Source organism: Streptomyces venezuelae, from assembly GCF_008642315.1.
Taxonomy (GTDB): domain Bacteria; phylum Actinomycetota; class Actinomycetes; order Streptomycetales; family Streptomycetaceae; genus Streptomyces; species Streptomyces venezuelae_D.
Genome location: NZ_CP029192.1, coordinates 503,513 through 561,183, shown reverse-complemented (window position 1 = coordinate 561,183; position 57,671 = coordinate 503,513). Strand labels below are relative to the sequence as shown.

General features: G+C 68.8%; 49 protein-coding genes (2 of these 49 running past the window's edge). 28 read left to right on the top strand and 21 right to left on the bottom strand.

The genetic code is table 11. The features are described from left to right. From gntD to DEJ48_RS02505, 12 genes are all read left to right on the top strand, one after another. Window positions 1-6 carry the end of a guanitoxin biosynthesis L-enduracididine beta-hydroxylase GntD gene (gene gntD / locus DEJ48_RS02560; protein WP_150214071.1) on the top strand. It extends 1,026 nt beyond the left edge of the window, so only the last 6 of its 1,032 coding nucleotides appear in the window; its start codon lies beyond the left edge, outside the window; it ends in the stop codon at window positions 4-6. 65 nt (window positions 7-71) lie between these two features. Continuing rightward, window positions 72-3,302 carry a non-ribosomal peptide synthetase gene (locus tag DEJ48_RS02555; RefSeq protein WP_150214069.1) on the top strand — a complete coding sequence of 1,077 codons (3,231 nt, stop codon included), beginning with the start codon at window positions 72-74 and terminating at the stop codon, window positions 3,300-3,302. Then, window positions 3,299-4,642, top strand: coding sequence for a condensation domain-containing protein (locus DEJ48_RS02550; protein ID WP_150214066.1), 1,344 nt, complete (start codon window positions 3,299-3,301; stop codon window positions 4,640-4,642). Before DEJ48_RS02555 ends, DEJ48_RS02550 begins: the two co-directional genes overlap by 4 nt. A 46-nt stretch (window positions 4,643-4,688) precedes the next feature. Beyond that, window positions 4,689-4,898, top strand: a complete 210-nt coding sequence (locus tag DEJ48_RS02545) for an MbtH family protein (RefSeq protein ID WP_317850897.1) — start codon at window positions 4,689-4,691, stop codon at window positions 4,896-4,898. A 43-nt stretch (window positions 4,899-4,941) separates the two neighbouring features. Further along, window positions 4,942-6,246 carry an MFS transporter gene (locus DEJ48_RS02540; protein WP_150214062.1) on the top strand — a complete coding sequence of 435 codons (1,305 nt, stop codon included), beginning with the start codon at window positions 4,942-4,944 and terminating at the stop codon, window positions 6,244-6,246. Window positions 6,247-6,327: 81 nt separating this feature from the next. After that, window positions 6,328-7,533 (top strand): pyridoxal-phosphate-dependent aminotransferase family protein, encoded by a 1,206-nt coding sequence (locus DEJ48_RS02535; protein ID WP_150214060.1) that lies wholly within the window; start codon window positions 6,328-6,330, stop codon window positions 7,531-7,533. Next, window positions 7,530-9,359, top strand: coding sequence for a non-ribosomal peptide synthetase (locus DEJ48_RS02530; protein WP_150214058.1), 1,830 nt, complete (start codon window positions 7,530-7,532; stop codon window positions 9,357-9,359). Before DEJ48_RS02535 ends, DEJ48_RS02530 begins: the two co-directional genes overlap by 4 nt. A gap of 2 nt (window positions 9,360-9,361) precedes the next feature. Continuing rightward, the gene (locus DEJ48_RS02525) at window positions 9,362-10,273 is read left to right on the top strand and encodes an NAD(P)-dependent oxidoreductase (protein ID WP_223832418.1); all 912 of its coding nucleotides are present in this window, start codon (window positions 9,362-9,364) and stop codon (window positions 10,271-10,273) included. A gap of 26 nt (window positions 10,274-10,299) precedes the next feature. Beyond that, window positions 10,300-13,536 carry a non-ribosomal peptide synthetase gene (locus tag DEJ48_RS02520; RefSeq protein WP_190537152.1) on the top strand — a complete coding sequence of 1,079 codons (3,237 nt, stop codon included), beginning with the start codon at window positions 10,300-10,302 and terminating at the stop codon, window positions 13,534-13,536. A gap of 272 nt (window positions 13,537-13,808) precedes the next feature. Beyond that, window positions 13,809-14,252 carry a hypothetical protein gene (locus DEJ48_RS02515; protein ID WP_150214052.1) on the top strand — a complete coding sequence of 148 codons (444 nt, stop codon included), beginning with the start codon at window positions 13,809-13,811 and terminating at the stop codon, window positions 14,250-14,252. 96 nt (window positions 14,253-14,348) lie between these two features. Beyond that, window positions 14,349-15,218 carry a hypothetical protein gene (locus DEJ48_RS02510; protein WP_150214050.1) on the top strand — a complete coding sequence of 290 codons (870 nt, stop codon included), beginning with the start codon at window positions 14,349-14,351 and terminating at the stop codon, window positions 15,216-15,218. A gap of 331 nt (window positions 15,219-15,549) precedes the next feature. Next, window positions 15,550-18,888 carry an RHS repeat-associated core domain-containing protein gene (locus DEJ48_RS02505; RefSeq protein WP_150214047.1) on the top strand — a complete coding sequence of 1,113 codons (3,339 nt, stop codon included), beginning with the start codon at window positions 15,550-15,552 and terminating at the stop codon, window positions 18,886-18,888. 360 nt (window positions 18,889-19,248) lie between these two features. Here the strand turns inward: DEJ48_RS02505 and DEJ48_RS02500 are convergent, their stop codons facing one another. The 5 genes from DEJ48_RS02500 to DEJ48_RS02480 form a co-directional block, all read right to left on the bottom strand. Then, on the bottom strand, window positions 19,249-19,689 hold the full coding sequence (locus DEJ48_RS02500; protein WP_223831847.1) for a hypothetical protein: 441 nt from the start codon (window positions 19,687-19,689) through the stop codon (window positions 19,249-19,251). Between the two features lie 74 nt (window positions 19,690-19,763). After that, on the bottom strand, window positions 19,764-20,684 hold the full coding sequence (locus DEJ48_RS02495; protein ID WP_150214044.1) for a MerR family transcriptional regulator: 921 nt from the start codon (window positions 20,682-20,684) through the stop codon (window positions 19,764-19,766). Between the two features lie 119 nt (window positions 20,685-20,803). After that, the gene (locus DEJ48_RS02490) at window positions 20,804-21,454 is read right to left on the bottom strand and encodes a hypothetical protein (protein WP_150214042.1); all 651 of its coding nucleotides are present in this window, start codon (window positions 21,452-21,454) and stop codon (window positions 20,804-20,806) included. Between the two features lie 289 nt (window positions 21,455-21,743). After that, entirely contained in the window at window positions 21,744-22,598 is an 855-nt protein-coding gene (locus tag DEJ48_RS02485; protein ID WP_150214040.1) for an alpha/beta hydrolase, read from the bottom strand. Window positions 22,599-22,812: 214 nt separating this feature from the next. Beyond that, the gene (locus DEJ48_RS02480) at window positions 22,813-24,372 is read right to left on the bottom strand and encodes an alpha/beta hydrolase (protein ID WP_150214038.1); all 1,560 of its coding nucleotides are present in this window, start codon (window positions 24,370-24,372) and stop codon (window positions 22,813-22,815) included. Between the two features lie 328 nt (window positions 24,373-24,700). Between DEJ48_RS02480 and DEJ48_RS02475 the strand changes: the two genes are divergently transcribed. The 3 genes from DEJ48_RS02475 (at window position 24,701) to DEJ48_RS02465 (ending at window position 27,214) form a co-directional block, all read left to right on the top strand. Continuing rightward, entirely contained in the window at window positions 24,701-25,465 is a 765-nt protein-coding gene (locus DEJ48_RS02475; RefSeq protein ID WP_190537150.1) for a hypothetical protein, read from the top strand. Window positions 25,466-25,729: 264 nt separating this feature from the next. After that, window positions 25,730-26,233, top strand: a complete 504-nt coding sequence (locus DEJ48_RS02470; RefSeq protein ID WP_150214033.1) for a hypothetical protein — start codon at window positions 25,730-25,732, stop codon at window positions 26,231-26,233. Window positions 26,234-26,278: 45 nt separating this feature from the next. Beyond that, window positions 26,279-27,214 (top strand): IS5 family transposase, encoded by a 936-nt coding sequence (locus DEJ48_RS02465; RefSeq protein WP_190537148.1) that lies wholly within the window; start codon window positions 26,279-26,281, stop codon window positions 27,212-27,214. Here the strand turns inward: DEJ48_RS02465 and DEJ48_RS02460 are convergent. Continuing rightward, entirely contained in the window at window positions 27,195-28,082 is an 888-nt protein-coding gene (locus DEJ48_RS02460) for an alpha/beta hydrolase (RefSeq protein WP_150214031.1), read from the bottom strand. The genes DEJ48_RS02465 and DEJ48_RS02460 overlap by 20 nt on opposite strands. 145 nt (window positions 28,083-28,227) lie before the next feature. On the opposite strand from DEJ48_RS02460, the gene DEJ48_RS02455 reads away from it, so the two are divergent. Continuing rightward, window positions 28,228-29,091, top strand: a complete 864-nt coding sequence (locus DEJ48_RS02455) for a helix-turn-helix domain-containing protein (RefSeq protein ID WP_150214029.1) — start codon at window positions 28,228-28,230, stop codon at window positions 29,089-29,091. Between the two features lie 208 nt (window positions 29,092-29,299). Here DEJ48_RS02455 and DEJ48_RS02450 read toward each other — a convergent pair whose 3' ends face one another. Then, entirely contained in the window at window positions 29,300-29,824 is a 525-nt protein-coding gene (locus DEJ48_RS02450; protein ID WP_150214027.1) for a hypothetical protein, read from the bottom strand. A 110-nt stretch (window positions 29,825-29,934) separates the two neighbouring features. Here DEJ48_RS02450 and DEJ48_RS02445 point away from each other — a divergent pair, with 110 nt between their 5' ends. Beyond that, window positions 29,935-30,813, top strand: coding sequence for an aminoglycoside phosphotransferase family protein (locus DEJ48_RS02445; protein WP_190537146.1), 879 nt, complete (start codon window positions 29,935-29,937; stop codon window positions 30,811-30,813). A 95-nt stretch (window positions 30,814-30,908) separates the two neighbouring features. Here the strand turns inward: DEJ48_RS02445 and DEJ48_RS02440 are convergent, their stop codons facing one another. After that, window positions 30,909-31,280, bottom strand: a complete 372-nt coding sequence (locus DEJ48_RS02440; RefSeq protein WP_150214023.1) for a hypothetical protein — start codon at window positions 31,278-31,280, stop codon at window positions 30,909-30,911. A gap of 339 nt (window positions 31,281-31,619) precedes the next feature. Between DEJ48_RS02440 and DEJ48_RS02435 the strand changes: the two genes are divergently transcribed. Both DEJ48_RS02435 and DEJ48_RS02430 read left to right on the top strand, forming a co-directional pair. Further along, window positions 31,620-32,153 carry a hypothetical protein gene (locus DEJ48_RS02435; protein ID WP_223831846.1) on the top strand — a complete coding sequence of 178 codons (534 nt, stop codon included), beginning with the start codon at window positions 31,620-31,622 and terminating at the stop codon, window positions 32,151-32,153. 45 nt (window positions 32,154-32,198) lie between these two features. Further along, window positions 32,199-34,133 carry a YncE family protein gene (locus DEJ48_RS02430; protein WP_150214021.1) on the top strand — a complete coding sequence of 645 codons (1,935 nt, stop codon included), beginning with the start codon at window positions 32,199-32,201 and terminating at the stop codon, window positions 34,131-34,133. 160 nt (window positions 34,134-34,293) lie between these two features. Here the strand turns inward: DEJ48_RS02430 and DEJ48_RS02425 are convergent, their stop codons facing one another. Then, window positions 34,294-34,815, bottom strand: a complete 522-nt coding sequence (locus DEJ48_RS02425; protein WP_190537144.1) for a hypothetical protein — start codon at window positions 34,813-34,815, stop codon at window positions 34,294-34,296. Between the two features lie 428 nt (window positions 34,816-35,243). Between DEJ48_RS02425 and DEJ48_RS02420 the strand changes: the two genes are divergently transcribed. Then, the gene (locus DEJ48_RS02420; RefSeq protein WP_150214019.1) at window positions 35,244-39,296 is read left to right on the top strand and encodes a GDSL-type esterase/lipase family protein; all 4,053 of its coding nucleotides are present in this window, start codon (window positions 35,244-35,246) and stop codon (window positions 39,294-39,296) included. Between the two features lie 80 nt (window positions 39,297-39,376). Here the strand turns inward: DEJ48_RS02420 and DEJ48_RS02415 are convergent, their stop codons facing one another. The 3 genes from DEJ48_RS02415 to DEJ48_RS02405 form a co-directional block, all read right to left on the bottom strand. After that, window positions 39,377-40,612: a cytochrome P450 family protein gene (locus tag DEJ48_RS02415; protein ID WP_150214017.1), complete on the bottom strand. Its 1,236-nt coding sequence runs from the start codon at window positions 40,610-40,612 to the stop codon at window positions 39,377-39,379. A 150-nt stretch (window positions 40,613-40,762) separates the two neighbouring features. After that, entirely contained in the window at window positions 40,763-40,915 is a 153-nt protein-coding gene (locus DEJ48_RS02410) for a hypothetical protein (protein ID WP_190537142.1), read from the bottom strand. Between the two features lie 34 nt (window positions 40,916-40,949). Continuing rightward, window positions 40,950-41,405: an SsgA family sporulation/cell division regulator gene (locus DEJ48_RS02405; RefSeq protein ID WP_150214015.1), complete on the bottom strand. Its 456-nt coding sequence runs from the start codon at window positions 41,403-41,405 to the stop codon at window positions 40,950-40,952. 247 nt (window positions 41,406-41,652) lie between these two features. Between DEJ48_RS02405 and DEJ48_RS02400 the strand changes: the two genes are divergently transcribed. Then, window positions 41,653-42,456 (top strand): alpha/beta hydrolase, encoded by an 804-nt coding sequence (locus DEJ48_RS02400; protein WP_150214013.1) that lies wholly within the window; start codon window positions 41,653-41,655, stop codon window positions 42,454-42,456. Between the two features lie 13 nt (window positions 42,457-42,469). On the opposite strand, the gene DEJ48_RS02395 is transcribed toward DEJ48_RS02400, so the two are convergent. The 3 genes from DEJ48_RS02395 to DEJ48_RS02385 form a co-directional block, all read right to left on the bottom strand. Beyond that, the gene (locus DEJ48_RS02395) at window positions 42,470-45,238 is read right to left on the bottom strand and encodes a helix-turn-helix transcriptional regulator (protein WP_150214011.1); all 2,769 of its coding nucleotides are present in this window, start codon (window positions 45,236-45,238) and stop codon (window positions 42,470-42,472) included. Between the two features lie 166 nt (window positions 45,239-45,404). Continuing rightward, complete coding sequence (locus DEJ48_RS02390) at window positions 45,405-45,893, bottom strand: TetR/AcrR family transcriptional regulator (RefSeq protein WP_150220899.1); 489 nt, start codon at window positions 45,891-45,893, stop codon at window positions 45,405-45,407. A 169-nt stretch (window positions 45,894-46,062) separates the two neighbouring features. Beyond that, a complete protein-coding gene (locus tag DEJ48_RS02385) occupies window positions 46,063-47,181 on the bottom strand; it encodes an alpha/beta fold hydrolase (protein ID WP_150214009.1) in 1,119 nt (372 codons plus the stop codon). 230 nt (window positions 47,182-47,411) lie between these two features. Between DEJ48_RS02385 and DEJ48_RS02380 the strand changes: the two genes are divergently transcribed. Then, a complete protein-coding gene (locus tag DEJ48_RS02380; protein WP_150214007.1) occupies window positions 47,412-47,621 on the top strand; it encodes a hypothetical protein in 210 nt (69 codons plus the stop codon). Between the two features lie 181 nt (window positions 47,622-47,802). Next, complete coding sequence (locus DEJ48_RS02375) at window positions 47,803-49,245, top strand: aldehyde dehydrogenase (protein WP_150214006.1); 1,443 nt, start codon at window positions 47,803-47,805, stop codon at window positions 49,243-49,245. A 203-nt stretch (window positions 49,246-49,448) separates the two neighbouring features. On the opposite strand, the gene DEJ48_RS39570 is transcribed toward DEJ48_RS02375, so the two are convergent. The 3 genes from DEJ48_RS39570 to DEJ48_RS02365 all read right to left on the bottom strand — a co-directional run bounded on the left by DEJ48_RS39570 (window position 49,449) and on the right by DEJ48_RS02365 (window position 50,924). Beyond that, entirely contained in the window at window positions 49,449-49,604 is a 156-nt protein-coding gene (locus DEJ48_RS39570; protein WP_190537140.1) for a hypothetical protein, read from the bottom strand. Window positions 49,605-50,016: 412 nt separating this feature from the next. Next, window positions 50,017-50,328 carry a hypothetical protein gene (locus DEJ48_RS02370; RefSeq protein WP_150214004.1) on the bottom strand — a complete coding sequence of 104 codons (312 nt, stop codon included), beginning with the start codon at window positions 50,326-50,328 and terminating at the stop codon, window positions 50,017-50,019. Further along, window positions 50,325-50,924: a DUF6058 family natural product biosynthesis protein gene (locus DEJ48_RS02365; protein WP_150214002.1), complete on the bottom strand. Its 600-nt coding sequence runs from the start codon at window positions 50,922-50,924 to the stop codon at window positions 50,325-50,327. The genes DEJ48_RS02370 and DEJ48_RS02365 overlap by 4 nt, the downstream gene beginning before the upstream one ends. A 437-nt stretch (window positions 50,925-51,361) precedes the next feature. On the opposite strand from DEJ48_RS02365, the gene DEJ48_RS02360 reads away from it, so the two are divergent. After that, window positions 51,362-51,817, top strand: a complete 456-nt coding sequence (locus tag DEJ48_RS02360; RefSeq protein ID WP_150214000.1) for a peptidase inhibitor family I36 protein — start codon at window positions 51,362-51,364, stop codon at window positions 51,815-51,817. A gap of 74 nt (window positions 51,818-51,891) precedes the next feature. Here DEJ48_RS02360 and DEJ48_RS02355 read toward each other — a convergent pair whose 3' ends face one another. Next, window positions 51,892-52,536: a BlaI/MecI/CopY family transcriptional regulator gene (locus tag DEJ48_RS02355; protein WP_150213998.1), complete on the bottom strand. Its 645-nt coding sequence runs from the start codon at window positions 52,534-52,536 to the stop codon at window positions 51,892-51,894. Window positions 52,537-53,060: 524 nt separating this feature from the next. On the opposite strand from DEJ48_RS02355, the gene DEJ48_RS02350 reads away from it, so the two are divergent. Together DEJ48_RS02350 and DEJ48_RS02345 are read left to right on the top strand one after the other, a co-directional pair. Further along, window positions 53,061-53,894: a PIG-L family deacetylase gene (locus DEJ48_RS02350; RefSeq protein WP_150213996.1), complete on the top strand. Its 834-nt coding sequence runs from the start codon at window positions 53,061-53,063 to the stop codon at window positions 53,892-53,894. A gap of 105 nt (window positions 53,895-53,999) precedes the next feature. Next, window positions 54,000-54,794: a phytanoyl-CoA dioxygenase family protein gene (locus tag DEJ48_RS02345; RefSeq protein ID WP_150213995.1), complete on the top strand. Its 795-nt coding sequence runs from the start codon at window positions 54,000-54,002 to the stop codon at window positions 54,792-54,794. 120 nt (window positions 54,795-54,914) lie between these two features. On the opposite strand, the gene DEJ48_RS02340 is transcribed toward DEJ48_RS02345, so the two are convergent. Both DEJ48_RS02340 and DEJ48_RS02335 read right to left on the bottom strand, forming a co-directional pair. Continuing rightward, window positions 54,915-55,313, bottom strand: coding sequence for a hypothetical protein (locus tag DEJ48_RS02340; RefSeq protein WP_150213993.1), 399 nt, complete (start codon window positions 55,311-55,313; stop codon window positions 54,915-54,917). An 87-nt stretch (window positions 55,314-55,400) separates the two neighbouring features. Further along, a complete protein-coding gene (locus DEJ48_RS02335) occupies window positions 55,401-55,790 on the bottom strand; it encodes a hypothetical protein (RefSeq protein WP_150213991.1) in 390 nt (129 codons plus the stop codon). Between the two features lie 215 nt (window positions 55,791-56,005). On the opposite strand from DEJ48_RS02335, the gene DEJ48_RS02330 reads away from it, so the two are divergent. After that, window positions 56,006-56,998 (top strand): oxygenase MpaB family protein, encoded by a 993-nt coding sequence (locus tag DEJ48_RS02330; protein WP_150213989.1) that lies wholly within the window; start codon window positions 56,006-56,008, stop codon window positions 56,996-56,998. Next, window positions 56,980-57,671: the 5' portion of a serine/threonine-protein kinase gene (locus DEJ48_RS02325; protein WP_150213987.1), read on the top strand. The gene runs 1,546 nt beyond the window's last position; 692 of the gene's 2,238 nt are visible here — the first part of the coding sequence; the start codon lies at window positions 56,980-56,982; its stop codon lies off the right edge, out of view. Before DEJ48_RS02330 ends, DEJ48_RS02325 begins: the two co-directional genes overlap by 19 nt.

Here is a 57,671-nt window from a genome sequence, read left to right as displayed (position 1 = left end):
CATTGACGACCCACAGCGCCTCGGCCCACGGGGCCGGACGGACCGTACCCGGAAACGACTGGGAGACGTCAATGTCGACTGCCCAAGACTCCGCGACGCAACCAAAAGACAGCCAGGACCGCCGCGTTGACCTGGATTTCCCCCTTTCCCTGGCACAGGAGCGGATCTGGGTCTCCGAGCAGCTCGCCGATGCCGGCTCGCACTACGGAGCCCCGGTCGTGTTCGCCCTGCGCGGCGAGCTGGACCCCGGGCTGCTCGAGGTGGCTCTGACCCAGATCGTTGAACGGCACGAAGTGCTGCACTCCGTGGTGTCCGTCGCCTCTGGCTCGCCCCGGTTCGTCGTCGCCCCTGCCCGCCCCGTAAGGCTCGATCAACAGGATGTGGCCTCTGAGCAGGAGATGACCGAGCGGGTGAGCGCCGCGACGGAAGCTCCGTTCGACCTCTTGCACGGACCGCTCGTGCGGTTCGGCTTGTACCGCCTCGGTCCCGCGGATCACCGCCTGCTGGTGGACATACATCACCTGATCTTCGACGGTGTCTCGGCCGGCGTGTTGGTCCAGGAACTCGCCGAACTTCTTGCCGCGGGGGCCGAGGGCCGCACACCCGAGCTCCCCGTGCTGCCTGTCGCCTACGGGCAGTACGCCGTCGCGGAACGTCGCTCGCTCGCCGAGGGCCTGTTGGACAGTCAGATCGAGCACTGGTGCACCCAGCTCAGGGACGCGCCCCTCGCGCTTGAACTGCCCACCGACTACCGGCGTCCCGCACGCATGAGCTTCCATGGCGCCAGCCACTCCTTCACCTTGCCGGCTTCGCTGGGCGTCGAACTCGCGGAGGCGGCCCGCCGCTGGAGCGTCACCCCCTACGTGGTCATGCTCGCCGGCTGGGCCGCCGTTCTCGGCCGGTACGCAGGCCAAGAGGACATGCTGGTGGGCACCCCCATGGCCGGTCGGACCGAGCCGGGCACCGAAGACATGATCGGCATGTTCGTCAATGTCCTGGCCCTCCGGGTACGCCCGGAGCGAGACCAGACCTTCCTCGGCCTGGTCAACCAGGTACGCCGGGCTTCCATCGAAGGTCTCGTCCACCAGGAAGCGCCGATCGAGAAGGTCATCGAGCGACTTCGTCCGCCACGCGACCCGAGCCGCAATCCGCTGTTCCAGACGGCGTTCGTCTACGACGAGGCGCTTGAGGAGTCCCTGCACGTCGCGGGAGTGACGATCGAGGGCGCCGCACCGCCACCGCGCACGGCCAGCAAACTCGACCTGAGTATCGAGGTCGTCGAGCGGGACGGCCGACTCGAAGCGGAAATCGAGTACGCGACCGACCTGTTCGGGCCGGAGACGATCCGCCGCATCGCCACGCACTACACCACCTTCCTCGCCAACGCGGTCCGCTCGCCGAACCGGCCGCTGTGCGAGATTCCACTGGCCTCGCAGGAGGAGCACGCTCTGCTGGTGACGCGGCAGAGCGGGGACGGCGCATCGTACGATCCCGTCGTCCTGCCCTCGCTCTTCGAGGCCCAGGTCGCGCGGCGCCCCGACGCCTGCGCGGTCTCCTGCGGCGACTTGCGGTGGAGCTACCGGCAACTCAACGAGCGGGCCAACCGGCTTGCCCGAGCTCTGATCGCCCGCGGAACGGGACCCGAGGAGCTGGTGGGGGTCGCGTTGCCCAGCGGCCCACTCCTCGTCCTGGCCCTCCTCGCGATCAGCAAGGCGGGTGCCGCGTTCCTCCCGCTCGACCCGGCCTACCCGGCCCAGCGGATCGAGTACATCGTCGGCGACGCGCGTCCCGCCCTGCTGCTGACCGATGCCGCCGGCGCCACGGCCCAGCCCTGGACGACGCCGATCCTGATCCTCGACGAACAGCAGACCGGGTGTGATGCGGGCACGGACGCATCGAACCTCTCCGACGCACAGCGGTCGCACCCCCTCACCCTCGCGCACCCGGCGTACATCATCTACACCTCCGGTTCGACCGGGAGACCCAAGGGTGTGGCGGTCACTCACGAGGGCCTCGCCGGGCTCTCCGGCGCGCAGATCGAGGCATTCGGCGTACGGTCCGACAGCAGGGTCCTGCAATTCGCCAGTCCGAGTTTCGACGCCTCCGTCTCGGAGCTCTGCATGGCCCTGCTCAGCGGGGCCACGGCGGTGTTCGTCCCCGGCCTGCACGATTTCGTCGGGGGCTCGTTCGAAGCAGTGCTCGTCCGAGAGACCGTGACGCACGTGACCCTGCCGCCGTCAGTACTCGCCTCGCTCTCCCCCGACGAGGATCTGCCCGGGGACCTGACGATCGTGGTTGCGGGGGAGAGCCTGACCGCCGACCTCGCCGCACGCTGGTCCGGGCGTTGCAGTGTGTTCAACGCCTACGGACCTACCGAGGCCACGGTGTGCGCGACGCTGATCGGCCCGCTGACGGGGAACGAGGGGAACGAGCCGCCTCCCATCGGCCGGCCGATCGCCGGCACCCAGATCTTCGTCCTGGACGAGGCCCTGCGGCCGCTGCCGGTGGGCGTGGCGGGCGAGCTGTACCTCGGCGGCGCCGGGCTGGCTCGCGGATATCTCAGCCGACCCGACCTCACTGCGGCCGGTTTCGTCGCCTGTCCCTTCGGTCCGGCCGGGGGACGGATGTATCGCACCGGAGATCGGGCCCGCTGGCGTGACGACGGCAATCTCGAGTTCGTCGGGCGCCGGGACGACCAGGTCAAGATGAACGGCTTCCGGATCGAGCTCGGCGAGATCGAGAACGTGATCGCAGCACACCCAGAGGTGGAACAGACCGCCGTGGTGGTGCGCGAGGACAGGCCGGGGCTGCGGCAAGTCGTCGCCTACGTAGTGGCCGAGGCGCCCGACGAGGAGATCCTCGCCCACGCCGCGTCACGGTTGCCCGGGTACATGGTCCCGTCTGCCGTGGTGCGCCTGCAGAACCTGCCGTTGACCACGAACGGCAAGGTGGACCGGCGCAACCTGCCTGCGCCGGACGACCGTACGTCCGTCCCCGATCGCAGCCCGGGCACCGCGCGCGAGCAGCAACTGTGCAAGCTGATCTGCGAGGTTCTGGACCTCGATGCGGTCGGCGTGGACGAGAGCTTCTTCGAACTCGGCGGCCAGTCTCTGCACGCGGTGCGTCTGCTGAGCCGGATCCGCGGTGTCATGGGCGTGGAGATCGGTATCAAGGCCCTGTTCCAGGCGCCCACCGCGGCGTTGCTCGCGGCGCAGATCGACTCCGGTCAGATCGCCGTCATCACTCGGCCGGCACTCGTCCCGAGCCATCAACGGCAGAGCGCCGTGTGGGACCAGTCATGATCCCTCTGTCGTTCGGGCAGCTCGGACTGTGGTTCATCCATCAGATGAATCCGGGCAACTCGATGTACACCATGCAGCTCGCTTGGCGGCTGACGGGGCAGCTGGACCGCACAGCCCTTGAGGAGGCATTGCGGGACGTCGTGCAGCGACATGAATCGCTTCGCACGGTGATCCGGGACGGTGCGGGCGGGCCGCACCAGGTCGTCCTGGACATCTCGGAGTACGCGGTGAGCCTTGAGTACGAGGAGCTTGCCGAGGCAGAGCTGTATCCGGCGATGTACGAGGCCTCGGAGCACCCGTTCGACCTTGTGCGCGACCTGCCCCTCAAGGCATGGCTGTTCGCACTGGGGCCGCAGGAGCACGTGCTGCTCATATCGATGCATCACATCGTCAGCGATGGCTGGTCGCTCGGACCGCTCACGCGGGACCTCGCCCGGGCCTATGCGGCACGGCGCCGTGGCGGCGAGCCGAACTGGCCGCCGCTGCCTGTCCAGTACGCCGACTACGCACTCTGGCAGAGGCGTTTGCTGGGCAGCGAGGAGGACCCGGACAGCCTGGCGTCGCGACAGCTCACGCACTGGCGCTCGGTGCTCGACGGCATTCCCCAGGAACTGCGGTTGCCGGCGGATCACCCGCGCCCACCGGTGTCCGACTTCGCCGGGGGCACGATCGAGTTCACCCTCGACGCCGATCTGCATACGGCACTGGCCGAGGTCGCCCGTGCCGAGAACGCGACCATGTTCATGGTGTTGCAGGCCGGGTTTGCGGCGCTCCTGAGCAAGCTCGGTGCGGGCGCCGACATTCCGATCGGCTCACCCGTGGCCGGCCGCATGGATGACGCGCTGACCGATCTCGTCGGGTACTTCGTCAACATGCTGGTGTTCCGCGTGGACGTCTCCGGCGACCCGAGTCTGCGGGACCTGGTCAAGCGGGTCCAGGCCGTCGCCCTTGATGCCTACGACAACCAGGACATCCCCTTCGATCACCTGGTCAGGGAACTCAACCCTGCCCGCTCGCGGACCCGGCACCCGCTTTTCCAGGTCATGTTGACCCTGGCGGACAACACCGACGCCGGGCTCGAGTTCGACGGATTGACCGATGTGCCCTTGGACATCGACGCCGGCAGCTCGATGTTCGACTTGGCGTTGAGCCTGCGGGAGAACTTCGGCCTGGACAAGGAGCCGGCGGGGATGGATGCGCTCCTGGAGTACCAGCTCGACCTGTTCGAACCGGAGACCGCACAGCACGTGGCCGACGGTTACCGGCGAATGCTGGCCGCTCTTGCCGCGGACCCGGATGTGCCGATCAGCACGGTCGACGTGCCACGCATATCGAGTTGAGCGGTCGCTGACGAATTTCGACGACTTACCTATGGGAGTGAAAGCAGTGGCGAATCCGTTCGAGGACCAAGACGGTGTGTACCTGGTGCTGGTCAACGCTGAGGGACAGCACTCGTTGTGGCCCGCCGCCATCACCGTGCCCAACGGCTGGACCGTGGTGCACGGCGAATCCGGGCGAGAGGACTGCCTGGCGTACGTGAAACGGAACTGGACGGACATGCGGCCCAAGTCCCTGGTCGAGGCGACAACCTCTTGAGCACCCCTCGGACCTGAATCCAGCACGCGCGGAAAGAGACGCAATGAGCGATGTAGAGGTCTCCGAAAAAATAAGGCGCCGAAGCAAACGCAGAAGGCTGCTGACCAACCGAAACTTCACCTGCCTATTGGCCGCCCGTCTCGGCTCCAGCATGGCCAACGGCTTCCTGCCGGTCGCGGAGAGCTTCGGCATCCTCCACACCACTGGTTCTGCGAGTGACCTCGGCCTCGTCCTCGGAGTTCAGGCGGCGGTCTCGCTCGCCTTGTCGCTGTTCGCCGGCGTCGCGGCGGACCGCTTTCCGCGTGCCGCTCTGCTCGTCGTCTCGTCGATCGTACGCCTGACCGCGGCGGCGACCTTGGCGATAGGGCTCCTCACCGATACCGCGACCCTCGCCTGGTTCTTCGCTCTGGCCGTCGTATACGGCGGCGCTGACGCGCTGTTCGGCCCGGCCAGCATGGCGATCATGCCGGACATCGTTGCGCGAGAAGACCTGGACGAAGCCAACGCGCTAGTCGGCGCCTTTTCCTCACTGGCTTGGACGGTGGCCCCTGCGGCGGCAGGATTCGTCGTGGCGGCATATGGTTCGGGAGCCGCCTTCCTGGTGGAGAGCGTGCTGATGGCTGTCATCACCCTCTGCCTCGTGTTCGCCAAGATCCCCGCCCGGCGCGAAGCCGAACCGGATCACGAAGGCGGGACGGTCACGCAGCTGAAGCAAGGCTGGCAGGAGTTTCGAAAGCGCCCCTGGCTCTGGCTGCTCACCTTGCAGTGGACGTTGTTCTCGATGGTCCTGCTGGCCCCCCTCGCGGTCCTCGGCCCGCTGGTGGCCGACACCCATCTGGGCGGTCCCGCGGCCTGGGGTGTCATCGGCACCTGCATGACCATCGGCGTGCTCTGCGCGGAGTTCACCTCCTCGCGGATCAAGCCGAAGCGACCGGTGGTCTTCATAGCGTGGCTGCCACCGCTGATCGTCTTCGAGGCGGTGGCCCTGGGCTCCGGCGTGCCGACGGTGGTGGTGGCGGGTGCCGCGGTGCTCTCCGGCTGCGCGATCGGCCTGCAAGGAGTGTTCTTCCAGACCCTCATGCAGCGAGCCGTACCGAGCAAGGTACTCGGCCGGGTGGCCGCCTTCGACCTGATGGCCTCGGAGATCGCCCAGCCGGTCGGCTTCGCCGTGGCCGGCCCCCTGGGCATCCTGTTCGGCCTGCGCCCGGTGCTGGTGGGCTGTGCCGTGGTCGCGGTGGTGGGCACGGCACTGTTCGCCCTTGCCCTGTCCAAGGTCGAGCCGCCGGAGCTACAGGTGCAGGACGAACCGCACGTACCGGACAGCGGCAGTGAGGCGACAGTCGGCTGAGCGGTGCTCGACCCGAGCGGTACTCGACTGCGGACAAGCCTTGACGAAGCCGGACCACCGCGGCACGAAGGAGCCAGGAAGATGATCTACAAGGACAGATTGGCCATACCCGGTCCGACCCCGCTGCCGCCCGCGGTCATCGCGGCGGCGACGCATCCCATGGTCGACGAGCGCACCGAGGACTTCGCTCGCGTCTTCACACGCATCATCGACGGGCTCAGGCAGGTGCTCGGTACCGCGGGAGACGTGCTGGTCTTCACGTCAAGCACCACCGGTGCGTTCGAGAGCGCGGTGCAAAACCTCTTCGGTCCAGGGGACAAGGTCCTCGTGGTGGACAACGGTGCCTTTGGCAGGCGCTGGGTGGAACTGTGCCGCGCTTACGGCCTCGAGACCGTCGTGCTCGACGTCGCACCGGGTCGTGAGCCGGACCCTGCCGTCGTCGAGGCCTGTCTGGAGGCCGACGCGCAGATCGTCGCCGCGATCGTCGTGCACTGCGAGACCTCCACAGGCGTCGTCACCGACCTTGAGGCCTTCGGGCGAGCGACGCGCAACGTGCTGACGATCGTGGACTCGGCCTCCGGGGTCGGCGGCTGCGACATACAGGCCGACGCGTGGGGGTTGGACGTCGTGGTCAGCGGGACCCAGAAGGCGCTGATGGCGCCGCCGGGGGTCTCTTTCGTCTCGGTCAGTGAGCGCGCCTGGCGCCGGCACGCCGAGGCCAGGCATCCGCGGTTCTATTTCGACTGGACCATCACGCGTGACGGCCTGAACCACTCCATCCCGCGTACCCCCTGGACGCCGGCGATCGGCGTGCTGCTCCAGTTGTCCGCGGCGCTGGAACAGGTACTCGCCGAAGGCATGGAGCGGCGTCAGCGGCGGCATGCGGAGCTCGGCCGGATGGCCAGAGCGGGCTTGCGCGGCCTCGGACTCCGGCTGCTGACCCCAGAAGTGGCGCGCAACGGCATCGTGACGGCCGCGTTCACACCACCCGGAGTGGGCGCGCAATCTGTCGTCGATGCGGTGGTCGAGCACACAGGTGTCCAGCTGACCACCGGCAACGGAGAACTGGCGGACCAAGTCGTGCGAATCGGTCACTGCGGCCATGTCGACCCGCTCGACCTGGTCACCGCGCTGGCCGCACTCGAGACCGGGCTCGCGGCCCTCGGCGCCCCGGTGCTGCCGGGCAGTGGCGTCACACCCGTTCTGAAGCTGATGTCAGAGCAGGCTGTCGCCGCCGCAGGCCCCTTGACGTCGATGTCGTCCAACCCTGAGGAGTCTGCCGCGTGAACGCCGACGTTCGATCAGCGCGCGACGACGCGCCGAAGCTCATCCCGAGCCTGCTCGAGCAGCATGCGAGGGTGACGCCGCACGCCCCCGCCACCGAGGATGCACAGCGGGCGCTGACCTACGCCGAACTCGCCGCCGAAGCCGAGCACATGGCGGCGCGCCTGGTGGAGGCGGGAGTGTTTCCCGGAGATCGCGTCGGCGTCATGATGCGTCACTCCGTCGACCTGCTGGTCGCGATCCTCGGCGTGCTGCGTGCGGGAGCGGCCTACGTGCCCATCGACCCGGACTACCCCGACCAGCGCAAGAGTTTCCTCGCCGAGGACTCCGGCATCAAGATTCTCCTCGTGGACGCAGCGCATGAGGGGCCGACCAGCCTGCCCGTCACCACGCTTGCCCCGGACCGAGGGCGCTCGGCTCCCCGTCCGGGTGCCCCCGCAGCCGCACCGGACGATCTGGCCTGCGTGATCTACACCTCGGGCTCCACCGGAGCGCCCAAAGGCGTCATGATCACCCACCTGGGCCTGGCGAACCTCGCGGCCGCCGCGAGTGCCGAGTTCGGCATGGGGCCGCGTGACCGCTACCTGATGCTGGCCGCTGCCGCGTTCTCCGCCTCACTCGAGGAGCTGTTCCCCCCACTCGTGCAGGGCGGGACAAGCGTGTTCCCGGCCGACCGGGTCGCGCTCTCCCCGGTGGAGGCCCTGCTCGACTTCCTCACCGCGCACGACGTCACGCTGCTGGAGATGCAGACCGCGCACTGGCACCTGCTGGTCCACCACCTCGTGGACACCGGCGGGGCACTGCCCCCGTCCCTGCGCACGGTCGTCATGGGCGGAGACCGCGTCATGCCCGAAGCCGTCCAGCAGTGGAACCGCTTCCGCCTTCCGCTGGTGCATGTCTACGGGCCGACCGAGACCACCGCGACCGCGTCGTACTGGAGCGTGCCGCCCGGCCAGACACCCAAGGACGGGGTGCTGTCCATAGGCGATGCCATCGACGGAACCCGCATGTACGTCGTCGACGAGCGGCTCGAACTCGTTCCCGCCGATACCGAGGGCGAGCTGCTCATCGGTGGTGACTCACTGGCACGCGGTTACCTGGGCAGGCCGGACGTCACCGCGGCGAAGTTCGTCGCAGACCGCTACTCGGGGATTCCGGGGGCCAGGTTGTACCGCACCGGCGACCGGGTACGCCGTCTTCCCGACGGTCGGCTGCAATTCCTCGGACGCGGCGACCAGCAAGTCAAGGTACGTGGCTATCGCGTCGAACCGGGCGAGATCGAGGCCGCGCTCGACCGGCACCCGGCGGTGCGCCAAGCCTTGGTCACGACCGGTCGGGACACGTCGGGTGAGCAGCGTCTGATCGGCTACGTGACTGCCGATCCGGACAAGGTGAGCGCCGGTGAGCTGCGTTCCTTCCTCGCCGACGAACTGCCGACCCATCTGATCCCCTCAGCGCTGATCCGGCTGGACGAGTTTCCGCTGACGACGCATCGGAAGATCGACCACGCGATGCTTCCGCAGCCGCCGAAGCGCCGGCCCGACCTGCCCACCGAGTTCGTGCCGCCGACAGGTGACATCGAGCGGCGCATCGGCGCCACCGCGGCGGAGCTCCTGGGCCTCGACGAGATCGGTGTGCTCGACAACCTGCTTGACCTGGGCGGGGATTCGCTGTTCATGTTGCGGCTGATCAGCTGGATCCGCAAACACTTGGGCATCAGCCTAGGTCCGCGCGAGGTCTTCGGCGCGTATACGGTACGCGGAGTGGCCGCGCTGGCCGGCGCGACGGCGGACGTCACGGCGGTGGGCAAGCCGGGCAGTGGCCGGTGACCATGCTTCCCGACCTGCCCGTGGCAGTGCTTCCGCAGCCGGCGCCCGCCGATCTCCTGACAGCACTGCACGATTCAGGCGTACGACTGGCTCCGCTGGACCAAGCCCAGGGCCTGATCTGGACCGGCGAGCAGCCCTCGGAGCTGGCAGCCGCACTGGAGCGCGCGCCGTCGGTGCGCTGGGTCCAGCTGGCGAGCAGCGGCGTCGAAAGCTACCTGCCGCTCATGGATCAGCGGATCCGCTGGAGCCGGGCCGTGGGGGTCCAGTCCGAGCTGGTGGCCGAACACGCCCTCATGCTCGCGCTGACCGTGCTGCGTCAGGGCGCTGCCTCCGTGCGGGCCGGCGCCTGGCTGCCGCGCCCCGCCATCGGGCTGACGAACGCCGAGGTCCTTGTGGTGGGCGGCGGCGGGGTCGCCCGGGCACTGCTCGCACTGCTGCGCCCGTTCAAGGTCCGCCCCAAGGTGGTGTGCCGCAGCGGCGCCCCGATCGCGGGCGCCGAGGTCGGCACGCCCGATCGCCTCGACACATGGCTGCCCGAGGCCCGTGTGGTCTTCCTCGCGGCGCCGCTGACCGCGGACACGGCCGGGCTGATCGACACGGTCAGACTCAGGTCCATGCGTCGGGACGCGTGCCTGGTGAACGTGGCGCGCGGTGGGCTCGTCGTCACGGATGACCTCGTGCGTGCGCTGACCTCCGGATGGATCGCCGGCGCCGGCCTGGACGTCACCGACCCCGAGCCGCTCCCTCCGGAACACCCGCTGTGGTCCCTCCCCACCTGTGTGATCACCGCGCACTGCGCGGGCGATCTGGACCACGCACTCGGACCCTTCGTCGACCTGGTCCGGCGCAACATTCGTCGACTGGCGGACGGCCTCGAGCCGATCGGCCTGGTCGACCGGGAACTCGGTTACTAGCCGACTGTCAGGAAGAGCGGATCACGATGACCGAGTCAACCACCACTCCGCAGGCCACGCACCCGACCGGAGCACCCATGGGCAACCGACAGACCGAGAGGCTCTCCCTCCTCCAGGAACAGATCTGGATCGCCGAACAACTCGCTCCGGGCCGCAGCGTCTACGGCATACCCATGGTGATCCGTCTGCACGGCGCGTTGGACACGGAACTCGCCGCGCGCTGCGTGACCGAGATCGTGCGCCGGCATGAAGTGCTGCGCTCCCGGGTGGGCGAGGAGAACGGTGAGCTGTACCTCGTCACAGATCCGCCGCAGCCCTTCGCGCTGCCCGTGCTCGACTTCCGCTCCCGGCCCGACGAATGGCGTGTGTTCGTCGAGACCGCCGCTCGCGAGCCCTTCGACCTCGTGCACGGCCCACTGCTGCGGGCTGCCGCGCTACGTCTCGAGGATGACGCATACGCGCTGTTCCTCAACGTGCACCACATCGTCGCGGACGGCTGGTCGCTGCGTCTGTTCTGGACCGAGTTCACCGCGCTCTACACCGCATGGCACGCGGGCGATGAGCCCGAGCTGCCCGACCTCACCCTGCAGTACCGCGACTTCGCGGCCGAACAGCGGGGCATCACCGAGGACGGCGGGTACGACGACGCGCTCGACGCGTGGGCCCGGGAACTGTCCGGTGCGACGACGACCCTCGCACTGCCGGTCGATCACAGTTCAGGAGCGTCCCGGGAGTACCGGGGAGACGAGTTCACGACCGTGGTGCCGGAGCAGCTCCGGGCCGATGCCTACGCCTGCGCCAAGCGGCTCGGGGTGACGCCGTTCGCGATGCTCGGCGGTGTCTGGGGCGTGCTGCTGGCCCGCTATACCCGTCAGGACGACCTGCTGATCGGAACGCCTCTGGCCGGCCGGACCCGGCCCGAGTACCAGTCGCTCATCGGTCTTTTCGCCAACACCATGCCGTTGCGACTGCGGCTGGACGCGAACGTGTCCTTCGCCTCGCTGGTCCGCGAACTCCAGCTGAGTACCTTCGACGCGCTCTCCTCACAAGACGCGCCTCTCACCGAGCTCGTCAAACGGGTCGACTCCCAACGCACCTCGCATGAGACCCCGCTCTTCCAGACGGCGTACTCCTTCGAGCAGTCCACGGAGTTCGAGGCCACGCTGCCGGGCTGCGCGGTGACGGAGCTGTACGAGTTGTCCAACGGCGGGGCCCGGCTCCGTATCGGTCTCGGCGCCGTGGACGCGCTGGGGGAGCTGAGCCTTCAGTTCGAGTACGACAGGGAGCTGTTCGACCCGGGCACCATCGAGGCCATGGCCGAGAGCTACCTGACGCTGCTCGGCGAGGTCGCGTCCCGTCCCGAACTCCCGCTGGGAGCGCTTCGCACGTCGACCGACGCCGCGCCCGATCGGGAGCTGACCGGACGGCCCGTGCCGGGGGACGAACCGGCCACCCTGCACGCACTGTTCGAGCGACGGGTCCGACAGAGCCCGGATGCGCCGGCGATCGAGCGCGAAGACGGTACGCAGGTCAGTTACGCACAGCTCAACAGCCAGGCCAACCGGCTGGCTCGGCACCTGCGTCAGCTGGGCCTTCGTACGGGCGAGCGGGTGGCGCTCGCCCTGCCCCACGGCTCCTCCTGGCCGTCTGCCGTACTCGCCGTGCTGAAGGCGGGCGGGGCCTACGTCCCTGTGGCTCCGGACGCGCCCGGCAGCCGCAAGGCCCACGTCCTCGCCGAGACCGCGCCCCGCGTGGTGCTCACGGTCGTGGACTTCGCCAAGGACATCGCCGAGGACTTTGCAGGGGATTTGGCCGGGGCCCGGCATGTGATCGCCCTCGACGATCCGGCGGTTGCTTCCTCGATCGAGGCCCAGACAGGTGAAGACCTCGAGGAGATCGCAGTGACAGGCCGTCAGGTCGCGTACGTCCCGTTCACCTCCGGCTCGACGGGAGTACCCAAGGGCACCCTCGTCACCCACGTCAACCTGACTGCGTTCACCCGTGCCGCGGTGGACACGTTCGATCTGGGCCCGCAAGACAGGATGCTGCAGCTCGCCGCGATGACCTTCGACGTACATGTCGAGGAGTTCTTCCCGACCTGGCTGGCCGGTGGCTGCGTCGTCTTCTTCGACGGCGTGCTCGGCCGGACCGGCCCGGAGCAACTGCTGCACGTCCTCGGAGAACGCGAGATCACCATGTGTGAACTCCCCACCGCCTACTGGATCGAAGTGGTACGCCTGATCGACCCGGCCGTTGTCCCCGTTCCGCACACCATGCGGCGAGTGCTGGTCGGCGGCGAACGCGCGCCGATCGAGGTCTACCAGCGCTGGTTGGACTTCGGGATTCCGCTCACCAACGTCTATGGGCTCACCGAAACGGCGGTGACCAGCACGACCTACCAGCCTGGGCCCGACTTCGACCGCGAGGCGCTGCCGATCGGACGGCCCATGCCGCACGCCGCCGTCTACGTGCTCGACGCTTTGCTCGCACCGGTGGGACGCGGCGTGCCGGGGGAGATCTACCTGGCCGGCCCCGGCGTCTGCGACGGCTTTCTCAACCGGCCCGAGCAGACTGCCGAGCGCTTCTTGGGGGACCCCTACGCGACCGAGCCGGGCGCACGTATGTATCGCACCGGCGACCAAGGCCGCTGGACCACCGAAGGTGACCTCGAATTCCTCGGGCGCGTGGACCGTCAGCTCAAACTGCGCGGCCACCGGGTCGAACTCGCCGAGATCGAATCCGTACTCGACAGCCATCCGGACGTGGCGCGCAGCCTGGTCGTGCCTCGGCGCACCGAGGCCGACCCAGCGGCCGAGCTCGAGCTGATCGCGTTCCTGATCGGGGCGTACGCCGACGAGGCGACAGTCGCGGCGTACGTTCGTACCCAGCTTCCCCCGCATCTGGTTCCGGCCCACATCTCAGTAGTTGAACGGTTCCCGCTCACCTCGCACGGCAAGGTCGACCAAGCAGCCCTGCTCGCGCTGCGGAGCCCCGAGAGTGTCGCACCCGAGGAAGCGCAGGGCAGCGAGCTCGAAGCCAAGGTCGCGGAGGTCTACTGTGCGGTACTCAAAGTGCCGACGATCGACCTGCGGACGGACATCTTCGCGCTGGGTTTCCACTCCCTGGCCGCGCTGCGCCTCGTTTCCCGCCTCAAGAGCGTGTTCACGGTGCAAGTCCCGATTGCCGAGTTCTTCGGGGACTCCTCAGTCACCAACGCCGCCCGACTGATCGTGGCGGCGGGGGCCGACCAGCCAGTCGGCTGACTGCGCGGCTCTTGAGCGCCCGTGTGCGTTGCGGGACAGCTCCGGACGTCGTTGCGGTTGCCGCCGGTCAGGGACACCGCGAGTGGGTTGCCGTGGAGGTACGTCGGGGGTTGCAGCCGTTCTCGGCTGTACCGCGAGAGTTGACACCAGACTGCACCGCCCGGTTGACGCTCCTCGGCTGTGAACGTCCTAAGTTGCTGACCGCACCGGGGCACAACCGCCCGCAGCACGAGTCCGGCCCCGGGCCAAGAGTCACGAAAGGAAGTCAGTCCATGAATCCACGCAAGAGTCTCTCTCTGGCCACCGCCGCGGTAGCCCTGGGCGCCGGCCTCGCCTTGGCCGCGCCCACCGCACAGGCCCACACCACGCCGAGGGGCCCGCAGCCCGCGTCCGTCGCGGACAGCGCTGCGGGATCGACCGCGGCGGCCTGCCCGAATCCACTGCACACGTACGAGTACGGACGCTACACAGGCGGATACAAGGCGTTCTGCAAGTCGGACATGAAGCTGTCCGACAACAAGTACAACAACGGGCACAAAGTCAACGACAACCTCCGCTCGGTGAAGAACCTCACCCGGGGCTGCTACTGGACGCTGTGGACGAACTACTACAACCGCGGATCCAACTGGACCTTCCACCCCTGGACATGGTCGAGCGATCTGAAGGACACCCGCGTGAAGTACAAGACGAGCTCGCTGTACAAGTCGTGCCCCTGACCCCAGAGCCGACTGCGCGACCGCACCGCACGAGGTGAACCCACACGTTCGCCGGGGGCACGGCACCATCTGCCGCCCCCGCCTCAACGGGAGCTGATGACCATGCACAAGCGTATGGCGACCGCAGCTGTCTGCACGCTGCTGCTCGCCGTGGGCTGTGCCGGCCCCCCGGCGAGCGACGGCGCCCGCCCATCGGGCCCGCCGCCCGCGCCCGGCCGGGAGGTCCGCGCCCTCGTCCTGCCCCTCGACGCCTACCAGTTGGACGGCCGCAATGCTGCCCTTGTCGCCACGGCGCAGGAGAAGTTGACCACTTCATGTATGGCGCGTCAGGGACTCGACTGGCCTGAAGTCCCGCACCCGGCAACGAAAACATGGCCGAACCGCGGCCGATACGGCCTGGCCGAACCTGCAGTGGCGGCACGTTACGGCTACCGCCCCATCCCCGACCGGGCTTCTGCGGCCGCAGAACAGCTGATGGGACGACGGGACGCAGGCCTCACGGCACAGCAGAACAAGGCCGCCTACGGTGCCGACGGTCAATCGGGCTGCGCGGCGCGCGCCCAGCAAGAGCTGATGCGCGATGTACCGAAGGTGAACTCCGACCTGGTGAACGAAGCGTCCCTGACCGCATACAAGAAGTCCCAGCAAGCACCTGCCGTCCGGAAAGTGTTCGCCGCATGGCGGGCCTGCATGCGGAGCCGCGGCCATGACTACGTCGATCCGATGGCTCCGAACGACGATCCCCGGTGGACGGGAGAACACCCCACCCACGCAGAGACCGCCACAGCCCAGGACGACGTCGAATGCAAGCTCAAGGCACACGTCGTACCCGTGTGGTGGCGCGCTGACGCCGCCCTGCAACGCCAGACGATCAAGGATCACGCGGAACGTTTCCAACGGATCGGCGACGCCCGGGACCGCTACCTGAAGAATGCACAGCGCCACAGCTCGTCGATGAAGCAGTAGGCGTTGGTCACCTCGCGAACTGAACCGCGCCGCCGCCCGGGGCCCTCCCTGGGCGGCACCTGACCGTGGACATGGCCGAGAACGGACCGCAGTTATCCGGCCACATTGTGGATGTTCCTGTATGCGTATAGCGCAACGGCGACGTGAACTGAACGAATTCTGCGGCTTTTACTGCCGTTTTCGCCGCTGACGGGAGGGGCTAGTTCCATCCGGTGTAGTACGGATGTTCGGGGGAAGCGCACCGCGACCTGTGGGGATCGTGTGGCAACTTGTGTGCGCCTCGTGACCGCTGGGGTCTGCGAGATATGTCTTCCTGTGGGGGGAAGCCTTGATGCAACGCACCATTGGTGCGCGTGTTTCGCGTGCCCGAAAGAGAACGAGCCTCGCCACGGCAGCAGCCCTGACCACCGGCGCCCTGACCCTGTCCCTGCTGCCGGCCGCGGGCGCCTCCGCCGCCGACGACCCGGGCTCGGCCTGGGGCAAGGACGCGCCGACCTTCACGATGCCCGCCGTGAAGGTCGGCGCGAACAAGCCCGGCGCACCGCAGGCCGAACGCAGCCCATCGAGCGAGGTCGCAGCCTGGCGCGCCCAGCAGAAGAAGCGCGCCGCAAGTGGCGAGGCCGCGACCGCGCGCGCCGCCCGGGCGACTGCCGACACCTACGTCCCCGAAGGTCAGGGCGATGTGCCGTGGCACCGGATCAGCAACTTCGCGATCACGGACGCGCTGACCGCCCGAATCGACTACTCCACCGGCAACCTGATGCTGACCGCGACTGACTTCTCCATCGCCGGCGTCGGTCAGGAACTGACCCTGGCGCGCACCTACAACTCTCTGGACGCGCCGTGGGGCAAGGTCTCCCAGCGATGGTGGCAGCAGTACGAGCGCTACCTGCAGCCCCTCGACGACGAGGTCGTCCTCTACGACGCCTCCGGCGACACCCTGCGCTTCAAGAAGGCCGCCGACGGCTCCTACACCACGCCCAAGGGCTACTCCAAGGAGCTGAAGAAGAACGCCGACGGCACCTACACGGTCACCAACTGGAAGTCGCACACCAAGGACACCTACAACGAGCACGGCACCCTGACCAAGGTCACAGACAAGAACAAGGGCACCATCACCGTCACCCAGCACGACGAGGGCAGCGAGCACAAGGGCTTCAAGCTGACCGAGACCCGCTCGGGCCGCTGGATCGACCTGGTCAAGACCGACGCCTCACAGTGGCAGGCGAAGGACAACTCCGGTCGCACGGCCGTCTTCGACCTCGACCCGGACGGCAACCTGCACAAAACCACCGACGCCGAAGGCAAGACCACCACCTTCGGCTACGACTCCTCCCGCCGCCTGGAGAAAATCACCACCGCCGAGGGCCGCGTCACCGTCTTCACCTACGACAGCGCCAACCGCGTCACCTCCATGCTGCGCGCCACCGACTTCAACGGCTCCGGCCACACCGGCCCGACATGGACCTACCAATACGACACCACCTCGCCCACGGCCGCCGGAACGACGAAGGTCACCGACCCCGAAGAACACGTGACACGCTATGAGCACGATGGTGACGGTGAAGTCGAAAAGGTCACCGATGCGTTGGACCACAAGCGGTCCACGAAGTACGACGCGAACCACAATGTGGACACGGCCACGGACGCGATGGGTACCGGCACCACGCCCGGCAACGTGTCCGACTACGGATTCAACACCCGCAACAACCTGGAGACGGTGAAGTCGCCCACCGGCGGAAAGTCGACGACCAGCTGGCAGACAATTGCCGGCGGCGACAAGCCCAAGGATTCCACCAACGCCGACGGCGAGAAGACGTCCTTCACCTACGACACGGCCGGCAACACCAAGTCGGTGGCGCAGTCCGGCACCGGCGGCGGCAACGTCTCGTACACCTACAACCCCGCCAGCCCCGACTGCGGCGGCTTCGAGGGCCAACGGTGCACGGCCCAGACGAAGATGTCGTCCACGAAGACGGTGAAGACGTCCTTCAGGTACGACGACAAGGGCAACCTGGTGAAGGTGACCCCGCCCAAGCCGCTGGGTGAAACCACTTACACCTACGACGCGTTGGGCCGCACCGAGACCCTCACCGACGGCCGCGGCATCAAGAAGGTCTTCACCTACGACCACCTGGACCGCATCAAGACCGTCTCCACCACCAACGACACGGTCCGCTACCACTACGACGGCGACGGCAACCTCCGCCAGCGCGACGACTCCACCGGCACCGTGAAGTACGAGTTCGACCCGCTCCAGCGTGAGACGATCCGCACCCTCCAGGACGGTTCCCAGACCCTGCTCGCCTACACGCCCGCAGGTAACGTCGACTACTACAAGGACCCGGCCGGCACCACCGACTACACGTGGAACGAGGTCAACAAACTCAAGGAGTTCAAGGACCCGCAGGGCAAGACCACCACGTACACGTACAACAACAACGACGTCCGCACCCAGACCACCTACCCCGGCGGTACCGTCCAGAAGGTCGACGTCGACAACTCCAGCCGCCCCAAGAACATCAAGGCGACCTCCGCCAAGGGCACCCTGGTCGACCTCACCTACACCTACGGCTACGGCACCGACGGCAAGACCGACGGCGACAAAATCCGCACCACAACAGACGCCGTGACCGGCATGAAGACCAACTACACCTACGACGGCGCAGGCCGCTTCTCCTACGCCGCCGAGAAGAAGGGCTCCACCCTCAACGAGTCCTGGCAGTACTGCTACGACCTGGCCGGCAACCTCACCAGCCAGGGCACCGCCGAAGGCTGCCCGCGCGGCACGACGTACACCATCAACGACGCCCAGCAGATCACCGCCAAGAACGGCACCTCGACGAACTGGTCCTACGACGCCGAAGGCCACGAGACCGCAGGCGCGTCCACGCCGGAGGGCACCCGAACGGGCGAGCAGTGGTCGGATCACAGTCAGCTGACCTCGCTCACGGTGGGCGGTGCCACCTACGAAGGCCGCTACGGTTCCACCGACCAGAGTGAGCGCGTCAAGCTGGGCGACACCTACTTCCACAACGGTCCGTTCGGCCTGTCGGCGACTTCAACTGCCGGTGCGGACACGGGCTTCAACCGGGAGCCTGGGGGCACGTTGAACTCCATGACCCGGGACGGGAAGACGTACTTCTACCTCACCGACGCGCTCGGTTCCGTCGTCGCGGTCACGGACGAGACGGGCGAGAAGGTCAACTCCTACTCCTACAGCCCGCGCGGCGTGCAGCGGTCGACCACCTCGGAGAAGGCCACGCAGCCTTACCGGTTCGCAGGCGGCTACCAGGACCCGACGGGCCTGTATCACTTCGCGGCCCGCTATTACGACCCCAACATTGGGCGCTTCACCCAGCGTGACCCCTCCGGGCAGGAGAAGAACCCCTACCTCTACGCCGAGGGGGACCCCGTCAACCGCATTGACCCGACCGGTCTCTTCAGCTTCAAGGACCTCGGCATCGACACGCTGATCGGCACGATCGGTGGTGCCGTAACCGGGTGTGTCGGTGGAGCGGTTACGGCCGGGATCGTCGGATCGGCGGCAGGGCCCGGCGGAACAACCGTGGGTGCGCTGGGGGGATGCGCTGTGGGAGCTGCCGCAGGCGGCTCCGCCGGTGCGGCCGGAGGGGTCGTCACATCAACTCTGAACCAGCTGCTGAAATAGCCTGATAGAAGGAAGGCGGAGGCCGAGAATGAGCGCACTCACCGCTGTTCTGGTCGGTGCGGTTATGGGGCTCGTTGTCGGCCCAGTGACCGTACTGCTCGTGATCAGGGCCCGCAAAAGACGCTGAGTCGGCGTGAATGCGCGGTGGACGATCTGCCCGACGGCGGAAGTGCAGTACAGCACGTCCACGCCGGGCACCGGACGCTCCTGGGAATCGCCGCCCCCGACCGGCCGTAATCAGCCCCGGTCGGAGTCCTCGGCCGCCACACCAGCGGCCGAGGACTTCACCGTGAGTGCTCCCACCGCCGCGGTCTTGACCTCGCCCGGGTCGAGGTCGGCCATTCGCCGTCTCGTCAACCCTCAGCGGCCCAGCCTGTGTCGGACGTCGCCCCGGCTGGCCGCGCCCACCTCGATGCGGTTCTCGTCGAGGCCGTTGACGATCCGCAGGCAGCCGCTGGCGAAGACAAACTCCACTGCCACGGCTCCTGCCGCCAGGCCACGGTCAGTTGGCTGCCATGTGCGGAGCGTGACTTCGCACAACTCCTGACCGACGAACGGTTCGAGGTGTTCACCGCTGTGAGACCACTGGGGCGTGAGCTCGAAGCACTCCCACCCAATGATGGGCGCCGCGGTGTCGATCGTGTCCCAGCCGATCGAGAGTTCGTCGAGCTTCCAGTGGCAGACCTCCACCTGGATACCGTCGAAGTCCAACACCACCGGGCAGTCGGCGAACCATTCCCCGTCCTCGGCGAACCGCACCAGCGCGAATCCTGTCAACCGCCTGCCGGCGAGCCGCGCCAAGCGTGCTCCGTGCGCCTGCCGAATCGAGTCGACCCCGATCCGGAAGGACGGCTCGAAACCAGGGATCCCCATGTTCACAGCAGTGAGTCCTGGGCGGACAGTTCTTCGGCCAGTTCCATGCAGCGCAGGCGGGCCGCGGAGAAGTCGTAGGGCATCTTGCCCGTGGCCTCGAAGGCGCTCATGGAATCAGCATCCCGTCGGCGAGATTTGACGTCGGCGTGGCCGACGCCCTCATCCGCATCATCATTCTCAGTGGCAGGATGCAACGCGTCCCAGGCGTCGAAGAGGGCATCGTCGTCCTTGTCAAGGCCGGACTTCTCGATGACGGCATGCAGGGAGTTCTCGAAGGCGTGCCGTTCGACGGCCACTTGGGCCACCCGTGGATCATCGACGGCGATGCCGTCGTCGAGTGCCTCCTCGGCGGCCTCGATGCGGTCGGACTCCTCCCGCAGAGCGGGATGCGTGGCCAGGACGACGAAGCGAGTGGCCTGGACGGCCGCGCCGAGCGGGCCGAAGACCCGCTCCGTGACCAGGAGACTGTCCAGGTCAGCCTGGTGCAGGGAACCCTCGGGCAGGTCCTTGAGGCGTTCGGTGACAAAGTCGGAGAGCAGGCCCATCCGGGTGCCCTCGGCGCGCATCCGCCGCACGGCGGTCCGTTGCCGTCGCAATTGTGCCTCCTGCTCGGCGAGAGTTGCCTCCAACTGCTCCAGGACACCCGCGACACCGTCTTCGCAGTCCGCACCAGCGGAAGCCGTGCCGGTGGTGAAGGCGTCGCGGATGTCGTCCAGGGCGATCCCGGCGTCGGCCATCTTGCGAATCCACAGCAGGCGGATCATGTCCTCGTAGCCGTAGCGCCGACGGCCGTCGCCACCCCGCTCGGGCTCGGGGAGCAGGCCGATCTCGTGGTAGTGGCGAATCGCTCGTGGCGTGGTGCCGGCGAAGGCGGCCGCGTCCCCGATCTTGACCTCGCGGGGTGGCATGAAGGACGGACGCATGGGCCGAGGCCTTTCCTCAAAAGAATCGGGACGTGGGTCCACCGGACCACATGCCGCTACGGAAGGTGCAACCCCACCACCCATGGGCTGCTGCTCGTCCACCCGGCCGGACGATGACATCAGCTGGCCAGGACGCCGTTGGTGCTGACGCTCGTGCGCTCGCCGTAGACCTGCTCGTGCCGCCCGGTCGGCTCCATGTCCGTCTCGTCGACGTTCTCCGACTCGTCCTGGCCCTCGACGAGCACGGAGTAGTACCACGTTCTTCGGGCGGGGGCAGTGTCGTAGTCGTACTCCGGCGTGCCGACAGTCACCTCGGCGCCGGCCAGACCGAGCCGTCGGGTGTCGGGGGAGTCCCGTACGAGCACGACGTCCCCCGTTCTGAAGCGTGGAGCGGCAGCCGCTTCCATCTCGCCGGCCAGGGCGCCGTACACCGCAGGGTGCAGGAATACCCCGCCGTTGACCGGCCGTTCCCACTCGTCGTTCCAGGTCGAGTCGGCGTTCCGGGTGAAGCCGAGAGCCCGCATGCAGTCGGGCGCGGAGCCGTCCGGCGTGAGGTCTATCTCGTAGTGCAACATCTCGGGAGTGCGGTGGAACGGCCCCCGAGCATGCACGATCACCGTGCCGTGCGGCGCGAGTGCGGTGCGAAGGTGTTCGGTCAGTTCCGCCTCCTCCTGAGGCGTGGCTTCGGCCCAAAGGGCCAGCCAGACGAGTCGGTAGGGCGCCAGGGGGACCGGCTGCCCGCCTCTGCCGGAAAGATCATCATGAGTCATGGGACCGGTCTACCTCACGGCACTCAGCACTCGTGGCCCGGGCGCGGGTGACCGCGTCAGCCGTCGGCATTCCTGATGACACGTCTAGGGCCTGTGTCGGAAGTCCCGCTTGCCCCGCGACGCCCGGCACGCACTCCCCCACGCCTGAAGGGCGCGGGGGACCCCCAGCGGCGTTGTCGGGTCGCCCCGATACAACCAGTATCGGGGCGACCCTCCGCCTTGCGATCGCACGCACCGGACGCCGCGGGGCCCGCCCTCCGGGCGGACGACGGGACTCCCGACACAGGCCCTAGGGCCTGTCGCCGAGCCTGGTCAGCGCCGCCACGACCGGGGCCGGATCCTGCGGCCCCATGTGGGGCGTCGTGGGGAAGTCCCGGACTCGGAAGGGGTTGTCGGGGGTCCGTTCGTCCGCCAGGTGGATCATGAGGTCCTGGAGCGCCGGGGGAAGGAGGCGGTCCGCGCCGAAGCGCAGATACGTGCGCGGGATCCGGCCCCAGGTCGCGGTCTCGCCGACGGCGTGGTCGTCGTTCACGTCGATGGTCTCGTCCGGCTGGAGCCCCGCGAGGACGCGCAGGAAGTCGGCCTCCGCGTGGTCCGCGCAGAACATCTCCTTGAACACCGCGAGATCCTCGGGGTCCTGGCTGCGGAAATTGAGGCGCAGCACCCCGAGTTCCCGCGGAACGCCGACGACCTGCCCGGCGGGCACGATCGCGGTGGCGGCCTCCGGCGTGGCCATGACGGCGTCGATGCTCGGCACGCCGGGGCTGAAGCAGCACGCCGACATATAGACCAGGTGCGCGAGGAGCTCGGGCACGGCGTTCGCCACCCGGCTGACGGAGCAGCCGCCCATGCTGTGGCCGACGAGCACAACCCGCCCCCTCGGTGCGGACCGCGCTGCCCGGCGTACCGCACCGGTGACGCGCCGCTCGAAGTCGTCCAGACCGATCCCGGCGAGCGGCGACGGCTCGGTCGCGAGCGCGTGCAGGTCCTGGGTCTGGTACGCGGTGGGCAGATGAGCCTCCGTGCCGTGCCACGGCTGGTCCACCGCGACGACATGGTGCCCGCGCAGGGCCAGTTCGCGGGCGATCGGCGCCCAGAAGGCCCCCGAGCTGTGACTGCCGTGCACCAGTACGTAGGCGGTCATGACCGTGAACGTAGGGGGTGGGGCGGTGGCGGGGCAACAGGGTTTGGGCTGGGGCGCGGGGCGTCGGGAGCCGTACGACGGGTGCCCGGGTGCCCGGGGGCCCGGATGCCCGGATGCCCGGGCGCGGGGGCTTCCGTTCGACCACAGGGGGGCGGGGGGAACCCGCGGTCACATACCGAGGTGACCTGCCGGGGACGCGGGCCCTTTGCGTGTTCTAACCGCAGTACGTGTCCTTGCCCGGCCGCTCGCCCGTCGCCAGGAAATGGGTGACGACCCGGTCGCCGCACGCGTTTCCGTTGTCCAGGTAGGAGTCGTGGCCCGTGGAGTTCACGACCACCATCCTGGCCCGTTCGCCGAGGGCCCCGCGCATCTTGCGGGCGCCGGCCAGCGGCGTCGCGGGGTCGCGTTCGTTCTGTACGAGGAGGACGTTGGAAGGGCCGTCGTCCGTGATGCGGACGGGGGCCTCCTTGGGGCGGTACGGCCAGGCCGCGCACAGCATCGCGTTGCGCGGCATGCCCGCGGTGAGCGGGAACGCGGCGCGGCTCGCGGCGACTCCCTTCGCGTACACGGCGGCCGATTTCGGCCATGCGATGTCGTTGCAGAGCGTCCCGGCCCCGACGGCCACGGAGTTCTGCAGAATCGCCGCAGGCGGGGACGGGGGCGCGGGCGGCGTCCTGCCGTCCCGGGCGGCCCGGATGAGCTCGGCCAGCCGGGAGAAGTCGTCGGGGTCGTAGAGCGCGGTCAGCACGGACTGGCGCAGGACGTCGCCGTTCAGCTCCGCCGGGTTCGCGCCCGGCCACGGGATCGGGGCGCGGTCGAGGCGGGCGGCGAGCCCGAGCACCAGGGCGCGAACCTCGGCCGGAGTCCCGGCGAGGCGATCGGGGGTGCCGGGAGCGGAGGCCCACGCGGCGAACTCGGGGAAGGTGTCCTCCACGCCCTGCTCGTGCGCGGCCAGCCAGCCCCTGCCGACCCGCTTCGGGTCGGGGTCGTCGACGCTGTCGAGGACGACGCGGTCGGTGCGGTGCGGGAACAACTGCCCGTAGACGGCGGTCGCATACGTCCCGTACGACACTGCCCACACGGAGAGCTTGCGCTCGCCGAGGGCCGCCCGGACGAGGTCGAGGTCACGGGCGTTGTTCGCGGTGCTGATGTGGCGGATCAGGTCGCCGCCGTTGTGCGCGCAGGCGGCGGACATGCGGCGCGCGGTCTCCATGGTGGCGGTGACCGATCCGTCGGCTGCGGGCCAGGGCCGCTGCTTCGACGTGCCGAGGTCGGCGGGGTCGAAGCCGCAGTCGACGGGGGCGGAGCGGCCCATGCCGCGCGGGTCGATGCCGATGAGGTCGTAGCGGTCGCGGATCTCCTGGGGGAGTCGCTGCCCCTTGCCGGACGGGTTGTCCAGTCCTGAGCCGCCGGGGCCTCCGGGCGCGAGGAGCAGTACGCCCCGGCGGGTCGACGGGTTCTCGGCGGCGATACGGGAGATGGCGATGGTGGTCCGCGCGCCCTCAGGGTCGGCGTAGTCGACGGGGACCTCGACGGTGGCGCACTCCTGCCGCGCGTCGAGCTTCCGGCCCCCGCCGCCAGCCTCGGCGCACGGTCTCCAGTCGAGGGACGTCCTGCCGGTGGCGGCCGTGGCCGTTGTGGTCGAGAGGGCGGCCGATGCGGGGGAGGGCGAGGCAGCCGCGGTGGCGGGCGGGACGAGGCCGCCGAGGACGCCGAGGACGGTGGCGGGGGCGGTGAGCAGGAGCGCGGTGTGGTGGCGCTTGGGCTTCGTCATACGAGGATCCTGGCCCGGCCGCCACACCCGTCACATCCTCCCGACGGGCCGCACGGGGGCGGGGTTTACCCCGGTGCGCCCCCCTAGGGGCTCACTGCCCATCCTTGAACCTCGACCGCGTCCCGACGCCGACTCATGAGCCAGGACACGGGTCGGTTCCCCACGTTTGTGTGTCCAGGACCAGGGCGGCGACCTCGTCGGCCGATGCCTGATCGTGATCCACGGGCGCACAACCCAGTACGGACCGCGGCGGTCTGAATGGCGCCGGAGGAGGGCTCTCCGGCGCCATTCGGTACAGAGATACCGAGGTACAGAGATCGGAGATCAGGTGGGCAAGAAAATCTGGAGAGCTGCCGTAGCCGGTGGTGCGGCGGCGGTCCTCACGGGCCTGGCCGCGGTGCCGGCCGGGGCGGCCGAGGGCGGGGTCTCCTTCACCCGCGTCCAGGTGAACGGCGGCAAGCCGATCGTGATCGGGGTGTCCAAGGAGGTCGCTGCGCCCACCTCCTTCCGGATGACGACCACCCACAAGTGGAAGTGGCCGGCGGTTTTCCTGTACCGCGGCAATACGCAGGAGCGACTGTGGCACGCCATCGAGGGGAGCGACTGCCACGAGGTGAGCCGGGGCGTCTGCGACTTCGACGAGACGATGTACTTCGACCCCAGCGTGTGGGACATGCGCAACAGCGAGGCCGGAGCCTGGAAGGTCGCGGCCGAGGTGTCCTTCAAGGGCGGCGGCGGTGACACGGACGACAAGGGCATGACCGTCTACGTCAAGCGCAACTCCCGCCTGACTGTGAACGCTGCGCCCGAGCCGGTGGCCAAGGGCAAGACCATCACCGTGACCGGCAAGGTCACGCGGGCCAACTGGGAGACGAGGAAGTACGTCTCCTACGGGAGCCGCCTGGTGAGCCTGCAGTTCAAGCCCAGCGGAGCCACCTCCTACACCACGGTGAAGAAGGTGCACGCCAACGGCTCGGGTGACCTCAGGACGACTGTGAAGGCGTCCAAGACGGGCTCGTGGCGCTGGGCGTACTACGGCAACACCACGACCGGAGCGTCGACGTCGGCCGCGGACAACGTGGTGGTGCGGTAGGAACCCGCCTTCCCGACCCTGAAGTCGACGCAAGCGGGCGGCACCCGCCCAGGTGCCGCCCGCTTGCGTCGAACACCGGTGTATCGAGCGTGCGGCGCGGGGCACGGAGCGCACTGTCACAGTAAATCCGCCTCGGTTCTGCTGAGTTCAGCTGCCCGGGACTGTTTGAGTGGCTGAACATGCGAGACACGCAGGACGAAGAGTGCCGGGGCAAGCGGGCGGTCGTGAAGTGAGTTTGACGCCAGCGACATTCAGGGGGCCCACATGTCGTCCACGCCACCTCCCTCGCGCGACGAACCGCCTGAGTCTGGCCCAGGGGCAGCTGGCAGAGGTGAGGCCTACGGAGGGGATGGAACGGGCGACACTCGGCCGAAGTACAGAGCCTGGTTCGTCAAGAACAAGGGCTTACGAGTCAGTGAAGCCACGGTCCGCGTCACCGTCTTCCCCATCCACAAGGGCACGGTGGTCATCCAGAACATGCGGATCACGAACCTTTCCTACCGAGCCACTCGATACGGCGGAACTGCTGTCATTCCTCCACCTTTCGGCGACAGCGGGGGCGAAGGCCTTCCTACGGCAGTCGCCCTCGACCTCACGGAGCCCAACCCGAGGCCGTGGAAGAACTATGGGCGGGTGTCCACCGAAAAGCCTGAGGGTGCATGGACACTCTCCGGGAACGCCTTCGCCAAGGCCATCTACCTCGATGGTGGTGAAGACTTCGACGCCAGAGCGTTCGACCTCTCCTTCTTCACCAAGGACAAGGACTAGGCCGTGTGTCGAAAGTAGATCTTGGGCTGTGAATGATCACGGTTCATGGGTCGGGGAGATCTCACGGACGAGCAGTGGGCGGTGCTGGAGCCGTTGTTGCCGAAGGGCACGAAAGCGGGGCGGCCGCCCGTCTGGTCCCGTCGGCGGTTGATCGACGGCATACTCTTTCGGGTCCGGACCGGTGGTCCGTGGCGGGATGTGCCCGTGGAGTACGGGCCGTGGGGCCGGGTCTACGACCTGTTCCGTCGGTGGCAGCGTAACGGCACCTGGCATCGGATCCTGACCCGGCTGCAGTCCCTGGCCGACACGAAGGGGGCCATCACGTGGGACCTGAGCGTCGACTCCACGGTGTGCCGCGCCCATCTGCACGCGGCCGGGGCCCGCAAGCAGGGTGACCTGCAGAAGGAACCGCCGGGCGGTGTGTTCACCGAGCCCGATGACCAAGGACTGGGACGCTCACGCGGCGGGTTCACCACCAAGCTGCACCTGGCCGTCGAACAGGGCCAGAAGCCCATGGTGATCGTGATCACGGCCGGGCAGCGCGGCGACTCGCCGCAGTTCGGACCGGTGCTGGAAAAAGTCCGCGTGCCCCGCATCGGGCCGGGCCGGCCACGCGTTCGCCCTAACCGTGTGCCGTCCGACAGAGCCTACGCCTCCCGCAAGAACCGTGCCTACCTGCGGCACCGAGGAATCCGATGCACCATCTCCGACAAGGCTGACCAGGCACGCAACCGGCAGAAGCTCAGCTCGCGCGGCGGTCGGCCTCCGCGTTTCGACCCGGCCGACTACTGCGAGCGCCATGCGGTCGAGTGCGGGATCAACCGTCTCAAGCGACATCGCGCGGTCGCCACGAGATACGACAAGCTTACCGTCCGCCATGAGGCCATCGTGCTGGTCGCGGCCATCGGAGAGTGGCTGCGACCAGCACCCTGGCGCCCCTTGCCCACACAGGCTGGCCGACTCAGACGAGGTGCTTGCTGAAGAACTCGACCAGCTTGGCGACGGCAGGAGTCACGTACTCATCGCGGTCGTACAGGTCGACGTGGGTGGCGCCCTCGACGAGGAACAGTTCGGCGTTGCCGGGGCTGTCGGCAACGGCCTTCTCGGAGAACCGGCGGGTCACCGCGTCGGTACCGGCGATCATGAGCAGCGGGCGAGGCGCGATCTTGGCGACGTCGGCGAAGGAGTCGAACTGGTCGAGGAGGTCCGCGCTGCGCACGACCATGTCGCCGGTGGAGCGCGGGTGCCTGCCACGAGGCGTCTTGTAGTAGTCGACGAACTCGGCCGTCGGGGCAGGGGTGTCGGCGTCAGCCGTCTCCGGCAGCACGGCGAACGTCGCCGCGGGCTCGCCGGCGGCCTCGGCGCTGCGGAGGTTCCCGGAGTTCGCCACCATCCTCTGCCAGCCCTCGGGGTCGGCACCGCGGAAGAAGCTGGGAACATCCGTCCCGGACACACCGGCCACAGCCTTCATCCGGTGGTCGGTCTGAGCGGCGTGGGGCACGTAGGCGCCGGAGCCGCACACGCCCATCACACCGATGCGGTCGGGATCGATCTCGGGGCGGGTGGTGAGGTAGGAGACCGCCGCACGGAAGTCCTCGGCACGCTGGAAGGGGTCCTCCAGAGCGCGGGGCATGCCCTGGGACTCGCCCTGAAAGGCGGCGTCGAAGGTCAGGACGGCAAATCCCTCGTTGACCAGGCGTGTCGCGTACGCCGCCGGCGCCTGCTCCTTGACACCGGTCGTGGGGTGGCCGACGACGATGGCGGCTAGCCGTCCGTCGACCCCGTTGGGGAGGTACAGGTGGCCGGCGAGCTGCAGGCCGTTGGTCGGGAAGCGGACGTCAGTCCTCATGTTCTGCTCCTGCGGGATGAGGGTGGCCGGCGATCTGCGGGCCTTGCCCACTGTCCGGCCGATGGCCCGGCGCAGGAAGGTCGCGTTGCTTCCTAGGAAGGATCTTTCCCAGGCAGGGCCTTCTCCCCGGTGCCATGCTGAGGGAATGACTGGTTCCGCCCACCTTCGTGAGCTCGGTGAGTTCCTCAAACACCGCCGTGGTCAACTCACACCCGCGCAGGTGGGGCTCCCTGAGCGCGCGCACACTCAGCGCCGAGTGCAAGGGCTGCGCCGCGAGGAGGTGGCCGAGCTCGCCGCGATCAGCACCGACTACTACGTACGCATCGAACAGGGCCGACTCGCACCGTCACCGCCGGTGCTCGACTCCCTCGCGCGGGAGCTGCGGCTCAACGGTGACCAGAGGACGTACGTGGAAGGACTGGTCGCCCAGGCCGCACGGGCCGGGCACCGCAAGACGCCGCGTCGGTCCGCCCGCCCCACAGCACACCAGCACCTGACCCGCCTGCTCACCCAGCTCACCGGCACACCCGCCATCGTCTTCGGCCCGCGACTCGACATCCTCGCGTGGAACCCGCTGGCGGCGGAGCTGCTGTGCGACTTCGCAACCGTGCCCGAGCCCGAGCGCAACTACGTCCGCATGGTCTTCACCGACCCGGTGATGCGCGACATCTACCCGGATTGGGAGGACGTGGCCCGCACCTGCGTAGAGGTCCTGCGCATGGAGGCCGGAACGAACCCGACCGACCCGGCCCTTACCGCCCTCGTGGGCGAGCTGGCCGTCGCAGACCAGCACTTCCGGGCCTGGTGGGCCGAGCACCGCGTCGCACACCAGGACTTCGGCAGCAAACGCATCTCGCACCCCACCGTCGGCGAACTCACCCTCGACTGGGACACTTTCCGCTACGCGGGGGCCCCGGAACAGCAGCTCGTGCTCTGGTCGGCCGAACCGGGCACCTCGGACGCGCAACGACTGGCCGCTCTGACCCGCAGAACGGCCCAGAGCCCGTGACCTTCCTGAGCGTCACTGCAACTGAAACGTTCGAGGAGCGATGGGCCAGCGCCACTTACGAAACAGGCCCTAAGGGGACCACGCACTCCCGATCGGCCACCGGCCTTGCTCAAGGGGGCGTTCCTGTCAGCGCAGGGGCGAGGAGAGTGAGCAAGGCGCTGCTGTTCGGTTTCACCATGCCTTACAGGGTTCACTGGCCCCGACCACCTCATCCGCATTGCCCACGTCGCGCGTAAAGGGTGACGCGCGGCCCGCGGTTCGGCACCGTTCGGCACTTCTCGAAGTGGCTCCGGATGACGCTGAGTTTCGCCGCCTCCCGGTCGTCCGACCCGGCTGCCCCGCCGGACGGGTCGGTGACGAAGACGATGCGCGGCTCCGCGGCCATACGGTCGCGGATGACACGGGCGGAAGCCTCGACGCCGTACAAGGTGTGCGAGGCGTCCGGGCCGCTGTCCAGAGCGATGTCACGCAGCCCCGCCACGGTGCCGGGAGTCGGCAGCACCCACATTCGGTGGTGCCGCGGCAGGTACACCACCGCGTCCCCGGGGCGGCCCGCCTCCCGTACGGCCGGTGCCGTGGCGGCGGCGTCGGCCACCGCGGATAGGACCTGCGGCACGGCAAGGAGCAGGCGCCACCGACGGTCCGTGGCATCTCCGTCGCGGCGGGCCGGGCCGCGGACGCCGTGTGCGCGCGGGCGCGCGGCGGACTGACCCGGCAGGAGTGGCGGACGCATCTGCCGGACTTTCCGTACCGCCGGACCTGTTGACGGCACACCTGTGCGGAGCCCCGATGGCCGGCCAAAAGGCGTCGACCTCGCTCGCCGGCCCATGCCAAGATTCAAAGGTGGAACAGACCGACGTCACGCGCGCGATCGCGGCCGCGATCTCGGTCGCCGCCTCGCTCGACCTGGCGGCCAACGATGCAACCGTTCTGCACAACTCGAACAAGCTGGCCCTGCGGCTGACGCCGTGCGGCGTTTTCGCCAGGGTCGCTCCCGTGGGAGAAGAGGTCGCACAGTTCGAAGTCGAGCTCGCGCAGAGGCTCATCGAGGTCGGAGGCCCGGTGTGTCCCTTGGAGCCTCGGGTGGACCCGCGCGTGTACACGCGTGATGGTTTCGCAGTGACGCTGTGGACCTACTACGAGCCCGTGACACCGCACATCGCACCAGTCGACTACGCCAAGGCGCTTGAGCAACTGCACGTCGGCATGTGCGAGGTCGATGTACCGAGCCCGAGGTTCACGGACCGGATCACAGCGGCGGAAGAAGTGGTCGCCTCCCGGGATCGCTCGCCGGGGCTCGCCGGCCAGGACCGTGTGTTCCTCAGCCGTAGACTCGCGAGTCTACGGCTCGCGATCGACGACCGCGGCGCCGTGGAACAGCTGCTCCACGGCGAGCCGCACCCGGGCAATGTGCTCAGCACGAAGAACGGCCCGTTGTTCATCGACCTTGAGACGTGCTGCCGCGGCCCCGTCGAGTTCGACCTCGCCCATGCTCCCGAGGCGGTCTGCGCGCACTACCCGAACCTTGACCAAGGCCTGCTGGACGATTGCCGGCAGCTCGTCGTCGCGATGGTCGCCGCGTGGCGATGGGAGTTCGGCGACCAGTTTCCGAATGGGAAGCGGTTCGGGGTGGAGCTCCTGCGCTTGCTGCGAGAGGGTCCTCCTTGGCCGACGCTCGACACGGTGGTGAGCACGATCGCCATGCCGGGCGAACTCAGCTGATCGCTGCGTTCGCTGACCACGGCAAGCAGCCCCCGGCGTCGATGGCGGCCCGAGGGCTGCTCCGGCCGCGGCTTCAGTTACGTACCACGGGCCGATTACGCCGGACGGGTAGCGGCAGCGGTAGTGGGGGACGGCCGTGACCAGGGCGCGTCCTGGCTCTGCGCGACGCCGGCGAGGAGTGTGCGGATACTGTCGGCGGCCCGGGTGAAGCGGACGACTTTCTCCCCCGGCGCGAATTCCTCCCCGGCGTGGATGCACAGGGTGAACAGGACTCGCTGGAGCTGGTGCAGCAGCGGTACCGGTACCGGAAGGACGGGGTGGGCGGCGAAGTCGGTTCTTGCTTGGGTGAGCGCCTCGTGCAGGGCATGGGAATCCGTGCACTTCTTGGCGATGCCGTACTCGAGGAGGCTGCACGCCTCGGTGATCAAACTGGTCGGCGCGGGGACTAGGCGCGGGGTACTGGTCATGGTTCACGGGTAGTCGCACCGCGCACGGACGGCAACTCGTCGAACGGCCGCCGTAGGTGGGCCTTGCGCCGGATTGGCCAGGACTGACTCCGGTCTGTAGTTCGACATCACCCCGTCGCCGCCCGCCCGAGGGCCCGTACTTGCCCCTACCCCTACCCCTGGCCCTATTCAGGCCTCGGGGACGGACCACTTCCTTGCGTCACCCGAGGTAAAACCCCGCCCGAGGAGCACTTTCGGCCGATGTTGGGACTGAATAAACGTTACGGCCGCCCCGAGGGTAGAGGCTGGGTGCGGGGAGTGAAGCAGATCCGGATGAATGGATTGCCTCAGGGGTAGGCAGTGGAAACGATCGAAGGGGAGAGCATGTCTTTCAAAAACATCTTCGAGAGCGGCGGGAGTGAAGCCAGGTCCGCCGAAGAGTCCGCGCGAAAGGTGTACGAAAACATCCCGGGCGCCCGGCCCGAACGAGAGGGGGTCGATCCGGAATTGTACGACGGAATTCCGGAGGTCGAGCGCGACCCGAAGCTTGTGCGTGAGACCTCGCCCGAGGCGCTCCGCATCATGAACGGCTTTCTGTCCCCGCTGTTCAAGAAGACCGGGTCGGCGGCCGCCGCACAGCAAGCCACCTGCGAGGATCCCGCATCGACGACCGGCATGGCGTCGTCGACCGAGAGCGAGACGTTCAAGAAGGTGAAGGTGGCGATCAGGGACGAGGACCGGCCGGAGGTCAAAGGTGAGGACCTGCCGAAGATGAGTGAGGAGGAGATGGAAGAAAGGAGAAGGAAGAACTCCGAAGAGGCCGCGAAAGTCGAACGGACCGACGCCTATCCGAGCAAGGGGAGGGCCGACGGCTCACAGCAAGAGGGTGCGTGACCCGTCACATCGTTGAGTTCCGCGGGAAAGGGAGGGCCCAAGGGAATGGGCGATGCCAAAAAGAACAACGTGAGTACGGCGCACCTCGGCGAGCGGTACATGCGCCACCCGCTGACCGGCAGGAACCTGAAAGAGCTCGACGTCGCCGCAAAAGCCCCCGCGATCCTGGAGCGGGACAAGGAGAAATTGAAGCGGAAGGCCGAGAAGAAGTCGCCGAACGGCGAGGACCGGTACGTCCATCCCATCGGGTTCTCCCTGAACAAGGGGCGGTTCCAGGGATTCCCCGAGGGGGAGGCCACGGCGCACGAGCGCGGCTGGACGGCCTACATGACGGTGGGTGTGCCGCTCGTCGAAGAGCGGGCCGACATCGCGCAGCCCCCTCCCGACGTGATCTCCAAGCAGACCTACGTCAACCGGACCGATCCGGTCCCCACGAAGTGGTCGCACACGGTCGAGTTCTCGATCTCGAACACGATCAGCTGGTCGCTCCAGGGACAGGTGCAACTCACCTTCGGCGCGAAGGTCACCGCCTCGCTGCAGCAGCAACTGCAGAAGACCATGTCGGCCAACCAGTCGCAGAAGACCACCCTGAAGAACAGCAAGGACAACCAGGGCGTCGACTCCGAGTCGCAGTCGCAGGCGACCAGTACGACCACGGCCACGAGCACGGCCACCGGCACCGGCGAGCTGTCGGCGCAGCTGATGCTGGGGATCACCGCGTCGGTCAGCGGCTCGCTGACCACCGCGTTCAAGACGTCGTCCACGCTCAGCGGTGAGGTCGGCAGCCGGGTGGACGTCCTCGCCACGCAGCGGCGCCAGGTGCGGAGGTTCGACTACGAATTCCCCATCTCCTTCGGCGGGTGGGTCGCGCTGTACTACCCCGAGCCCGTGGAGGTCAAAGAGACGCAGCCGGAGGGCCCGCAGACCAAGGAACCGGCCTGTGCCAAGGTCATCGCGTGGAAACTGGGCGAGACCGGCGGGGGCGAGGACACCTTCGACCTGACCGACGAGGGAAGGCCGTTCCTGCAGCGGGGGGAGGCCGAGGTCGTCTCCACCCTCGCCGGGGTCCACGAGGTCTTCGAGCTGGAGAAGCTCGAGTTCGACAACAAGATGCATCCTCTGCACAAGAGCGGCGGCGCACAGCAGGCGAGCTCCCCCAAGCCTCCCGTGACGCTCGTCGACGGGCTGGGCACGGCCGACGGCCTTGCGCTGGACAGGGCGAACCGGAAGGCGTACGTCACCGATCGGTACAACAGCGGCAGGCTGTTGAAGGTGGATCTCGCCGGCGGCGACGGCGACGGCATCGAATGGGTCCAGGTGACGCCTGGCGAGGTCAACGACGTGGCGCTGGATCTGCCCGGCGGCCGGGCGTACATCACCGACTACAGCGCCAGGCGCCTGTTCACGGTGGACCTGGCCGACCGCTCCGCCCCTCCGGTCACGGTCGCCGAGGGCATGTACGCCTACGGCGTCGCCCTGGACCTGCCGGGTGGGAGGGCCTACGTGACCGATGTGGAGCACGGCCGGTTGATCGAGTACGACCTGGAGGACCTGAAGGACCGGAACGGCGGCCCGGCGCAGCAGCGGCGCACCTGGAACGTGCCCCGGGCCGCCGGGGTGGCGCTGGCCGAAGGCAGGGCGTACGTCGGTCAGTACGACCGCGACGGGCTGTACGAGGTCGACCTGACGGCGGACGGCGTCGCCCCTCGTACCGTGGCCACGCGCCTGGGGTGCAGCGTCCGCGTGGCGCTGGACGAGGCGGGCCACGCGTACGTCTGTGACTCGGCCGGCGGCAAGGTCCACGAGGTCGTCGTCGCCGACGGCGAGGACAAGGGCCATCAACGGGTGGTGGCCGACCGGTTGGGCAGCGTCAGCGGCATCGACGTGGATCGCGACGAGGGCCTGATCTATGTGAGCAACCGCCAGGGGAAGCTGCTGCGGATCTCCGGTGTACTGCGCGGCGCCCCGACACTCGCGTAGCGACACACCGGCCCGCGGGGCGATTCGCTGCGGCCCCCGTGGGCCGTTTGGAGCCGTGTCGACGTCGACGTACTCGGCGTCGACCCCGGCAACAAACAGACCGCGGTCGTGGCGCCCGCAAGCAACCGTGCGTCGCTTCGGATGGGCTCATCGGATGGGCTCAGGTGACGACGGTGTACGTGACCGAGCGCTGCTGCTTGTGGCGCTGGATGCGTGCCTTCGCGACCAGGGATTCCAGGGTGTTCCGCACCACCTGCGGCGTCGGGTTGCGGCTCGGGTGCTTCTCCCGGAGCTCGGCGCCCAGTTCCCTGGCGGAACGGGGCTCGTGGTGGCCCGCGAGCAGATCGAGGAGCAGATCACCGAGCAGCGGCTGGTCAGCCTTCTGCTTCGCGTCGCTCTTCGCCTTCGCGACCGAACCCCTCACGACCGAACCCCGCGTCGACGAACCCTTTGTCCTCGGGATCGTGGGCTCACCCTGCGCCTGCTCCGGCAGACGGGACGCATCCGCGAAGCCCTCGTACCGCTCGGCGAGGCTGAGGATGTCCGTCAGCAGGGCTTCCTCCTGCTTCAGCTGGTCGATCCGCTGCGCGAGCTCCTCCTGTCGCCTGCGGTTCTCTTCCAGATCCGACGCGACCTGTTCCACGTACCGCGATCGGAGCTTCGCGGCTGACTGGCTGCTCACAACCGTTCACTCCCTCGAAATGTATGTTGCTCCACGAATGTTGCTGCGCATGGTACCCATGCCGAGCGTGCCCGTGCAGGTGTGTGTCAGCGGTGAGGGGGTTTGTCGAACGTGTGAGCCTGTGGTGGCAGCGTGAACGTGCCCCGCTCCAATCCTGACGATCCGTCATCTTGCCTTGATTCTTCCGCCCGTTGGCTGTCCAAAAAGCACACACGTCAACAACGTCACCCTCTGAAGTGGTTACGATGCTGCCCACCCGGCAGCGTTCACACGTATGTGACCGACATATGTGACTGGCCGGCCCATCCACTTCACTTGCCTCGGACGCCGGGGCAGGAAAGAGAGACGGACAGTTGTCCATACGTACGCCGGGGCCCAGATCCCGGCACAGACCCAGCCCCTGGCGGGCGGGTGCGACGGTGGGTGCGATGGCGCAGGCCCTGTGCGTGGCGCTGCTCGCGTCGCTCATCACCCTGCTCGCACCGCCCGTACCGGCGGCGGCGCTCGAAGACGTCGACGCGTCGGCCCTCACGTTCAACATGCAGGGCGGGACCCGTTGGCCGCACGTCAGGCAGAGCCTGATCAAGGACGCCGAGGTCGTGGCCCTGCAGGAGGCCACCACCGCTCCTCAGGACTTCAGCAGGACCGAGGAGATCACCAACAACCTCAGCGACACGTCCCAGACCCCGACCGGGCTTCCCAGCATGAAGTACCGCCTCTTCGCGCAGAAGTGGGGAAAGCCCGGTCGAGGTGACCCGGGTGTGCTGCTCTACCTGGACATCCTCGGCAAGGACGACTGGGGCGCCGGGAACGGCACCGACATCGACCCGGACACGCAGAACAACAGCCAGAAGTCCATGGCGATCTGGCTGCGCGACGCGCCCGCGAAGCTCAGCGACCTCAGGGACCGTGTCAAGATCCTCCCCGCCGAGAGCACGGGCAACAGGTGGATCCGATCCCGGCCGGCTTTCGGTGTGAAGGTCGGCGCCACCTGGTACTTCGACATCCACGCCGCGTCGATCCGGTCCGGCGACACACCCAACCCGCACACCGTCGCCCTGATCGACACGATCTCGCAGACGATGTCCGGCGAGCGGTGGCGGGCTCTGGGGGACTTCAACAGTTCGGCGGCCCCCACCCGCGGCAGGTTCCCCGACACGTTCTACGCGACGCGGAACGGCTCCCCAGACGGCACGCCCATCGCGACCCAGCTCTCCGGATTCTCGCTGGACTACATGATCGCGAGCGATCAGCTCAAGAACCTCAACGTGACCACCAACTCCCGCAACGGAGGCTCCGACCACTGGCCGGTGCGGTTCGCCCGGGCGGGGAACACCGCGTGCACCAGCGACTGGGGCCACGCCACGGGCTACAACCTCGACAGTGCCCGGCGCTCGGCACGTGCCGCCGGGGACGCATGCGGCGTGCCGTCCGCGGTGGTCTCGATGGGGGACAGCTACATCTCCGGCGAGGCGGGCCGCTGGGCCGGCAACGCCGCCGCCTCCGCCAACGGCTCGGCGTGGGGCACCGACCGCGCCGCGGTCAACTGCAACGGTGAAGAGTCCGTCTGCGACCACGATCCGTCCAAGGTGTATGGCGACACCGGGTACAACAAGGGGAAGGACGCCTGCGACCGGTCCGACTCCGCCGAGATCAGAGGGCTGAAGATCGACGACGTACCGGTGGAGCGGCGCTTCAACATCGCGTGCTCCGGTGCGACGACGGACAACCTCACCACGACCGGCTTCAAGGGGCAGCGGCCCCAGATCGACGATCTGCGGGACATCGCCAAGAGCAACGAGGTGCGACTGGTCGTGGTCTCGGCCGGCGGCAACGACCTGAAGTTCGCCGACATCCTCCAGGACTGCGCGAAGGCCTACTTCTACCCCTCCCTCTTCAACAAGGGCTGCCGCGGCGCCAAGGAGAAGGAGTTCGCCGACGGCCTCGCCCCCGCGCGGGCCAAGGTCGTGAAGTCGGTCGAGGCGATCCGGAAGGTACTCGAAGAGGCGGGCCAGGAAGACGGCTCGTACCAGATCGTGCTCCAGTCCTACCCCAACCCCCTGCCGCTCGGCCGCGACTTCCGTGACCCGGAGAACGCGCCCATACCGCCGGCCAACTACAGCCGGTACCTGAGCGGCGGATGCCCGTTCCTGGACGCGGACAGCGACTGGGCCCACACCTCCGTCGTCCCCCGGATCAGCGCCATGCTCCGCGGCGCCGCGAACGAAGCCGGCGTCTCCTTCCTGGACCTCCAGGACGCGTTCGCCGGTCACGAGCTGTGCAGCAGGACGACGCAGCAGGCCAAGTCCTCCCACACGCTCTCCGCCCCGCTCGCCGCCGAGCACGCCGAATGGGTGCGGTGGGTTCCGTACCTGGTCGACGGCCTCAAGGACCTTCCGTGGGCGGCCCAGGGCGACCAGCAGGAAGCCATCCACCCCAACCACCACGGCCAGGCCGCCCTGTCCTCCTGCCTCACACAGATCGTGGCGAAGCTCGGCGGATCCCCGGTGACCTCCGCCTGCAAGGGCAAGGCGTCCACGCCTCCCGGCTCCGTCGACGGGAGCGTCGAGAACAACAGCAAGGTGCTCAGCAGGAGCAACCGCCGAGCCCCCGTGCCCGGACTGCCGGACTGGAGCCGGGCCGGCTACCGCGCCGGTGAGGTCCTGCCGGGCGGCGCCGCCCACAACCCCGACTCCACCTGCCACATCACACCCTCCGCGCTCGACGAGCGGTTCAAGGTGAAGGCCGACGACGGGCAGGACGACACGGCGGGGCTGCAGAGGGCCATCGACCAGATCCGCACCTCCTGCACACCCGGCGCCGGGCCCGACCGCCTCTCGGTCATCGAACTGCCCAAGGGCAGGCTCGACGTCAGCAAGCAGCTCGCCGTGGACGCCTCCTACCTCGTCATCCGAGGACAGGGGTCCGACCCCGACAGCGGCTCACGGATCGTCTTCCGCCCCGACGAGAACACCCGCTACGACACCCTGACCGCGAAGGGCGAGCGCTGGGACCAGGGCGCGATGTCCCACAAGTGTGAGTTCACGACGGGCAACAACGTCGGTACGGGCGGCTGGATCTGGCCGGGACGCGGACTGTTCCGCGTACAGACCCGGGAGGCCGCCGAGAAGTACGCCAGGATCTGCGGCTTCCCCGACAAGATCCCGGAGAACCGCCGTGACATCTTCGAGGGATCGATCAACCAGCACTGGGAGTCGGGTGTCGCCGTGGGCGGCACATCGGCCGACGCCAAGTACGCCGCACGCCAGGGCGACCGGGTCATCCAGCTGAACTCCAAGGCGAAGATGGACGCCTTCAAGCCGGGCGGCGACCTGTGGGTGGGCGCGGCCAACAGCCTGAAGTTCTACCAGGCCCAGCAGGTCGCCGGAGCCGCGGCGGACGACGGACGGCTGGAGAACCTGCACATGCGCCAGCAGGTGTTCACCATCACCGCCGTGGACGCGGGACAGCGCACCGTCACCATCGACAAACCGCTGGAGTTCGACGTTCCGGTCGACTCCACGTCCGACGGCTCCCCGCCGCTCGGAGTGGGCGGCAAGCCCTACGCCAGCAAGGTCACCGCGCTGAAGATGATCACGGACGTGGGCTTCGAGAACTTCTCCTTCACGGAGGACATCAACGGCCTGCCGAAGCTGCGTGGCGGCACGTACCAGGTCAGTCCGGCCGACGCGGTCCACAACTACGGCAACATGGCACCCGAGTACGCCATGCACGGCATCGTCTTCAAGTGGGCCGCCGACTCCTGGGTGCGCGGTGTCCGCGCCGACATGACCGGATCGCATCCGGTCGTCACCGAGGTGGCACGGAACATCCAGATCGAGGACAACGTCTTCGACGGCGCCTGGAACAAGGGCAAGGGCGGCAACGGCTACCTGCGCGGATCGCGCGTATGGGACTCCCTCTACGCCTTCAACACCAGCCGCAACCTGCGCCACTTCACCTTCCAGTGGTCGGCCTCGGGCAACGTCGCCATCGGCAACGACTTCGACTCCGACCTGAACCTGCACGGCGGCTGGGAGCGCCGCAACCTCTTCGAGAACAACACCGTGCGCGTGCCCCACAACCACTCGTCCGGCGCGTGCGAGACCAACTGCGGCGGTGAAGGCGGCGCGGGGGACGAGGGCACCTGGTGGCCGATCTACTGGGCCGCGGGCAGCAAGGGCATCGGCTGGTCCGGCTCCACCGGACCGCAGAACGTCTTCTTCCGCAACAACCTGACCAAACAGACGACTCCAGGAGGCCCCTTCGAGCCCTACCGGCCCTACGCCGACACCTCCAGGGTGTACCAGTTCGGCTCGGCCGACGGTGACGCGAGCACCTTCCAGCACCTGAAGGGCTCCGGCGGCCCCATCCAGGACTGGGCGAACAACGAGCGCAACGACTACACCCGGGGCGACGGCGTCAACGCCTCCCGGGCCGACGCCGGACGCTCCCTGTTCCTGCGGGACTACGGCTCCTGAGAACCGGCCCCCGAACGCGAGCGCCCGTTCCCGGTGAACCGAAGGTAACCGGGAACGGGCGCTCCGCGCAGCCCCACCACTCAGCCGATGCGGTAGCGCACCGGAAGGGAGAGCACGCCGCGGATGATGCCGGAACCGATCCAGTCGAGGGAGTCCAGCGGGGCGGCCGCCTCCAGTTCGGGCACGCGGGACAGCAGCGTGCGCAGGGCGATCGTCGCCTCGAGACGGGCGAGCGACGCGCCCAGGCAGTAGTGGATGCCGTGCCCGAAGGACAGGTGGCGAGGGGCGTGCCTGGTCACGTCGAGAGCGGCCGGGACCTCGCCGCCGTCCGCCTGCGGGGCGTCGTGACCCGCGGAGCCGAGCGCGACGACGACCATGCTTCCCCGGGGGATCGGCGCCCCGCCCAGTTCGAGGTCCCGCGCGGCGTAGCGACTCGTCGAGCGTTCGACGGACGTGTCGTGCCGCAGGAACTCCTCCACCGCGCCGGGCACCAGCTCGGGCCGCTCGCGCAGCAGCCGCAGCTGCTCGGGGTGGCGCAGCAGGGCCAGCACGGAGTTGCCGAGCAGGTGCACTGTGCTCTCGTGGCCCGCGACGACCAGCATCATCGCCGTGCCGACCAGCTCCTCCTCGGAGAGGCGGCCGTCCTCCTGGTCGCGCACGGCCACCAACGCGGACAGCAGATCGTCCTGGGGGTGGCGGCGCTTGTCCGCGACCAGCTCCGCGAGGAGGCCGTGCAGCGCGGCCAGCGCCGGGCGATGCTCGGGGGAGGCCACTTGCAGCGCCTGCCCCGACCAGCGGCGGAAGTCCAGGTGATGGCGGCGCGGGATGCCGAGGAGCTCCGCGATGACGGTGGCGGGCAGCGGGGCGTTGAACGCCTCCACGAGGTCGATCTCGCCCGACGGCGGCATCGCGTCGATCAGGTCGTGGGCGATCCGCTCGATGCGCGGAGCCATGTCGGCCGTACGGCGCGGCGTGAAGGCGGCCGCCGCCAGCCGGCGCAGGCGGCCGTGCTCGGGCGGGTCGGCCTCCATCATCTGCGCGCCGAGCCCGACCGAGGGCTGATGGAGTACGTAGCCCGCGGCGGCCAGGGCCTCGGCGGCGGGCGTGGCGTCCTTGAGCAGGGCGGGATGAGTCAGGGCCTCCCTGGCCAGGTCGTAGCCGACGACGAGCCAGCCCTTCAGACCCAGGTGGAACTCGGCCGGGTGGAGGGGGCCGAGCTCCCGCAGCTCGGCGTACCGCGCGGGTGAGTCAGCCTTGAAGGCCGGATCGATGACGACCGTGGGGAGCTGGGACGGGCACTGCTCGTGAAGGCTCATGGGGCGTCTTCCGTTTCGGCTGAGCGCCGGTGCCCTGCCTGGTACGGACACCGTCGCACGGCGGTCGGATGGTCGTGGTGAGAACGGCCGAAGGGCTCTTCCGGATCCGGCTCGGTCGGCCTGCGTGCTTCCGAGCGAGCCCGGCCGCACTCATGCGGAGGGCGACCGCGGCCCGTCGAGCAGTTCCTCGCGGAAGCCGTCCCAGTCCAGACCGGCCGTCTCCGCCTCGGCGGGTACGGCCGCGTGGGTGGCGTCGAGCCATGCCGTCAGAGGCGTCGTGGGAAGTTCGAACAGGGCTTCCACACTCGGTGATTCGATGAGCTTCCCACGGAGGTGTTCACCGGCCGCCGAGAAGAGCCGCGGTGGTGTCGTCCCAGTCGACCCCGGCGAGCTCCTGCCCTTCGGGCACGAGCTCGTAGGTGTGCTCCAGCCAGTCCGCCAGCGGTGGAGCCGGCAGCACGAACAGGGCCGCCATGTCACCTGAGGCGAGCTGCAGCCGGACGGTCGCCCGGCCCGCCACGTCCGACGGCCAGAGCTGGGCGTCACCGAGTCCGCTGCGCGAACGCAGCCCCTGCCGCAGTACGTCACGCCCGATGCGCCACACCACGCACGGGCCGCCCTGGACGCCGAACTCCACGCGCACGGCCAAGGGCGCCCCCGGGTCGAACCCGAACTCGGCCCTGACCGGCTGACGGGCGGAGACGTCAAGCACCCGCTCGACATGGAGGACCAGCGGAGGGCAGCTGCGCGGTGCCGTGCGTCCGGCCTGTACACCTGGTCGGTAGCCGCTCATGACGTGTGGGTCCTCCCCTGGGGCGGAAGCTGGCCCGACCCACTCTCGTCGCCCGCGGCGCACCGCACGTACGTAAGTTGACCGTCTCCCTCCGCGTGCCGTCACGGGCGACCGACCAGGGCCGCGCGAGGCAGGAGGCGGCAACATTGAGTCATTCGACTGTCGCCTCCGAAGCATGTCTGAACGAACCTTGAACGGTCGCCGCTGTGCCGGTGCCGGACAGTCGCCACGCTCGAAGGAGCCAGTCGTGAAACGTACTCCCGTCGTGTTCATCCACGGCGCGTGGCTGCACGCGCTGTCCTGGGAGCCATGGGCCGAGCGCTTCGCGAGTCAGGGCTTCCTCACCTGCGTGCCCGGATGGCCGGGGGAGGCCGCGTTCGTACGGGACACGTGTGAGCCGGCGGACCTGCTCGGCCGCGTCGGCCTTGACGCGCTCACCGACCATTACGCCCGGATCGTGCGGTCGTTCGACATCCCGCCGGTGCTCATCGGACACTCGGTCGGCGGGCTCATCGCCCAGCACCTCGTCACCTCCGACGTGGGCGGCGCCGCGGTGGCCATCGCCCCCGCCCCGGTCAACGGCGTGCCGCTGCCGCCGCCCCCCGCCCTGCCGCCCGCCGACCGCACCGGCTCCACCGAGCGGTTGGTGACCCTGGCGCCGGAGCAGTTCCATCGGATGGTCGCGAACACCCTCACGCCGGAGGAGTCCCGACTGCTCCACGAGCGCTATGCGATGCCGGCACCGCTCCGCCTGCTCACCGACCTCGGGTACGGGGGAGAGGACCCCAGCCCATGGGCCGTCGCGGACGTGTCCAACGCGGCGCGTGGCCCGCTCCTGCTGGTCTCGGGGCAGGAGGACAGGGTCGTACCGGACTCCGCCACCCGCGCGGTGTACAAGCAGTACGGCGACACCGCCGCGGTGACCGACCTGAAGCAGTTCGCCGACCGCGCCCATTCGCTCGTCGTCGACAGCGGCTGGCGCCTCGTCGCCGACTACGTGCTCGGCTGGCTGAACCAACGGGGCATCCGGCCCCGCCCGCCGCGGAGCTGAGCACCGGGCGCAGTCATGCGTCCCGCTCCTCGGGCAGGCGCCCCAGGGCATCGCGCAGTGCGGCGCGCGAGGTGATGCCGAGTTTCGGGAAGACCCGGTAGAGGTGTGAGCTGACGGTGCGCGGAGACAGGTGCATGCGTGCGCCGATCTCCTTGTTGGTCAGCCCGCCGGCGGCGAGATCCGCGATCCGGCGTTCCTGCCATGTCAGCTCGGCGAGGTGTGCCGAGGAGGCGGCGACGGCCGTGCCGGTGGCACGGAGCTCCGCTCGCGCCCGCTCGGCCCAGGGGAGCGTGCCGAGGCGCTCGAAGGCCTCGGCGGCGCGGGTCAGGGGGAGGCGGGCCGCCTTGCGCCCCTGGGTCTGACGCAGCCGGACTCCGTCCGCGAGCCGTATGCGGGCGAGTTCGAAGGGGAACGTGGCTGCGGCGGGGTGATTCTCGGCGCGCCGGAACATGTCGTCGGCCTCGGCGGAATCGGTCGCGGTCATGGCGAGCGCGCCGTGGGTGAGCAGGGCGAGCCGGGGGGAGACGTCGGGGAGTCCGGCCTGCTGGGCGGCCAGGGCGTGGCGGCGGGCCTGTTCCGTACGACCGGTGTGCAGGGCTGCTTCCACGAGGTCGAGGAGGGTGCGGGAGGCCTGGTGGGCGTAGGGGGTGAAGGTGCCGGGGGGTGTGATGCCGATGGCGTGGAGGTATGCCGCTTCGTAGTCGCCGTCGGTGAGGGCGGCGGTGGTGCCGATGGCGTCGGCGAGCTGGGTGAGGAAGCCGACGCCGCGGGGACGGGCCCAGGTGTCGACGGTGACCTGGAGTTCTCGCGCGTGTGCGGTCCTGCCGCGAAGGGCGGCGAGCAGGCCGAGATACGCACGGGTCTGATGGGCGAACAGCGCGTGGCCGTGCGACGTCGTCAGGTCCAGGCTGCGCAGACCCGTCCGCTCGGCGTCGTCCCACTCGCCCACTGCCATCTGGTCGAGCATGATCAGGTGCAGCATGGTCATGCCCGATGCCACGGCCCCGGTCTCCACCTCGCGGTCGACGATGCGCTGGAGGTGCGGCCGGTACGCTCCGAGAGTGTCCACGTGGTACGCGGCGACGCACAGGCGGGTGATCTCCCACGGCTCACGTGTGTGGAGGTCGGCCATGGCGAGCTCCACCCGCTCGCGCACGCCCGCCCCGCGACAGACCACGTCACCCCAAGCATCCTCGTATATACGGGAGTTCGCGGCCATGCGATCGCCCAGGGAGCCGAGCACCTCGTGCGCCCGCTGCCATGACGACCCGTCACTCGCGTACTGGCTGACGGCCAGGAGCAGGTTGACCAACCGGTTCAGCACCTCGTCCGGTTCCCGCACACCGCCGTCACGGATGTTCTCGATCGCCGCCAGGACGTGGCGCCGCGAGGACCGCACATCGCCGTCCTCGTACAGTGCGACGTACGCCGAGGTGACCACTGAGGCCGGCGACTCACTTCTGCCCGCCGCCGCGTCGGAGCCGACCAGTTGCTGCGCCCGGCCGAGAAGACCGGCGTGCCCGGCGACGAACGCGGCGCTGCCCAGCCGCCGTGACCGCTCCTCGCGACTCTCGCTCAGCTCCGCCGCCCTGGTCAGCCAGGACACCGCGGCGAGCGAACCGCCCCGCAGGGTGGCGGATTCGGCCGCGGCCTCGAGCACGGCCGCGACCTGCTCGTCGGGGTCGATAGTCGAAGCCGCCAGGTGCACGGCGCGCCGTTCGACGTCGTCGCGGTGCACCCGCGCGAGGACGGCATGGGCCGCGCGCCGTTCGTTGGGGGTCGCCCTCTGGACGACCGTCGAGCGCACCAGCGGATGCCGGAAGACGAAGTCACCGCTGAGCGGGTCCACGTCGAGAAGACCGCAGGCAGCCGCCTCGTCGGCGTCCATCATGCGGTAGCGCGCGCCGCGGGCGGGCCCGGTCGCCGTGCCCGCCCCGACGCCGTCCAGGGCGCCCCGCAGCAGTTCCGCGCGTACGGCGCCGTCGAGGGCCTCGATGCGGGCGCCGTACACGTGCTGAAGGCGCAGGGGCAGGGGGACACCGGTGTATCCGGCTAATTCCTGCCGACCGTCGGCCGTCCGGCCGCTGCGCAGCACATGCGGCGGGAGTTCCAGCAGGGCCAGCGGGTTGCCCTGCGCCTCGTCGAGGATCAACCGGCGGACCCGCGGGGCGAGACCGGGACTGCGCAGGTCCAGAAGGTGTTCGGCAGCCTTCTCCGGCAGGGTGGTGACGGGCAGTTGGGGCAGGGCGGCCGTGTCGAAGCCGGAGGGTACGTCCGAGCGCAGGCCGACGACGAACCTGACCGAGCTGCCGGTGAGCCGTCGCCCCACGAACCCGCACACCTCGGTGCTGGAGGTGTCGAACCACTGCCCGTCGTCCAGCACGAGCAGGAGAGGCTGCCGGGACGCCGCGAGCGAGAGCAGGTCGAGGACGGCGATGCCGAGTGTCATCACCGACGGCGGCGGGCCTTCGCTCCTGCCGAAGACGACGTCGAAGACCTTCCGGGGGCTGTCGTCGAGTCGGTCGATGGAGGGGAGCAGAGGATACAGGAACTGGTGCAGGCCGGCATACGGCAGTTCCGACTCCGCTTCGACGCCGGTCGCCCTGACCACCCGGTGATCCGCGCGCGAGGCGAGTTCGGCGACGTGGTCGAGCAGAGCGCTCTTGCCCACACCTGTGTCACCGCGCAGGACGAGGGACCGTCCTCCGGCGGCCGTCAGGAACCCGGCCAACACCCCCTGCTCCCGCTCGCGCCCGACTATCGCCCCGTCGATCGACTCCATCGCCCCACTTCCTGTCCGATGAGATGGCGCACGTCGTCGCCCTCCTGCGTCCCGCCCCTGCCGAAGACCGCGCCCGGGCCCGCCCGGCGGGGAAGCGGACACGCCGAGCCACCTCCGGAAACACGTCGAGTCGTCGGGACACGTGTTGACGGAGGCCGCTGTTTCGTCACCTCGGCCCGAGACCGTGGAGCAGGGTGTCGACCACGACGTCGGCCGCCTGCCCGGCACTCAGCTCGGGGTTGTGCCGTGACACCAGGTGCATGAGCTGGGGCAGCAGTGCGCTCGCCCATCCGTCGGGTTGGTCGCGGCGCAGGAGGCCCTCGTCGGTGGCCCGTTGCAGGAACACGTCCACCTCCTGAGCGGAGGCGTTCCTGCGGCGGCGGACGGCATCGTCGGTCAGCATGCGCGTCAGGTCGACGGGCCAGGTGCGGTTGACGGTGATGATGTTCTCGACGTAACGGTGCAGGGCGACCGCCACGGGGGCCTCGCGCAGCCGGGCATCGTCGATGGCGTGCTCGATGGCCGCGAGACGGGCTTCGTAGATGGCGGTGAGAAGATCTTCGCGAGAGGCGAAGCGCCGGTAGACCGTGCGCCGGTCCACACCGGCCTCCGTCGCGATGCTCGCGATGCTCGCGCCGGGATCGGTGGCGAGCATGCGGGCTCCGGTGGTCAGAACGGCTTCCAGATTGCGTGCTGCGTCGGCTCTCACCGCACCGAGTCTAGTCACGTTTGGTGCGGCTGACGCGGCTAATGCCTCGTGGGAGTGCACGTCACGTACATAACTGCCGCAGCCTCGTGGCTTCTGGGTGGAGGTGACGGTCCGCCTAGAGGTGACGATCGGCGTCGACGACCGCGTGGGCGAAGGCGGTGGGTGCTTCCTGCGGCAGGTTGTGCCCGATGTCCGCGACGGTGCGGTGCTCGTACGGCCCGGTGAAGTGTTTCCGGTAGCTCGAACCCTCGCCGGGCGGAGTGAAGGGATCGAGAGCCGCGTCGAGGGTGATGGTGGGGACGTGGATGGAGGGCTGGGCGGCGAGCAGCTTCTCGTAGCGGTCGTAGCGGGGTTCCCCCTCGACGAGGCCGATGCGCCACCGGTAGTTGAAGAGGACGATGGCGGCGTAGTCCGGGTTGCGGAAGGCCTCGGCGGTACGCGCGAAGGTGGCGTCGTCGAAGTCCCAGTTGGGGGAGACGAGGCTCCACACGTAGCGGCAGAACGCGATGCGGTCGTCCACGTTCTCCATGGTTCTTTTGCCGCGCTCGGTGGCGAAGTACCACTGGTACCACCAGTTGTGCTCGACGCCCGGGGCGGCGGGCTCCAACTGCGCCTTGACGTCGGTGATGAGGTAACCGCTCGCGGAGACGAGGGCCTTGACGCGGTCGGGCCACAGGGCGGCGATGATGTCGGCGGTGCGCGATCCCCAGTCGAACCCGGCGAGCACTGCCTTATCGATCTTTAGGGCGTCCATCAGGGCGACGATGTCGAGGGCGACGGCGGACTGTTCGGCGGTACGAGGGGTTCGGCTGGAGAGGAACCGGGTGCCGCCGTGTCCGCGCAGGTAGGGAACGATGACGCGGTAGCCGAGGCAGGCGAGGAGCGGGGCGACGTCGACGAAGCTGTGGATGTCGTAGGGCCAGCCGTGCAGGCACAGGACGACCGGGCCGTGGGCGGGCCCGGCCTCGGCGTAGTGGATGTCGAGGACTCCCGCTTTGACGTGCTTCATTCTGGCGAACTCGGTGTGGGTGCCGGGTGCGACGGTGGGCGGGGCGGGCGCGGCGGGCGTGGTGGTGGAGGGGGCGTGGCCGGGGCCGCTGCCGGGGCCTTCGCCGTGCCGGGGCGAGGCGGTCGCGGCGAACGCCTGGGTCTGCAGACCGGTACCGGCCAGCGAAACGGCAGCCGCTCCGGTGCCCAGCCCCGCGACCTTGCTGCAGGTACGCCTGTCGAACATGTGAACTCCTCTGTCATGCCTGCCCGGTGAGCCGACCGTGCGCTTCGGCGTGGTGACACTCGCACAGGGAGCGTCACCGGTCAAGGTGGTGACGCGTGTGCCATGTGGCGGCGCGGGAGGGGAAGAGTGGCGTGGGGCGGGGAGTGGCGGCGAGGGGGTGGGTGCGAGGCCGGTTGATTGCGAATCGTGTGACGGCGCGGAGGCGTGATCGTTTGCAGCGTATGAATTCCATGAAGCGTGCCCTCGTAGCCGTATCGCTCGCCGTCGCGTCCGTCGCGTCGGCGGCCCCCGCCCTCGCGACCGAGGTGAATCCTCCACAGGGCGGCACCCTCGACCAGGGCGCGGGCCGGTCCAACAACGTGCTGATCGGGGAGGAGTCCGGCACGGTCCAGCAGGTGGCGTCGTCCGCGGTCGAAACGCTGCACGACGCCCTGAACTAACCGCCCCAAACCGTGCCCCCGGGACCGGGAGGCGTACCCCCTTGGGCCCGCACCTCCAAGTCGTCGCGCGCGACGCCTGTAGCCACCTTGATGTATACCTAACACGCGCAAGCGCTACACTGGTGTGACATTTAGAACTGGCTGCGATGCGCCGCCGACATCACGGGAAGAGGGGCGCCACATGATCACCTACACCCGGCTCTTCATCGGAGGCCACTGGGTCGAGCCGAGCGACCCGAAGCTTCTCGACATCGCCTCGCCGCACGACCGATCGGTGATCGGCCGTGCGGTTCAGGCGCAGCCGGCGGATATGGACAGGGCGGTGTCCGCGGCGCGGGCGTCCTTCGAGGCGGGCGTGTGGCGACTGACTCCGCCGCGCGAGCGGATAGCGGCGCTCCGGCGATTCAACGCGCTCCGTGAGGAGAACGCCGAGCGCGTCGCCGAACTGATCTCGCTGGAAAGCGGTTCGGCCGGCTGGTTCACCCGCGCCGGCCAGCCCGGCCTGAGCCGCCAGGCGAACGCCTACCTGAAGGCGGCGGAGGAGTTCGGCTGGGAGGAGAATCTCGTTCCCACCGCCCCCGCGCCCCCGGCGCGCAGCGTGGTGCGCCGTGAGGCGGTCGGCGTCGTGGCAGCGGTGATCCCTTGGAACTCGCCGTTCTCCTCCGCCACTTCGAAAATCATCCCGGCCCTGTTGGCGGGCAACTCCGTCGTCCTCAAGGTGTCCCCGGAGAACTCGCTGAGCATGGGCTTCCTCGCCGAGCTCCTCGATCGGTCGGGACTGCCCGATGGGGTCATCAGCGTGCTGCCGGCGGACCGTGCGACCAGCGAGTACTTGGTGTCGCACGAGGACGTCGACAAGATCGCCTTCACCGGTTCCACGCGGGCGGGCCGCCGTATCGCCTCGATCGCGGGCGAGCAGCTCAAGCGGGTCAGCCTGGAGCTGGGCGGCAAGTCCGCGACGATCATCCTCCCCGATGCCGACATCGAACAGGCAGTGGCGGGCGTCAAGTTCGGCTCCCTGCTCAACAACGGCCAGTCGTGCATCGCCCAGACCAGGATCCTGGCGCCGCGCAGCCGTTACGACGAGGTCGTGGCCGCGGTGGCGAAACTGGTCGAGTCGCTCCAGGTCGGCGACCCGAACGATCCCGATACCTTCATCGGCCCCATGATCAGCCCCGCCCAGCAGGAGCGCGTACGGGACTACATCCGGCTCGGCATCGAGGAGGGTGCCCGCCTGGTCACCGGTGGGCCGCGGCTCCCCGAGGGCCTGGAAGGGGGCAACTACGTGACCCCTACGGTCTTCGCCGACGTCGACAACTCCATGCGCATCGCACAGGAGGAGATCTTCGGTCCGGTCCTGGTCGTCATCGCATACGAGGACGAGGACGACGCCGTCCGTATCGCCAACGACTCCGAGTACGGCCTCTCCGGCGGCATCTGGTCCTCCGACGAGAAGCACGCGCTGTCGGTCGCCCGCCGCATCCGCACCGGCACGGTCACGGTGAACGGCGCCTCCATCGGCTTCGACGGTCCGTTCGGCGGCTTCAAGGCGAGCGGTATCGGCCGGGAGTACGGGGCGGTGGGCCTCGGAACCTACACCGAGTACAAGACCATCACGGTGTGAGACGGCGGTGACATGGGCCGCCGATCGAGAATCGTCACTGCCTTGACTGGTGACGAATAGTGGTTGCCGTGTCAGCCTGAAGGATCGCGGAAGTACTACTCCCGGCCGGGGGCGGGACTGGTCCACCTGCAAGACCTCGTCTGGAGGGCTGTCACGACTCCAGAAGAGGTGGTCCGAGTCGGCGACGGAACCATGTGGCCTGTTCAACTCGCTTTCCAAAGGCAGATGGTGCCGATGACGGCCTGCGGGGCGGGCAGCACCAGGGATGCGGCAAGCCATCGGCGGATCCGCCACCGGTACGCGATCGGCACGAAGACGTTCGCCGTAAGGATCGCCAGCAGCATCATGCCGCCGAGCACGGCAGCGCCACACCAGATCACGAACCCGGTATCCGTGTCCGGGCAGTCCGGGGTCGTATTTGCCGTCGGGGCGGCCAGGGAGCCGCAACCGCTGTAAGTGGTCGCGGACTTGATGGCCAGAAAGAGCGGCAGCAGGCCGGGGGATGCCGAGCAGCAGATTGACGAGGACCGGTGTTCCGCGCCCGGGTTCGGGACGCTGGAGGGCTGCCGGCGGCTTTCGAGTTTTCGCCTTGAATCGTCTGCGGGTGCGTTCGGTGCTCGGCATGTGTTTCATCACGCCTGGCACAGTCGGTGGGTTCCCGCTGCGTGCGCGATTGGCTCAGACCTTGCTGCTGAAGCGCCATTCCTAGATCCGCAGTGGGGACGTTCCGACTGCTGGTGCAGGAAGTCGTTGGTGGCGAGGCCACAGGCACTACGCGCCCTTGCGCGCCGTCTGCCGCCCCTTGCCCGTGCACTCCTTCGGTGAGGCGGCCGATTCGGTGTAGGCGGTGATGAGTTTATGCATGTCGGATTCGGTTGCGTCGTCATGGGTGACTCGCACCGACGCGAAGAGCTTGTCCTTGAGTGCGCCCTGGTTCGGGCGGTCCACGATGCCCACGGCTCCCGTGTTTGAGTAGATGTAGCGGTGGTCCTTCGTCATTTGGTCGAACGGATCGACGGCGATCGCGTCCTCCGCGACGCGTTGCAACCAATCCGCAGAAAGCCACCCATGGATCGGGGTCACGGGCGCGGGAAGCGGGCGCGCGGGGCGTCGATGCAGGTGTCCCGGGACGTGGGTCCGCCGAACCGAAGACGGTCGTAGGCCGTGAACGCCGGTTCCAGCGTGTCGAGTTCGTCGACCAGTGCGTGCAGCCGCTCAGACCACCGTGCTGAACCGGCATCCGGCTCGTTCGCTGCGGCGCTGATCGCGGTCGTCAGGCAATCTTTGCGCTGAATGGCGGCCGGGGTCACCGAGTGCAGGCACACGTACTGTCCGCTGAGATACGCATTCCACTCCGCCTTCCCGGTGATCGGGTCGGCCCAGTGAGCGGTGAACCACGCTTCGAGCAGCTCTACGCCGCCAGCTTCGTCAGCGAGAGCGAACAGGTCGGCCGGCACCATCTCGGCACCGTCGGAGCGCAGATATCCCGGAAGCGGCAGATGCTGCCCCAGCATCAGCCGGCGGACCGCATCGGCATCGCGGCCACGAATTGCGCACAGTTCCTCCAGGGCAACGAACTGCGCGCTGACGTATGCGTCATCGGTATCGGTCATCGGATGGTCGCCGTTGACTTCGCGGAATCGCTCGGCGAGCTGCTGCTTCAGATCTGTCTCCGACATAGGGTCGCCTCCGGCGTTCACCAGCGCGGGCATCTCCCGCACAGGACTCGGCACGCTACCGGCCGGACGGTTCGGCACTCACCGAACCATCGATGGAACCACGACAGCACAAGGGCACCTCACCCTCGCTCCGCCCACCGATCCACAGCTCTTGACCATTACTCTCCCGCCCACCGACCACACCCGTCTGTTGCTCAGCGGCAACAACGGCTGCAGCACGGCCCACTCTGCGTCAGCCAGATCCCCCGACGTCATGGTCAGAAGAACGCGCTACCTGATCGAAGAGACACGCCCTAGTTGTCGCGCCAGCCGTGGCAACGCAGTTGTGTCCGCCGTCCACATGTGCGGAGTCACGTCAGTTCACACGTATCTACTGCTAACGTGTGACACGTATTCACACGTAGTGGCTCCCCGCTTCGACTGGAAAGTGGAACTCCATGACTCTCAACTCGTTCAGGCTGAAGACCGCTGCGGCTGCAGCGGCGAGCGCAGTTGCCGGTGCGGCGCTGCTCTTCGCCGCGGCGCCCGCCTCCGCGGCCAACGCACCGTACGACGGCTGCCCCGCATGGGCGCTGTGCCTCTATCAGAACGGTGGCGGAACGGGTTCGAAGGTCATCGTGACGCCCCCGTCGGCGGGCGGTAACACCAAGATCGTGAGACTCACGAACACCCATTTCCTGAACGGGGAGTTGGCCGACAACCAGACTTCGTCCTGGCTGAACAACTCGCAGTGCCAGATAGAGTTCTGGGACGACCCCAACGGAGAGATGCACCCGTCCGACCTGGACTTCGCGTCGTCCTGGAGTTGGGGCCGGAAGGCCGACTACGGCTTCGGGACCTCGCAGTCGTACAACAACGACAGGCTCTCCTCCCTCCGGTTCTACTGCCCGTGAGCTAGCCGCCTCGCAACAACCCCGCCCCCAGCTCAGGATCGCGAGCCGGGGGCGTAAGCGTGTTGTTGCGCAGTTCAGTTGGCGGAGGAGGTCTCCGGCTGGGGTGCGGCGGACTGTTCCGTCGGGGTCGCCGAGGTGTAGAAGACCGACGAGCCCTGCTTGGTGCGTTGCACGCGGCCCTTGGCCACCAAGCCCTCCACCGTGGTGCGCACGACGGTCGTCTTGACGGTGCGGTCGGGGAGAGCCTGGGCGAGTGCGGTGGTGATTTCGGCGGCCGAGCGCGGTTCGTTCTGCTGGACGAGGTGGTCGTCGATCAGTTCGACGAGGGTCGGCCCAGCCTTGGGTGAGGGAGACGGCTTCGTCTGCGTCTCCGCCTCGGCCTTCGGCGCGTTCGGCGTCGGCTTGTCCTTGGTTGCTACGGCCTTCTTCGACCGGGTCGGACGGGAGTTGCTATTGCTTGTCCGGGGGGCCGGGACCGCCTTCTGCGGGCGGGAGGGCTGCTGCTTGGTCTTGCCTGTCGCAGGGCCGGGAGAGCCCAGCGCCTGCTGCATGCTCAGCAGCACCGCGTGGTCGTTCTCGAGTGCCTGCAACTGCTCCTGCAGCGCCGCGACCTCGGCTCCGATGCGCTCTTGTTCCTTGCGGTTGGTCTCCAGGTCCGCGGCGACTCGGGCGGCGTACTGAGCCTGCACTCCGGGGGTTTCCGGCTGAGCGTCTGTCATTGAGGTGACCTCTTCGTGTGGGGACGTAGGTGTGCGGGGAGGAGGACCGAGCGGGTGGGGGACCGAGCGGTGAGGAATCGTGCGGATGGTGGGTGTGCTCGGGGTCGAGCACGCGGACGTGGGGCGCGTTCGAGAGTGTCTCTCTCGAGACTGGCTGCCCACATGTAACGCAAGCAACTCATGTGTGGTCAGTGAAGAATACGGGCTCATGTCCGCGGGGGAGAGCCTGCGGGCAAGGAGTTTTGGACGGGCGAGGGGTTTTGGATGGGTCGGGACACTGTCCGTCGCATTGGTCGCGGGACTGTCCGGCACCCAAGTCCTGCACCCAGGTCCCTGTACCCAAGCCCCGGCACCCAAGGCCTCACCCCGCTGGCGAAGGACGCGGTGAACCGTTCGGGTGCGCGGGAACAACCGGCGCGGCCGACGCTGTTGATCGAGAGGGGAGCCAGGCTTTCTCGGGAGCGTGGTGCTCCACCCGTTCCCTCATGTCGAACCTTGTTCACTTTCTGTTGGAGGACTGATTCATGGCTGACCGGCCCTTGACGCTCATGGCGGTGCACGCCCACCCCGACGACGAGGCCACCGGAACCGGAGGGGTCCTCGCGCGCTATGCGGCCGAGGGGATTCGTACGGTTCTGGTGACCTGTACCGACGGCGGTTGCGGCGACGGGCCCGGGGGTGTGAAGCCGGGCGACCCGGGCCACGATCCCGCGGCCGTCGCCGCGATGCGTCGGCAGGAGCTCGTGGCGAGCTGCGAGGCCCTGAAGATCAGCGACCTCGAGATGTTGGACTACGCCGACTCCGGGATGATGGGCTGGTCCAGCAACGACGCTCCGGGGTCCTTCTGGCGGACCCCCGTCGAGGAAGGCGCCACCCGGCTCGCGGACCTCATGCGTCGCTACCGGCCCGACGTGGTCGTCACCTACGACGAGAACGGCTTCTACGGCCACCCCGACCACATCCAGGCCAACCGCATCACGATGGCGGCGCTCGAGATGACCGACCTGACACCCAAGGTCTACTGGACGGCGATGCCCCGCTCCGCGATGCAGCAGTTCGGGGAGATCATGCGCGAATTCGGCGAGGACATGCCGGAGCCGGACCCTGCCGAGGCCGCCGCGCTGGCCGAGATCGGCCTGCCCGACGACGAGATCACCACATGGGTGGACACGACCGCGTTCAGCGGTCAGAAGTTCGACGCGCTGGCCGCGCACGCCAGTCAGGGCGAGAACATCTTCTTCCTCAGGATGGGCAAGGAGAGGTTCGGCGAGCTCATGGGCCTGGAAACCTTCGTCCGCGTCCAGGACGCCACGGACGCGCCCGTCCCCGAGGACGATCTCTTCGCCGGACTGCGCTGAGGGTCCTGCGCAGCGACGCCGCCTCCGTGGACGCCCCTGCCACCCGACAGAAGCGGTGCGGAAAGTGTCGGGTGGCCGGGGGCCGCGGCGCCGCACGATGGGGGCATGGACGACACGACCTTGGTATCCCGGTTTCTCCGCGACGGCTTCGTGAAGGTGGAAGGTGCCGTCGCGCCGCGCGTGGCTGCGGACTGCGCGCGGCTGCTGTGGCGGGAGACGGGCTGCGACCCGGACGACCCGTCGACATGGACGCAGCCCGTGCACTGGGTGGGCGGCATGGCGCAGGGCCCGTTCGCCGCGGCGCCCAATTCGCCGTACCTGCAGCACGCGTACGACCTGCTCGTCGGCGCGGGGCGCTGGGAGCCGCGCTACTCACTGGGTACGTTCCCGCTGCGCTTCCCCCACGAGGACGAGCCGGACGACGCCGGCTGGCACATCGAGGGCAGCTATCTCCCCGAGGGAGAGAGTTGGTACTTCACGAATCTCCGCTCCCGGGGCCGGGCGCTGCTGATGCTGTTCCTGTTCAGCGAGGTAGGTGAGGAGGACGCCCCGACCCGCATCCGGGTCGGTTCCCACCTCGACGTACCGAACGTCTTGGAGAGGTACGGGGAGGACGGGGCCAGTGGGCTGACACTCGCGCCCGATTTGGTTGCGGCGTCCGACCACCGGCCCATCGCCCTGGCCACCGGGGCACCGGGCGACGTCTTCCTGTGCCATCCGTTCCTGGTGCACGCGGCGCAACCGCACCACGGCACGCGGCCCCGCTTCATGGCCCAGCCCCCGCTGCTGCCGGCCGCCCCGTACGAACTGGAGCGGGCCGACAAGGCGTACTCACCCGTGGAGATCGCGATCCGCCGGGGACTGGGACGTGACACCCCCGGCCCGGACGGGGCCGAGTGATGCCCCAGCTCCAGCCTCAGCCCTAGCCCCGGCCTCAGCCTCCGCCCCAACCAACCCCCGTGGCCGGTCGTGTGGCGCTGCCCAGCCGCGCGTGCGGCACAGGCGCAGCGGGGATGCGGGTCATGACTCCTCCCGCGGCTCCGTGCGGTAGTCGAAGTACGCCCACGCGGAGATCGCCACGACTGCCACCGCAACCATCACCAGGGCCTGCACGGCGGTCGGCGCGCCGCGCGTGAGGAAGCCGGCCCCGCCCGTCGCCAACGCGCCCACCAGCATCACCATGCGACTCGCGAGGTACTGCTGCGGGTCGGCGCCGGCGCTGCCGTCCCGCTCCGCGAACAGCCCCTTCGCCGCCGCCTTCACCGGCCGCTGCGCACCCCGGCGCCGTTTCGCCCGATACTCGAGGCCGAAGCCCACCGCCAGATAGAGCGCGAGGATCCCGATCACCATGGCCCAGTCGCCCGGGCTGTCCAGGCTGCTCCCGCGCGCCAGCACTGTGTCCGCGTCAGCAGGACTCATCACAGCACCCCGTTCTTCCGTAGCGGACGGGCCCCTCGACCCGACCTGCGCAGGAATTTCAACTACCCCGCATCTGGCCCTAGTTGCCTAGTTGCCTGGTGGTCCTGTGGTCGTCAGGATCTCCGTCGCTCGGCGCGCGGCGAGATAGCCCGCTATCTTGAAGGCCAGTTCGTGAGAGCCGAACGTATCCGCGCGCGCCCGCCGCAGCACCACACGCGTGGCGAGGACGACTCCGCACTCGGGTGCGCTCAGGAATTCCTCGACGCCCGCGGCGGCAGCGGCGAAGAAGCGTGGCAGGTCATCGGCCGGTTCGTACGCCACCTTCAGGCCTGGGTCCACCCCGAAGGCGAAGCCGTCGGCCGCGGGTTCGAAGTCCACCTCGATCTCCGCGAAGTGCGGGGCGCAGTTCTCCTTCTTGTGCAGCACACGGACGCCACGTATCGGATACGGCGGAAAACGGGGCGGCGTCGACGTCATGCCGGAACGCTACCTCGGTCCGACACGTCCGCTTCCGGCGTCGACGGCACCCCATTCCACTGCCCAGCTCTCAGCCCGTCGGCCGACGCCGGCCCTCAGGCCGAGGGGGTCGACGGACCCGCCGCCGGGCAGAGAGTGAGAGGACCTGGCCATTCCTGACGGAACGTGGCCACACTTGACGGTCAGGACGTCACCCGTCAGGAGTTGGTCCCACCATGCCGGAGCGCACCCAGGCGCCCACATCCACACCCGCATCCCTGTCCACGCCCACCCCCATATCCGTACCCGGCCCTGATCCCGGGCTCTTCGGGCCGGCGTCCGTGACCTGGCAGGCGCACGCCGACCCGATGATGTGGGTCGCCGGGATCAGGGCCCTCTACCTCCAGGCCCTGCACCCCCGCGCCGTCCGCGGCGTCATGGAGAACTCCGACTTCCGCAAGGACGCCTGGGGCCGTCTCATGCGTACCGCCAACTTCGTGGGCACGACCACCTACGGGACGACCGAGGTGGCCGAGAAGGCGGGCGCCCGGGTGCGGAAGATCCACACCAAGCTCGGGGCCACCGACCCCGAGACGGGGGAGCGGTACGGCGTCGACGAGCCGGAGCTGCTGCTCTGGGTGCACTGCGCGGAGATCGACTCCTACCTCCACGTCGTACGCCGCTCGGGCTTCCGCCTCACCGACGCGCTGGCCGACCGGTACGTCGACGAGCACCGGCAGAGCGCCCGCCTCGTGGGCCTCGACCCCGTCGACGTACCGGCATCGACGCGTGAACTCGCCGCGTACTTCGAGGAGGTGCGGCCGCGGCTCGCCGCCGGGTCCGACGCGCGCGCCGTCGACGACTTCCTCCAGCGCCCGCCGACGCACGCCCTGCTCGTTCCGGCGCGCGAACTGCTGTGGAGGCGTGTGGCGAACCTGGCGTACGCCTCCCTGCCGCCGTACGCCCACGAGCTGTACGGCAGAGCGGCCCCGCCACCCGCCACCGTGACCCGCCGCCTCGCCCTCACCGGCACCCTCCTGCGCGCCGTCCCCAACCGTGTGCGCTGGCAACTCCCGCCCAAACACATCCTGCGTGCCGTGGCCCGGCTCGGCCCCGGCACCCGCCCGGCCCCGTACAAACTCGACAGACGGAACGCCATACTGGACGGGGCGGGGAGGGCGCGGCGAGGCAACGGGGGCGACAACACGAGATGGCGGACACCAGGCTGATCCAGAGCCGCTACCGGCTCCTGGATCTGATCGGGCGCGGCGGCATGGGCGAGGTCTGGCGGGCCCGCGACGAGTCGCTGGGCCGCCAGGTCGCGGTCAAATGCCTCAAGCCGATGGGACCCCAGCACGACCAGGCGTTCACGGGCGTGCTGCGCGAGCGGTTCCGGCGTGAGGCACGCGTCGCGGCCGCGCTCCAGCACCGGGGCGTCACCGTCGTCCACGACTTCGGCGAGCACGACGGCGTCCTGTACCTGGTGATGGAACTCCTCGACGGACGCAACCTCAGCCAGCTCATGGAGGACAACAAACAGCACCCCCTGCCCGTCGAGGACGTCGTGGACATCGCCGACCAGGTCGCGGGCGCCCTCGCGTACACCCACGAACAGGGCATCGTGCACCGCGACCTGAAGCCCGCGAACATCATGCGGCTCGCCGACGGCACGGTGAAGATCTGCGACTTCGGCATCGCCCGCCTCGGCGCCGACATCGGCTTCACCTCCCGCCTGACCGGCACGGGCATCGCGATGGGCACCCCGCACTACATGTCGCCCGAGCAGATCAGCGGCGACCCCGTCGACCAGCGCAGCGACCTCTACTCCTTCGGATGCGTGCTGTACGAGATCGCCACCGGCGCCCCGCCCTTCGACATGGAGGACGCCTGGGCGGTCCTGGT

Excerpts from the sequence above, each read along its gene's own strand:
- DEJ48_RS02405 (WP_150214015.1), bottom strand. The coding sequence starts at position 41,405 with ATGAGCGGCTACCGACCAGGTGTACAGGCCGGACGCACGGCACCGCGC.
- DEJ48_RS02395 (WP_150214011.1), bottom strand. The coding sequence starts at position 45,238 with ATGGAGTCGATCGACGGGGCGATAGTCGGGCGCGAGCGGGAGCAGGGG.
- DEJ48_RS02470 (WP_150214033.1), top strand. The coding sequence starts at position 25,730 with ATGTCGTCCACGCCACCTCCCTCGCGCGACGAACCGCCTGAGTCTGGC.
- DEJ48_RS02365 (WP_150214002.1), bottom strand. The coding sequence starts at position 50,924 with ATGTCGGAGACAGATCTGAAGCAGCAGCTCGCCGAGCGATTCCGCGAA.
- DEJ48_RS02390 (WP_150220899.1), bottom strand. The coding sequence starts at position 45,893 with ATGCTCGCCACCGATCCCGGCGCGAGCATCGCGAGCATCGCGACGGAG.
- DEJ48_RS02455 (WP_150214029.1), top strand. The coding sequence starts at position 28,228 with ATGACTGGTTCCGCCCACCTTCGTGAGCTCGGTGAGTTCCTCAAACAC.
- DEJ48_RS02415 (WP_150214017.1), bottom strand. The coding sequence starts at position 40,612 with ATGAGCCTTCACGAGCAGTGCCCGTCCCAGCTCCCCACGGTCGTCATC.
- DEJ48_RS02535 (WP_150214060.1), top strand. The coding sequence starts at position 6,328 with ATGATCTACAAGGACAGATTGGCCATACCCGGTCCGACCCCGCTGCCG.
- DEJ48_RS02330 (WP_150213989.1), top strand. The coding sequence starts at position 56,006 with ATGCCGGAGCGCACCCAGGCGCCCACATCCACACCCGCATCCCTGTCC.
- DEJ48_RS02440 (WP_150214023.1), bottom strand. The coding sequence starts at position 31,280 with ATGACCAGTACCCCGCGCCTAGTCCCCGCGCCGACCAGTTTGATCACC.
- DEJ48_RS02360 (WP_150214000.1), top strand. The coding sequence starts at position 51,362 with ATGACTCTCAACTCGTTCAGGCTGAAGACCGCTGCGGCTGCAGCGGCG.
- DEJ48_RS02525 (WP_223832418.1), top strand. The coding sequence starts at position 9,362 with ATGCTTCCCGACCTGCCCGTGGCAGTGCTTCCGCAGCCGGCGCCCGCC.
- DEJ48_RS02550 (WP_150214066.1), top strand. The coding sequence starts at position 3,299 with ATGATCCCTCTGTCGTTCGGGCAGCTCGGACTGTGGTTCATCCATCAG.
- DEJ48_RS02375 (WP_150214006.1), top strand. The coding sequence starts at position 47,803 with ATGATCACCTACACCCGGCTCTTCATCGGAGGCCACTGGGTCGAGCCG.
- DEJ48_RS02345 (WP_150213995.1), top strand. The coding sequence starts at position 54,000 with ATGGACGACACGACCTTGGTATCCCGGTTTCTCCGCGACGGCTTCGTG.
- DEJ48_RS02385 (WP_150214009.1), bottom strand. The coding sequence starts at position 47,181 with ATGTTCGACAGGCGTACCTGCAGCAAGGTCGCGGGGCTGGGCACCGGA.
- DEJ48_RS02350 (WP_150213996.1), top strand. The coding sequence starts at position 53,061 with ATGGCTGACCGGCCCTTGACGCTCATGGCGGTGCACGCCCACCCCGAC.
- DEJ48_RS02450 (WP_150214027.1), bottom strand. The coding sequence starts at position 29,824 with ATGCGTCCGCCACTCCTGCCGGGTCAGTCCGCCGCGCGCCCGCGCGCA.
- DEJ48_RS02380 (WP_150214007.1), top strand. The coding sequence starts at position 47,412 with ATGAAGCGTGCCCTCGTAGCCGTATCGCTCGCCGTCGCGTCCGTCGCG.
- DEJ48_RS02420 (WP_150214019.1), top strand. The coding sequence starts at position 35,244 with ATGGCGCAGGCCCTGTGCGTGGCGCTGCTCGCGTCGCTCATCACCCTG.
- DEJ48_RS02555 (WP_150214069.1), top strand. The coding sequence starts at position 72 with ATGTCGACTGCCCAAGACTCCGCGACGCAACCAAAAGACAGCCAGGAC.
- DEJ48_RS02355 (WP_150213998.1), bottom strand. The coding sequence starts at position 52,536 with ATGACAGACGCTCAGCCGGAAACCCCCGGAGTGCAGGCTCAGTACGCC.
- DEJ48_RS02495 (WP_150214044.1), bottom strand. The coding sequence starts at position 20,684 with ATGCGTCCGTCCTTCATGCCACCCCGCGAGGTCAAGATCGGGGACGCG.
- DEJ48_RS02430 (WP_150214021.1), top strand. The coding sequence starts at position 32,199 with ATGGGCGATGCCAAAAAGAACAACGTGAGTACGGCGCACCTCGGCGAG.
- DEJ48_RS02515 (WP_150214052.1), top strand. The coding sequence starts at position 13,809 with ATGAATCCACGCAAGAGTCTCTCTCTGGCCACCGCCGCGGTAGCCCTG.
- DEJ48_RS02335 (WP_150213991.1), bottom strand. The coding sequence starts at position 55,790 with ATGACGTCGACGCCGCCCCGTTTTCCGCCGTATCCGATACGTGGCGTC.
- DEJ48_RS02540 (WP_150214062.1), top strand. The coding sequence starts at position 4,942 with ATGAGCGATGTAGAGGTCTCCGAAAAAATAAGGCGCCGAAGCAAACGC.
- DEJ48_RS02490 (WP_150214042.1), bottom strand. The coding sequence starts at position 21,454 with ATGACTCATGATGATCTTTCCGGCAGAGGCGGGCAGCCGGTCCCCCTG.
- DEJ48_RS02480 (WP_150214038.1), bottom strand. The coding sequence starts at position 24,372 with ATGACGAAGCCCAAGCGCCACCACACCGCGCTCCTGCTCACCGCCCCC.
- DEJ48_RS02485 (WP_150214040.1), bottom strand. The coding sequence starts at position 22,598 with ATGACCGCCTACGTACTGGTGCACGGCAGTCACAGCTCGGGGGCCTTC.
- DEJ48_RS02510 (WP_150214050.1), top strand. The coding sequence starts at position 14,349 with ATGACCATGCACAAGCGTATGGCGACCGCAGCTGTCTGCACGCTGCTG.
- DEJ48_RS02505 (WP_150214047.1), top strand. The coding sequence starts at position 15,550 with ATGCAACGCACCATTGGTGCGCGTGTTTCGCGTGCCCGAAAGAGAACG.
- DEJ48_RS02465 (WP_190537148.1), top strand. The coding sequence starts at position 26,279 with ATGGGTCGGGGAGATCTCACGGACGAGCAGTGGGCGGTGCTGGAGCCG.
- DEJ48_RS02340 (WP_150213993.1), bottom strand. The coding sequence starts at position 55,313 with ATGAGTCCTGCTGACGCGGACACAGTGCTGGCGCGCGGGAGCAGCCTG.
- DEJ48_RS02520 (WP_190537152.1), top strand. The coding sequence starts at position 10,300 with ATGACCGAGTCAACCACCACTCCGCAGGCCACGCACCCGACCGGAGCA.
- DEJ48_RS02460 (WP_150214031.1), bottom strand. The coding sequence starts at position 28,082 with ATGAGGACTGACGTCCGCTTCCCGACCAACGGCCTGCAGCTCGCCGGC.